Below are 57,671 nucleotides of genomic sequence, written 5' to 3'. Positions count from 1 at the left end.
CTGCCACTGGTGCAACACAGCGACGAGCTGTTCGAACAGACCTTCGCCATCAACACCCGCGGCACCTTCAACACCCTGCGCGAAGCCGCCAGCCGCCTGAACGCCGGCGGACGCATCGTCAACTTCTCCAGCAGCACCGTCGGCCTCAACCTGCCGGGCTACGCGGTGTACATCGCCAGCAAGGCGGCGGTGGAATCCCTGACCCAGGTGTTCGCCAAAGAACTGCGCGGTCGCAACATCACCGTCAACGCTGTCGCCCCCGGCCCGGTGGCCACCGAACTGTTCCTGCACGGCAAGAGCGAAGAGCAGATCCAGAACTTCGCCAAGATGCCGCCCCTGGAGCGCCTCGGTCAGCCGGAAGACATCGCCAACGTCATCGCCTTCCTGGTCAGCCCGGCGGCCGCCTGGGTCAACGGGCAGATCCTGCGCGCCAACGGCGGGCTCGTCTGAGCCGCCTCACCCACGGGCTATCGATGCTTTCCAATGACCTACCCGCGGAGAACCCCATGCGCCCGACCATCGACTCGCCAGCCCCACGCAACACCCTGCTGATCCCGGCCCTCGCGCCGCTATACCATTTCGGCGAACCCCTGGCCTATGCGCTGCTGCGGGTCTGTTATGGCGTGATCATGATCAGCCACGGCCTGCCGAAATTACTGGGCCAGGCTCACGGCTCGATGGCCGACCCGATGGCGGCCTCGATCAACCTGATCCAGAACGTCCTGCATTTGCCGGTGCCGGCGTTGATCGCGCTGTTCGTGGCGCTCCTGGAAGGCGTCGGCGGGTTGCTCCTGGCCCTCGGCCTGGGGACACGCCTGCTCGCCACCATGATGGGCGTGCAGATGCTGACCATCGCCGGCCTGCTCGGCCCCACCTGGCCATGGATCGACCGGGGCATGGAATACCCTGTGCTGCTGGCGTTTTTGTCGTTCTACATCCTGTTTCGCGGAGCAGGACGCCACTCCCTCGACCACACTCTAGGTCGGGAGCTTTGAATCGCCATCGCCCTTTAGGCCAACCCCGAATCCCGCCCGCGAGGACTTCATCATGCACACCGCGATCATCACCTCCTTCGGCCTGGTCCTCCTGGCGCTGATGCTGTTTATCGGCGAAAAAATCGGCCTCGGCCGCCAGATCCTGGCCTACAGTTTCGTCGTGCTGTGGCTGGCGCTGACGGTGATCAACGGTGCGGTGGGCATGGTCCACGCCGGCCAGTCCCTGAGCACGGAGTTGGCGGTCGGCAGTGTGGTATTCGGCGTGCCGGTGGCGGCGCTGGTGCTGTTCACGGTATTGAGCCCGGCCTGAGGGCCACAATCGCGGGCAAGCCTCGCTCCTACAGAAGACAGTCATCATGTATCTGTAGGAGCAGGGGGGGACGCCCAGTCCTTGCCCGCGATGGCGGTGGCGGTGGCACAGACGCCACCGCCCGCGATCAACGCACCAGATGCAGGAACTGCATATGGCGTTCGTACTGGTCGAGGATGTCGTTGATGATCTGCTCCTTGGTGTAACCCATCAGGTCGTAGTCCTGGCTACCCTCGGCCAGGTGCACTTCGGCCCGGTAGTAACGCCGGTTGCGCATCTCCTTGGGCCCCATGCCGCCACGGGCGAAGGACGGGGTGAAGTAGCCGCGCATCTGCACCTGATAAACGAACGGATGCTGGTCGCCATGGCCGATTTCCAGGCTCACGTTGTCGTTGGCCGGGTCCGGCTGGGTGATCACGTTCAGGCCTTTCTCGACGAACACCGCGGTCACTTCTTCGATGGCCGGGCGCACCGTCTGGTCGAGGAAGCGATACACCTCGTCGCGCGACGGGAAATGCACCGCCTGGCTCAGGCGCTGGCGCCAGCCGCCCTTGCCGCGACGCGAGGACGACGACACCGGCGCCAGCGAATGCAGCTGGGCGATCTGCTTCTGCGACTCGAGGTAGAAGGCCTTGTGCAGCCCCCACATCATCAGCAGCAGGATCATCGAGAACGGCAGCGAGGTCAGCACCACCGCCGACTTCAGCGAGTCGATGCTGCCGGCGAACAGCAGCGCGCTGGTGACCAGCGCGGTCATCGCGCCCCAGAACACCCGCAGCCATTTCGGCCCGTCTTCGTCGGCGTTGCCGCCACGGGCCGACAGGGTCGAGAGCACCACGGTGCCGGAGTCGGCCGAGGTGACGAAGAACACGAAGCTGATGAACACCGTCACGGCGATGACGGTCTTGCTCCAGGGGTAGGTCTCCAGCAGCAGGTAGAGGGTCATCGAGGGATTCTCGATGGCCGACATACCTAGCGCGCTCATACCGTGGTTGAGCACCTGGTCGATGGCGCTGTTGCCGAAGATCGACATCCAGGCCAGGGTGAAGCCCAGGGGAATCAGCAGCACGCCGAACACGAACTCACGGATGGTCCGGCCACGGGAAATCCGCGCGATGAACAGGCCCACGAATGGCGACCATGCGATCCACCAGGCCCAGTAGAAGACGGTCCAGCCACCCAGCCAGTCGCTGGGTTCGTCATAGGCGTAGAGGTCGAAGCTCTTGGTCGGCAGGGCGCCAAGGTAATCGCCGAGGTTCTGGATCAGGGTGTTGAGCAGATGCTGGGTGGGGCCGGCGAACAACACGAACAGCAGCAGCGCACAAGCCAGCAGCATGTTGATGTCGGACATCACCCGCACGCCCTTGTCGACACCGGACACCGCGACGATGATCGCCGCGCCCATCATCAGGGTGATCAGGCCCACCTGGACCCACTGGGTGTGGGCGATGCCGAACAGGTAGTCCAGGCCGGAGTTGAGGTGCAGCACGCCAAAGCCCATGTCGGCGCCGAGGCCGAACACCGTGGCAATGATGCCGAAGCCATCCACTGCGTAGCCTATGGGGCCGTTGATGCGCTTGCCGATCAGCGGGTACAGCGCCGAACGCAGGGCCAACGGCAGGTTATGCCGGTAGGCGAAATACGCCAGGGCCATGCCGACGAAGGCGAACACGCCCCAGCCATGCAGGCCCCAGTGCAGGAAGAGAATCTGCATGGCCTGGCGCGCCGCGTCCGCGGTCCCGGCCTCGCCCTGGGGCGGTTGCAGCATATGGGTCAGGGGTTCCGAGACGCAGAAGAAAAACAGCGTGATGCTGATCCCCGCGGCGAACAGCATGCCGGCCCAGGACAGGTAACTGAATTCGGGTTCGTCGTGGTCGGCACCGAGCTTGATCTTGCCGTAGCCGGACAAGGCGGTGACCACCACGAAGACCAGGTACAGGGTCATGGCCAGCATGTAGTACCAGCCGACCGTATTGGCCGCCCAGTTTTGCGCGGCCAGCAACCAGGCGCCGGCTTGTTCCGGCAGGGCAATGACCACCAGGCCGAAGGCCAGGATAAAGCTCGCGGCGAAGTAGAACACCGGCGGATTCATGCGGATCAGGCCGCTGGCGGGAATGGACGATGCACTCATGAAAGGTGCACCTCGAGGGGGTAAAGCGCGGCTGAAAAGATCGGACTCAGCAAAGGTAAGCCTCCTGTTGTGAGCGGGCAGCGAGCTGCCGGTTTAACTTGAACAAGCGTTCAAGTTAAACACGGTTAGGCGCGCAAGGACTAATCGCCGGGCTCGGCGGTCGCCTGATTTTGCAGGTTTTAGGAAAGGTCTGATGTGCAGCGGAGGGAATCGTTCAGAGGGAAAAAGCATCGCGGGCAAGCCTCGCTCCTACAAGTACATGCAACCAGTAGGAGCGAGCGGGCGGCGATCCGACTTGCCCGCGAAAAATCCAACAGCCGCAGAAGACTCTTACTTCTGCGACCCATCGTCATGCTGCAGGTTAGCCTGGGTCAGGTTGCATCCCGCCGGCACGCTGCGGGTCAGCCAGACGTTGCCGCCGATGGTCGACCCCTTGCCGATGGTGATGCGCCCGAGGATGGTCGCGCCAGCGTAGATCACCACGTCGTCTTCGACGATCGGGTGGCGCGGGTGGCCCTTCTGCAACTGGCCATCCTCGTCCGCCGGAAAGCGTTTGGCGCCCAGGGTCACAGCCTGGTAGATGCGCACCCGCTCGCCGATGATCGCGGTTTCGCCGATCACCACACCGGTGCCGTGATCGATGAAGAAACTGCGGCCGATCTGCGCCCCCGGGTGAATGTCGATGCCGGTGGCCGAGTGGGCGATTTCCGCGCTGATCCGCGCCAGCAGCGGCAAACCGGCGCGATACAGATGGTGGGCCAGGCGATGGTGGATCACCGCCAGGATGCCCGGGTAGCACAGCAGCACTTCATCGACGCTGCGCGCCGCCGGGTCGCCGTGGTAGGCGGCCAGCACGTCGGTATCGAGCAGCACCCGCAGGCCCGGCAGGGCCAGGGCGAAGTCCTGGATGATGCGAATGGCCCTGGCGTTGACGTCTTCGTCCGACTCGCCGCTCTGGCGCGCGGCGTAACGCAGCTCCAGGCGAGCCTGGGCGAGCAACGAATTGAGGGCCGCGTCCAGGGTATGGCCGACGTAGAAATCTTCGCTTTCCTCGCGCAGGTCCACCGGGCCCAGGCGCATCGGGAACAGGGCGCCGCACAGCGCCTCGAGAATCTCGGCCATGGCCGCGCGCGACGGCAGTTCCCGACCGCCCTGCTCACCACTGACCCGCCCGTTGCGGGTACGCCACTGGTCGCGGGCATCACGCAGTTGACCGACTATGGTCTGCAATTGCCAATGGCTGGAACGCTCGCTCACGATAGGACTCCTCACTCAGGCGGCCGGACTGTCTGGCCGCGTAAACGACGCCACTTTACGGTATGCGCCCCAGGCCAAATTAAGAACTAATTGTGCTGGCCTAATCACCTTTTGGCATAAGCGATTGACGGTTGCCCCGGCAAATATCGCTGCCTATAGTCCCTGACACCTCTGACAACCCGTGCGGCCTCATGATCAAACAACAGCTCGACCGTTTTAACCGTCTCGACCTGCTGGGCGGTGCCACCGCCCTGGAAAAACTCGAACGCCTGTCCACCTGGCTGGGCCGCGATGTCTACGTCAAGCGCGACGACACCACGCCGCTGGCCATGGGCGGCAACAAGCTGCGCAAACTCGAATACCTGGCCGCCGATGCCCTGGCCCAGGGCGCGGACACGCTGATTACCGCCGGCGCCATCCAATCCAACCACGTGCGCCAGACTGCGGCCCTGGCCGCCAAGCTCGGCCTGGGCTGCGTCGCCCTGCTGGAAAACCCCACCGGCACCGATGACGGCAATTACCTGGGCAACGGCAACCGTCTGCTGCTCGACCTGTTCGACGCCAAGGTCGAGCTGGTGGACAACCTGGACAACGCCGACGAGCAGTTGCAGGCCCTGGCCGAGCGCCTGCGCAGCAGCGGCAAGCAGCCGTACCTGGTGCCGATTGGCGGCTCCAACGCCCTGGGCGCGCTGGGTTACGTGCGCGCCGGCCTGGAGCTGGCAGAGCAGATCAACAACACCGGGCTCGACTTCGCCGCCGTGGTCCTGGCCTCGGGCAGCGCCGGCACCCACAGCGGCCTGGCCCTGGCCTTGAGCGAAGTGTTGCCGCAACTGCCGGTGATCGGCGTCACCGTGTCGCGCACCGACGAAGCGCAGCGGCCAAAGGTCCAGGGCCTGGCCGAACGCACCGCCGAATTGCTCGGGGTGGCGCTGCCGGAGAGCTTCAAGGTGGAGCTGTGGGACGAGTATTTCGCCCCGCGTTATGGCGAACCGAACGCCGGCACCCTGGCCGCGGTGAAGCTGCTGGCGAGCCAGGAAGGCCTGCTGCTGGACCCGGTCTACACCGGCAAGGCCATGGCCGGCCTGCTCGACGGCATCGGCCGCCAGCGCTTCGACGACGGCCCGATCATCTTCCTGCACACCGGTGGCGCGCCGGCGCTGTTCGCTTATGCCGGATCCTTTGCATGACAAATGCCTGTAGCCGCTGGCGCAGCCTGCGCTCGGCGGCGCAGCCGTCGTAAACCTGCATATGCGGCGTATCGGAAGAGACGCGTTCGCCGGATTTGCGCCTGCTACGTCGGAATGCCGCCCAAAACGATCGCAGCCTGCGGCAGCGGCTACAGGGACCGAAAACGTATATTTATAAAAAGAATAACAATGTGAATTTATATTATTTTTACATCTATAAGCGGCCACTTATAGTCGCGCCGCAGGCGAATTTGCCGCGAGACGCATACGCTGCATTTAGTGCAGGATAAGGCGCTCGTTCCCGCTCACCGATTGACCTGCATTTCCCAACCGCATCTTCATAAGAAAACACAGGGGCTTGTCATGATTTTTTCCGCACTACGTCGAAATATCCTCGTTGGCTCGCTGGGTCTGGCACTGAGTGCCGGGTTGCTGGGGCAAGCGGTTGCCGGTGAGCAACTGCAGAAGATCAAGGACGCCGGCACCATCAACGTCGGCCTGGAAGGCACTTACCCACCGTTCAGCTACGTCGACGAAAGCGGCAAGCTGGCCGGCTTCGAAGTGGAGCTCTCCGAAGCCCTGGCGCAGAAGCTGGGCGTGAAGGTCAAACTGCAGCCGACCAAATGGGACGGCATCCTCGCCGCCCTCGAGTCCAAGCGCCTGGACGCGGTGATCAACCAGGTGACCATCTCGGATGAGCGCAAGAAGAAATACGACTTCTCCACCCCCTACACCGTTTCCGGTATCCAGGCCCTGACCCAGAAGAAGGACGAAGGCAAGTTCAAGAACGCCGCCGACCTGGCCGGGCACAAGGTCGGTGTCGGCCTGGGCACCAACTACGAACAATGGCTCAAGGACAACGTGCCGAAAGCCATCATCAAGACCTACGACGATGATCCGACCAAGTACCAGGATCTGCGCGTAGGCCGTATCGACGCGATCCTGGTGGACCGCCTGGCCGCCTTCGAACTGATCAAGAAAACCAACAACACCCTGGCCGTATCCGGCGAGCCCTTCTCCCGCCAGGAAGCCGGCGTGGCCCTGCGCAAAGGTGAACCCGAACTGCTGGCCGCGGTGAACAAGGCGATCGAGGAACTGCGCGCTGATGGCACGCTGAAAAAGCTCTCGGAAAAATACTTCAACGCTGACGTCACTCAATAATGGAAGCAGGTTTTCAGTTCGAACTGTATTTTCCGCAGTTGAGCCAGCAAATCGCCGAAACCACACAGCTGTTGCTGAACTCCGCGCCCTTCCTGCTCAAGGGCGCGTATTTCACGGTGATCCTCAGCCTCGGCGGCATGTTCTTCGGATTGGCGCTGGGGTTCGCCCTGGCGCTGATGCGCCTGTCGCGCTTCAAGCTGCTGAGCTGGATCGCCCGCGTCTATGTGTCGTTCTTTCGCGGCACGCCGTTGCTGGTGCAACTGTTCGTGATCTATTACGGCCTGCCGCAACTGGGTATCGAGCTTGACCCGCTACCGGCGGCGCTGATCGGCTTCTCGTTGAACATGGCAGCCTATGCCTGCGAGATCCTGCGCGCGGCCATCGGCTCCATCGAGCGCGGGCAGTGGGAAGCGGCGGCCAGCATCGGCATGACCCGGGCCCAGACCCTGCGCCGGGCGATCCTGCCGCAAGCCATGCGCACGGCCCTGCCGCCCCTGGGCAACAGCTTTATCTCGCTGGTCAAGGACACCGCCCTGGCCGCCACCATCCAGGTCCCGGAACTGTTCCGCCAGGCGCAGCTGATCACCGCCCGGACCTTCGAAGTCTTCACCATGTATCTTGCCGCCGCGCTGATCTACTGGGTTCTGGCCAGCGTGCTGGCGCACCTGCAGAACCGACTGGAAGAGCGGGTCAATCGGCACGACCAGGAGTCCTGAACCCATGATTGTGGTTGAAAAACTGACGAAGCAGTTCAAGGGTCAGACCGTCCTCAATGGCATCGACCTGACGGTGGCGGAAGGCGAAGTGGTCGCCATCATCGGCCCCAGCGGCTCGGGCAAGACCACCTTTTTGCGCTGCCTGAATTTTCTCGAAGAACCTACCAGCGGCCGGATCAAGGTCGGCAACATCGAAATCGATGGCAGCCGGCCGCTGACCCAGCAGCAGGGCCTGGTGCGGCAACTGCGCCAGCAGGTGGGTTTCGTGTTCCAGAGCTTCAACCTGTTCCCCCATCGCACCGCGCTGGAAAACGTCATCGAAGGCCCGCTAGTGGTGAAGAAGACACCCCGCGAGCAGGCGCTGGCCCTGGGCCGCGGGTTGCTGGCCAAGGTCGGCCTGGCGGGCAAGGAAGACGCCTACCCGCGGCGCCTCTCCGGCGGCCAGCAACAGCGCGTGGCGATTGCCCGGGCGCTGGCGATGGAACCTGAGGTGATCCTGTTCGACGAACCGACCTCGGCCCTCGACCCGGAGTTGGTGGGCGAAGTGCTGGCGACCATCCGCGGCCTGGCCGAGGAGAAGCGCACCATGGTCATCGTCACCCACGAAATGGGCTTCGCCCGCGACGTGGCCAACCGGGTGATCTTCTTCGACAAGGGCGTGATCGTCGAACAGGGCGAAGCCAAGGCGCTGTTCGCCAACCCCAGGGAAGAACGCACCCGGCAATTCCTCAGCAAATTCCTCACCGCGGGCCATCCCCAGGCCTGACCTGTGCCTCGCTGCCGAACCCAGGATGGGCTGTGCAGCGAACGCCAACCCGCCACCTGACACATCCCGGTTTACGACGGCTGCGCCGCCGAGCGCAGGCTACGCCAGCGGCTACAAAAAACCACGCCTTCTGTAGCCGCTGCCGAGCCCCGCGAGGCTGCGACAAGGCCCGCAGGGCCTTCCGCCGGAACCACAAGCCACGCCTTCTTCGAAGCCGCTCGCAGCCCGCGGCAGCGGCGCAAAAATCCCCCCGATCCATGCCGCGCTGGCCCTGGTCCACCCTGCCTGCCGTATACGTAAACCCCTTCTATACATATTCCTAAAAGTTAGTTTATTTAATTTTTATACACGCATAGGGTATATGCACCGGACCACCGGACATTCTTGAACCCGATTTCGCCGCTCATGACGCGGCACTTCCAAAGATGTGAGGTAGGTATGGTCCGGAACACAATCACCCCAGTGCAAATCGCCAGGGCATTGCGTGCAGCCAAGGAGTGGCACTGATGTCCAATCTGGCCGATGCAAATGTCCAGAGCGATCTGGATATCGCCCCCCTGTTGTTGCCCGCACGGGTTCTGCTGAACGACGCAGAAGCCCTTCAAGCCGCCCATGAACTGGCCACCGTCGCCCGCCAGCAGGCGGCCCGGCGCGACCAGCAGCGCAAGCTGCCATGGGCGGAAATCGAACACTTCACCCGCAGTGGCCTGGGCAGTATTGCCATCCCCCGTGAATACGGCGGCCCGCAGGTTTCCTTCGTGACCCTGGCGGAAGTCTTCGCGATCATTTCCGCGGCCGACCCGGCCCTGGGACAGATCCCGCAGAACCAGTTCGGCATTCTCAACCTGATCCTCGGCAGCGCCACCGAACGGCAGAAAAAGCAGCTGTTCCAGAGCGTGCTGGAAGGCTGGCGCATCGGTAACGCCGGCCCGGAACGCGGGACCAAAAACACCCTGGAACTCAAGGCACGGATCACCGCCGACGGCGACGGTTACCTGCTCAATGGCCAGAAGTTCTATTCCACCGGCGCCCTGTTCGCCCACTGGGTGGCGGTCAAGGCGCTGAACGACGACGGCAAGCAGGTACTGGCCTTCGTCCGGCGCGGCACCCCGGGGTTGCGCATCGTCGACGACTGGTCGGGCTTCGGCCAGCGCACCACCGCCAGCGGCACCATTTTGCTCAACAACGTGCGGGTCGATGCCGACCTGGTGGTGGACAACTGGCGCATCAACGAGTCGCCGAACATCCAGGGCGCGGTCTCGCAGCTGATCCAGGCGGCGATCGACGCCGGCATCGCTCGCGCGGCCATCGACGACGCCATCAGCTTCGTGCGGGAACGCTCGCGGCCGTGGGTCGACGCCAACGTCGAACGGGCCAGCGACGACCTCTATGTGATCGCCGATATCGGCAAGCTGAAAATCGAACTGCACGCCGCCGAGGCCCTGCTGCGCAAGGCCGGCCAAGTGCTGGACCAGGTCAGCGCCGCGCCGATCAGCGCCGAATCCGCCGCCCGCGCCTCGATCGCCGTGGCCGAAGCCAAGGTGCTGACCACCGAGATCTCGCTGCTGGCCAGCGAAAAACTCTTCGAGCTGGCCGGCAGCCGCGCCACCCTCGCCGAGTTCAACCTCGACCGGCACTGGCGCAACGCCCGGGTCCACACCCTGCACGATCCGGTGCGCTGGAAATACCACGCCGTCGGCACCTACCACCTGAACGGCACGTTGCCGGCTCGCCATTCCTGGATTTAACGACCAGACCTCTGGAGAAACACATGACTCTTTCTCAACACGTCGCGGTCATAACCAGCGATGAGCAAGCCCTGATCGTCGCCAGCGACCTGGCCGAAGATTTCAAGCGCGACAGCGCCCTGCGCGACCGCGAACGCCGCCTGCCCCACCCCGAACTCGAAGCCTTTTCCCGCTCCGGCCTGTGGGGTATCAGCGTACCTAGGGAATACGGCGGCGCCGGCGTGTCCAACGTCACCCTGGCCAAGGTCATCGCCCTGATCGCCCAGGCCGACGCCTCCCTGGGCCAGATCCCGCAAAACCATTTCTACGCCCTCGAAGTGCTGCGGGTGAATGGCAGCGAGGCGCAGAAAAAACGCCTGTACGCCGAGGTCCTGGCCGGCCAGCGCTTCGGCAATGCCCTGGCCGAGCTGGGCACCAAGACCGCCCACGACCGCACCACTCGCCTGACCCGAGACGTGCAGCAAGGACGCGACGGCTATCGCATCAACGGCCGCAAGTTCTACTCCACCGGCGCCATCTACGCCCAGCGCATCCCCACTTCGGTGGTGGATGAACACGGCGTGCAGCAACTGGCCTTCGTCCCGGCGGACAGCCAGGGCCTGAACGTGATCGACGACTGGAGCGGCTTCGGCCAGCGCACCACCGGCAGCGGCTCGGTGGTGTTCGAGGATGTGTTCGTCGCCGCCGAGGACGTGATTCCCTTTCAAAGCGCCTTCGAGCGCCCGACCACCGTCGGCCCGCTGGCGCAGATTCTCCACGCCGCCATCGACACCGGTATCGCCCGCGCCGCCTATGAAGACGCCCTGCATTTCGTGCGCACCAAGACCCGACCGTGGATCGACTCCGGCAACGACAAGGCCACCGAAGATCCGCTGACCCTCAAGAGCTTCGGCCACCTGAGCATTCGCCTGCACGCCACCGAGGCGCTGCTGGAGCGTTCCGGGGAGTTCCTCGACGCGGCCCAGGCCGAGCCCAACACCGAGACCGTGGCTGCCGCCTCCATTGCAGTCGCCGAGGCCCGCGCCATCAGCACCGAAATCTCCCTGGCCGCCGGCAGCACCTTGTTCGAGCTGGCCGGTAGCCAGGCGACCCTGGCCGAACACGGCCTCGACCGTCACTGGCGCAACGCCCGGGTGCACACCCTGCACGACCCGGTGCGCTGGAAGTACCACGCGGTGGGCAACTACTACCTCAACGAGACGAACCCGCCACTGCGGGGGACCATTTGATGAGTGCGCTTGAGAAAGGCAAAAAAAAGATCCTGCTCAATGCCTTCAACATGAACTGCATCGGGCATATCAACCACGGCCTGTGGACCCATCCGCGGGACAACTCGACCCAGTACAAGACCCTCGAATACTGGACCGAACTGGCGCAGCTGCTGGAGCGTGGGCTGTTCGACGGGTTGTTCATCGCCGACATCGTCGGGGTCTACGACGTCTACCAGAACTCGGTGGACGTGACGCTCAAGGAGTCGATCCAGCTGCCGGTCAACGACCCGCTGCTGCTGGTCTCGGCCATGGCCGCGGTGACCCGCAACCTCGGTTTCGGCCTCACCGCCAACCTCACCTACGAACCGCCATATCTGTTCGCCCGGCGCATGTCCACCCTGGACCACCTGAGCCGTGGCCGGGTCGGCTGGAACATCGTCACCGGCTACCTCGACAGCGCCGCCAAGGCCATGGGCCTGAGCGAACAGGCCGAGCATGACCGGCGCTACGACCAGGCCGACGAATACCTGGAAGTGCTCTACAAGCTCTGGGAGGGCAGCTGGGAAAACGACGCGGTGATCAACGACCGCGAACAGCGGATCTACGCCCGGCCGGAGAAGGTGCACAAGGTCGAGCACAAGGGCGAGTTCTATCAGGTCGAGGGCTATCACCTGTGCGAGCCCTCGCCACAACGCACGCCGGTGCTGTTCCAGGCCGGCAGCTCGGATCGCGGCCTGCTGTTCGCCGGGCGTCACGCCGAATGCGTGTTCATCAGCGGGCAGAACAAGCCCTCGACCAAGGCCCAGGTGGGCAAGGTCCGCGCCAGCGCCGTCGCGGCCGGGCGCAACCCCGAGGACATCAAGGTGTTCATGGGGCTCAACGTGATAGTCGCCGAGACCGAGGAACTGGCCTGGAAGAAGCACGCGGAGTACCGCAGCCATGCCAGCGCGGAGGCGGGGGTGGCGCATTTCTCGGCGTCCACCGCCATCGACTTTTCCCAGTACGAGATCGACGAACCTATCCAGTACGTGAAGAGCAACGCCATCCAGTCGGCCACCCGGAACCTGCAGAACAACGACTGGACCCGGCGCAAGCTGCTCGACCAGCACGCCCTCGGCGGGCGCTACATCACGGTGGTCGGCTCGCCGCAGCAGGTGGCCGACGACCTCGAATCCTGGATCGCCGAAACCGGCCTCGACGGCTTCAACCTGACCCGCATCGTCACCCCGGAGAGTTATGTCGACTTCATCGACCTGGTGATCCCCGAGCTGCAACGTCGCGGCTCGTACAAGACCGCCTATGACAACGGCACCCTGCGCGAAAAGCTGTTCCAGCGCGAGGCGCAATTGCCGGAGCAACACACTGGCGCGGCTTACCGCCGCTAACAGCATCGCGGGCAAGCCTCGCTCCTACAGAAGAGGAATGCGTATGCCTCTGTAGGAGCGAGGCTTGCCCGCGATGAGGCCGGTACAAACACCCCAAATCTTTATGCACTGACTGGAACCAACACCATGAAAAGCAAACGCCTCAGCCACCCAGTCAAAGCACTGGCCCTCGCCCTCGGACTGTTCGGCAGCGCGGTATTCGCCGCCGACGCGCCGCTGAAAGTCGGCACCACCGCCGCCTTCGCCATTCCCCTGGAGGCCGCCGTCGAAGAGGCCGGCAAACAGGGCCTGAAAGTCGAACTGGTGGAGTTCAGCGACTGGATCGCGCCGAACGTCAGCCTGGCCGCCGGCGATATCGACGTGAACTACTTCCAGCACATCCCGTTCCTGGAAAACGCCAAGGCCGCCGCCGGTTTCGACCTGGTGCCGTTCGCCCCGGGGATCATCAACAACGTCGGCCTGTACTCGAAAAAATACAAAAGCTTCGACGAGCTGCCCGAAGGCGCTACCGTCGCCATCGCCAACGATCCGATCAACAGCGGCCGCGGCTTGCAGCTGCTGGCCAAGGCCGGCCTGATCAGCCTCAAGCCGGGTGTCGGCTACAAGGCCACCGAGGACGACATAGTCGCCAACCCGAAGAAACTGAAGATCCTCCAGGTCGAGGCCGTGCAACTGGTACGCGCCTATGACGACGCCGACCTGGTGCAGGGCTATCCGGCCTATATCCGCCTGGCCAAGACCTTCGATGCCGGTTCGGCGCTGCTGTTCGACGGCCTCGACCACAAGGAATACGTGATCCAGTTCGTGATCCAGCCCAAGAGCAAGACCGATCCGCGGCTGATCAAGTTCGTCGACATCTACCAACATTCGCCGGCTGTGCGCGCCGCCCTGGATAAAGCCCATGGCAAGCTCTACCAAGCCGGCTGGGAAGGTTGAGATGAGCGTCGCCTATCTCCCGCACAAGGCCTCCAGGCAGCCGCCCGAACAGCTGCAAAACGCGCAGCAGACCGAACTGCATCCAGATCTGAATCACGCCCATGTGCGCTTCATCGGCCTGACCAAGACCTACCAGGGCCAGCAAGGCCCGGTGCAGGCCCTGCACGGTATCGACCTGGCGATCCAGCGCGGCGAAGTGTTCGGCATCATCGGCCGCAGCGGCGCCGGCAAGTCGTCGCTGATCCGCACCATCAACCGCCTGGAACAGCCTTCGGGCGGCCGGGTGCTGATCGATCAGGTGGACATCGGCGACTTCGACGAGGACCGCCTGGTGGAGCTGCGCCGGCGCATCGGCATGATCTTCCAGCACTTCAACCTGATGTCGGCCAAGACCGTGTGGCAGAACGTCGAGCTGCCGCTGAAAGTGGCCGGCGTGCCCAAGGAACAGCGCGAGCGCAAGGTCCGCGAACTGCTGGAACTGGTGGGCCTGAAGGACAAGCACAAGGCCTACCCGGCGCAGCTCTCGGGCGGGCAGAAACAGCGGGTGGGCATCGCCCGGGCGCTGGTGCATGACCCGGCGATCCTGCTGTGCGACGAGGCCACCTCGGCGCTGGACCCGGAGACCACCCAGTCGATCCTCGGCCTGCTCAAACAGATCAACCAGCGCCTGGGCCTGACCATCATCCTGATCACCCACGAGATGGCGGTGATCCGCGATATCTGCGACCGGGTGGTGGTGCTGGAACACGGGCATATCGTCGAGCAGGGGCCGGTCTGGGAAGTGTTCGGCAACCCGCAGCACGAGGTCAGCAAAACCCTGCTGGCGCCCTTGCAGCACGGCTTGCCGGATGAGTTGCAAAACCGCCTGCAAGCGCAGCCGAAGTCATCGGACGCGGCGGTGGTATTGCGCGTGCAGTTCACCGGCAGGACCAGCGACGAGCCGGACCTGGCCGCGCTGTTCAGCACCCTGGGCGGGCGCGTGCGGCTGCTGCACGGCGGCGTGGAACGGATCCAGGGGCATGCCCTGGGGCAACTGCTGCTGGCGGTCAGCGGCTCGTCCCTGGGCGCCGAGGAACAACGCCTGCGCGCGCAGCACTTTTTGCAGAAGCAATGGACACAACAGGTAGAGGTGCTGGGTTATGTGGTTTGATCGCTTGCTCCAGGGCGTTATCGATACCTTCCTGATGGTCGGCGTGTCGTCGCTGATCGCCCTGCTGGCGGGGATTCCGCTGGCGGTGATCCTGGTCACCAGCGGCAAGGGCGGGATCTATGAAGCACCCAGGCTGAACAGCGTGCTGGGGGCCTTCGTCAACCTGTTCCGCTCGATCCCGTTCCTGATCCTGATGGTGGCGCTGATCCCCTTCACCCGGCTGATCGTCGGCACCACCTACGGCGTCTGGGCAGCAGTGGTGCCACTGACCATCGCCGCCACGCCGTTCTTCGCAAGGATCGCCGAGGTCAGCCTGCGCGAGGTCGACCACGGCCTGATCGAAGCCGCCCAGGCCATGGGATGCCGGCGCTGGCACATCGTCTGGCATGTGCTGTTGCCGGAGGCGCTGCCGGGCATCGTCGGCGGTTTCACCATCACCCTGGTGACCATGATCAACTCCTCGGCCATGGCCGGGGCCATCGGCGCCGGTGGCCTGGGGGACATTGCCTATCGCTATGGCTACCAGCGTTTCGACAGCCAGATCATGCTCACGGTGATCGTGCTGCTGGTGATCCTCGTCGCGGCGATCCAGCTCGGCGGCGACCGTTTGGCTCGGGTGCTCAACAAACGTTGAGAAACGCCACCTTGTCGTGACGAACGCCCTGTAGCCGCTGCCGCAGGCTGCGATCGGTCTGGGCGGCATTCCGTGCGCAGCGGACGTGCTCTTGAGATCGCCGGAAGGCCCTTCGGGCCTTATCGCAGCCTTCGGCAGCGGCTACAGAGGGCCGGGGTGACCGGCATGGAGTATATTCGGCACACCACCCCAGCCAACGCAGCCCGCCATGAAACTCGCTCCCGCCGACCTCGACCAGATCACCTCCACCACCCTGGGTCACTACAACCAGGTGGCCGAAGACTTCCGCGAAGGCACCCGCGACCACGATGTCAGCCAGAACATCGACGCCCTGTTGCGGCATATCCAGGGCACGGCGCCCTTCACCCTGCTGGACTTCGGCTGCGGCCCCGGGCGCGACCTGCAGACCTTCACCCGCCTCGGTCATATCGCCATCGGCCTCGACGGCTCCGAGCGTTTTGCGCAGATGGCTCGCGACGACAGCGGTTGCGAGGTCTGGCAGCAGGACTTCCTCAAGCTCGACCTGCCCGCCGAACGCTTCGACGGCATCTTCGCCAACGCCGTGCTGTTCCATATCCCCTCGCAGGAGCTGCCGCGGGTGCTGCGCCAGCTGCACGCCACGCTGAAACCCGGCGGCGTGCTGTTCAGCTCCAACCCGCGCGGCGACAACCGCGAAGGCTGGAACGGCCCGCGTTATGGCGCCTACCACGACCTCGCGGCGTGGCAGCACTTGCTGACGGCGGCGGGTTTTGTCGAGCTGGAGCATTACTACCGGCCCGCCGGGCTGCCGCGGGAGCAGCAGCCGTGGCTGGCGAGTGTGTGGCGCAAGGCCTGAGGCCACAGCCTGCCGTCAGGCGGTTCAGGGCTCGCGCGCGACCTGATACTCACGCACCTCGCCATCCGCCAGTACGGCCCTGATGCTCTGCGCCGCCAGCATCGCGCCTTCCACCTCGCGGGGCCGGGCATCGAAATTCGCCAGCAGCCGCGAGCCGTCGGCAAAGGTGGTCTGCTGTACCTGGCGGTCCGCCGTCAACCAGCGAAAATCCGTGAGGGCCTGGGTGCCGAGGCGCTGGTGCAGAGGCCGGAAAAATGCATCCTGGCGGGCTATCAGCGGCAGGCGCCCGCGCAAGGTGGCGGCACTCAGGTGATACAGCGGCGGCACGTTGTAAAGCAGTTGAGCCAGTTCATTTTCGACCCGCACATTGCTCAATTTGAGGCTGTCGAACAGCCAGTGGTGGCTGGTCACCAGCGAGCCGTGGAACACCGCCTGGTACAGCGGCAAGCGTGTCGCCGGCGCGAAATACACCGTGCGGTAAGGCTCCTTGAGCGGCGCGCTCTTGAAGAACATCGCCGGCTGCTCCGGCGGGTACCAGTTGCCCAGGTAATAGGGCGACTTCGGCTCCTTGCGCATCTGCGCATCGCCCCAGCCCATGACCGGGGTCTGCATACCATGGGCGAACAACACGCCGCCGGCCGTCACCCCATTGCCGTCTTCGGAACCGCTGACCAGTTGCTGCTGCTCGGCAATCCAGCGCGAGGCGGCGACATTGCCCTCGGCGTTCTGCGTCTGGGTCATCGGCCTTTCGGCACGGTAGCTGTCGAACAGCATGCCGGTGGCGTAGGCATCGAGGAACCAACTGTTGAACCCGACCCGGGCCTGCACGGCCTTCACCCGGGCCTCCAGCAATGGCCGGACGCAACGAGGATCGGTGTAGTGCCCGGACTGCTGGAAACCGCTTTTAAACTGGCCGCTCTCCAACACGATCGCGCACTCGCGGTTGGCCCGCGAACCCAGGTGGGCGGTGCTCCAATCGGGGTTCCCGTCGCTGCGCAGCGCAGTCTGGTAGGAGTCGTAGGGCGCCACCAGATAACCGGCGGCGACGGCGGCCCGCACTGCCTCGGGGTGCCACAGCCCGCCTTCCCAACCCTCGCCGAGGCCCAGCCACAGACGTTCCAGACCGGCTGCCCGCAAGCGCTCCATGGTCGCCAGCGACAGGCTGCTGCCCCAACTCGCCGGATCGGCGCTCAGGGCCGGGGCAAAGACCTTGGCCAGTTGCGCCCGCAGCTCGCCGTAGCCCTGGGCCAGGGCCTGCATGTCCGGCTCTTGCGCGCCCTGCCAGCCCAGGCGCGCCTGCTGATTCAGCGCGCTGTTGAGGCTGCGCAGCAGGGTGGTGCGCTGATAGGCATCCAGCTTGGCCGCGGGCACCTCGAGGATCTTCGCGCTTTCCTTGTCTAGGCCGGCCCGCAGCTTCACCGCCAGCGGCTCGTTGCCCCGCAGGCCCCGCAGCAGCTGCGGCCAGCTGCGCACATCGTCCGCCCCCAGCAGGCCGTTGCCCCACAGGTAGACATGGCTGGCGCCGAGCAACTTGCTGCCTTGCGGCGTGCGCGCCAGCTTGGCCTCCAGGGTCTCGTAGCGCCCGTTGTCCAGCAGCCACTGACGATAGCGCTTGGCCCCCGCGAGCAAGTCGGCGTCCCCCAGGTACAAGGTCATGGTCAGCGGCGCGTCGGGTTCCAGGCGGGTGAACTGATGCTGCGCCGTCAGCGCCATGGCCGGCCCTGCGGCGCTCAGGCTCAGGCGATTGTTGTAGGGGCGGGTCAGCAGCCAGCTCAGGGTGAAGGCGCCGTGGTCCAGGGTCCACAGCGGCAGGCTCAGGTCCTGGGTTGTGTTGACCTCGCCCTGGTCCAGCAGGAACCGCTGCCAGCGCAGGTCCCCCGTCGGTACGTAATGTCCCTCGGCCAAAGGCCAGACCAGCCCCTTGCCCATGGCGCCGGCAGGCTGGCGCAGAAACGTCAACGCCCCCGGCTCCCGGGCCTGGATGGAGAGCACCAGGTCGCGCTGTCGCAGGGTGGCGCTGAGGCTCCAGGCGCCCTCGTCCCATTGCCAGCTAAGCCGTTGCGGCGTCTGTTGCAGGGCGCTGACCCGATGGCTGTCCACGCCCGCCGAGGCTTGCACGGCCGGCTGGCCAGCGGGAGTCACGCGAATCGCCAGGGTTGCCGGGTCGATCTCGACCTGCCATAGCGGGTTTTCCAGCGACGGCTGGGCCAGGGCCCAGGGCGACAGCAGGCAGATGACGGCAAGCAGCAAGCCACGTAGAGACCGGGCAATGCAGGACATGAGCAATCCCTTCTCGAATGAAGGGCGAGAGTGTACAGCAAAGCACCACCGGCCTGCGCCAAGCCCCCCGCGCCAGGCGCAAGGGGCCGGGCCTCAACCGGCTTCCTTGCGCGGCTCCTTGATCTTGTACCAGGCCACATACAGCGCCGGCAGGAACAGCAGCGTCAGCAGGGTGGCGACGATGATGCCGCCGATCATGGCGTAGGCCATCGGCCCCCAGAACACTTCCCGGGCGATGGGGATCATGCCCAGGCTGGCCGCCGCGGCGGTCAGCAGGATCGGCCGGCGACGGTGCTCGGTGGCTTGCACCACCGCATCCCAGGATGAATGACCGGCACGCTCGAACTCGTCGATCTGGGTCACCAGGATCACCGAGTTGCGAATGATGATGCCGATCAGCGCGAGAATCCCGAGGATCGCCACAAAGCCCATGGGCGTGCCCGTCGGCACCAGCGCCAGGACCACGCCGATCAGCCCCAGGGGCGCGACGCTGGCCACCAGGAACAGCTTCTGCACGCTGTGCAGCTGGATCATCAGGAAGGTCGCCATGAGGAACAGCATCAACGGCACCACCTTGGCGATCGGCCCCTGGGCCTTGCCGCTCTCCTCCACCGTACCGCCGGTGGCCACTGAATAACCGGCCGGCAGGCCGGCGGCGAACTTGTCGATATCCGGCTTGAGCAGCCTGACCAGGTCGGTCGGCTGGATTTCGTCACGCACCGAGGCCTTGATGGTGATGGTCGGCTTGCGGTCGCGCCGCCAGACCAGCGGCTGCTCCAGTTCGTAACGCACGGTGGCGAAGGCCAGCAGCGGAATCGAGGTGCCGTTGGGGTTGACGATCTGCAGGTTCTGCAGGGTTTCCGGGGAGCCGCGCTCGCTGTCGTCGGCCCGGCCGACCACGTTGATCAGGTAGATGTCGTCATGCACCTGGGTCACGGTGGAGCCGCTGACGATGCTGTTCATCAACTGCGCCACGTCCTCCGAGGACAGCCCCAACTGCCGGGCCTTGTCCTGGGCGATGTCAATGCGCAGGACTTTGCCCGGCTCGTTCCAGTCATAGATGATCTCGCCGATGTGCGAGTTCTTGTCCAGTTCGGTGGCCAGCTCGATGGCGTGCTTGCGCACCTGGTCGATGTCCTTGCCGCTGACCCGGTACTGGATCGGCCGCCCCACCGGCGGGCCCATTTCCAGGGCCTGGACGTAGCTGCCGATGCCGACGAAGTCGTCGCGCAGGCGTTTTTTCAGGCGCTCGGTCAACGCCGTGCGCGACTCCAGGCCCTTGCTGACAATCACCAGCTGCGCGTAGTAGGGGTTCTGCAGTTGCTGGTCCAGCGGCAGGTAGAAACGGATCGCGCCTTCGCCGATATAGGTGCTCCAGCGCAGGATGTCCGGGTCGTCCTTGAGGGTCGCCTCCAGGCGATCCACCGCCATGCGGGTCTCGGCGATCGAGGCGTTCTGCGGCAGGTTGAGGTCGACGAGAATCTCCGGCCGGTCCGAGGACGGGAAGAACTGGTTCTGCACGAAGCGCATGCCGACCACCGACAGCACGAACACCAGGACGGTGATGCCGATGGCCCACCAGCGGTTGCGCATGGCCCACAGCAGGCCACCGTTGAAGGCCCGACCGATGCGACCCGGCTCCTCGGAGTGGGGTTTGACGTTGGTGCTGAGGATATGCACGCCGATCACCGGCGCGAACAGCACGGCGACTATCCACGACACCAGCATGGCCACGGCGATCACCGCGAACAGGGTGAAGGTGTACTCGCCGGCGGAGCTGGCGTTGAGGCCGATGGGCACGAAGCCGGCGACCGTCACCAGGGTCCCGGTGAGCATGGGGAAGGCCGTTGAGGTGTAGGCGAAGGTCGCCGCTTGCTCCTTGGTCTCGCCCATCTCCAGGCGCGTGACCATCATTTCCACGGTGATCATCGCGTCGTCCACCAACAGGCCCAGGGCAATGATCAGCGCCCCGAGGGAAATCCGCTGCATGGTGATGCCGCTGTACTCCATGAAGACGAAGACCATCGCCAGCACCAGCGGGATCGAGCACGCCACCACCAGCCCGGCGCGCACGCCCAGGCTGACGAAACTCACCACCAGCACGATCACCACCGCCTCGAACAGCGCGCTGGTAAAACCGCCGACGGCTTTTTCCACCACCTCGGCCTGGTCCGACACCGTGTGTACACCTACGCCCACCGGCAGGTTGGCGGTGAGCTGGTCCATCTTGGCGTGCAAGGCCTTGCCGAAGTCCTGGATGTTACCGCCCTTCTTCATGGCGATCGCCAGGCCGATGGCCGGCTGGCCGTTGTAGCGAAACTGCGGCGTCGAAGGGTCGACGTAGCCACGGCTGATCTCGGCGATATCCGCCAGGCGATAGAAGCGTTCGTTGAGCCGCAGGTTGACCGTGGCCAGGTCTTTCTCCGAGGCAAACTGCCCCGAGGTGCGCACGGAAATCCGCTCCGGCCCGGCCTCGATCACCCCCGCCGGGGTCACCGCATTCTGCGCTTGCAGGCTTTGCAGGACCTGGCGCTGGTCGATGCCCAGCGCCGCCAGCTTGCGTGTGGAGAAGTTCAGGTAGATGACTTCGTCCTGCTCGCCGACCATTTCCACTTTGCCCAGGTTCGGCACTTCACGGATCTCGGCGCGCACCTGCTCCACATAGTCGCGCAGCTGGCGCATGTTCAGGCCGTCGGCGGTAAAGGCGTAGACCGAACCGAACACATCACCGAACTCATCGTTGAACCCCGGCCCTTGCAGGCCCTGGGGGAAGTCGCCGCGAATATCGTTGATCTTCTTGCGCACCTGGTACCAGATCTCGGGGATGTCCTTGGCGCTGGTGGTGTCGCGCAGGTTGACGAAGACCGTCGATTCGCCGGGACGGGTGTAGCTTTTCACGTAGTCGAGGGAGTCCAGCTCTTCGAGCTTTTTCTCGATGCGGTCGGTGACCTGCTTGAGGGTTTCCTCCTGGGTCGCGCCCGGCCAGCGGGTCTGGATGACCATGGTCTTGATGGTGAAGGACGGGTCTTCCTCGCGCCCCAGGTTCATGTAGGAGAACACGCCCATCAGCAGGGCGACGAACATCAGGTACCAGACGAACGACTGATGCTTGATGGCCCACTCGGATAAATTGAAGCTCCCTTTCGTGGCCGGCGTCATCGTGGGCTGTCCTCGTCGATTTTGACTTTCTGCCCCGGTTTGAGGCTGTTCACACCGGCGCTCACCACCCGCTCGCCGATCTTGATCCCGCTGCTGATCAGCGCCGAGTCATGGTCCCGGCTGAGCACCGTGACCTCTCGCGGCGCCACGGTCCGCGCCTGCGGGTCGACGATCCAGACCCGCGCCTGGCCATCCACCTCCTGCAGGGCCGACAGCGGCACTTCGGTGCGCGGGACGATGGCAGAGCTGAGGGTCACGCTGATGGCCGTGCCGAGACGGAAGGTGGGCGGGGTTTGCGTCAGGGTCAGGCGCGAACGCCGGGTCCGGGTGGCGCTCTGCGCCTGGGGCTCGATCTCGCGCACCACGGCGGTGGTGTTGACGCTCGGGTCCAGCTGCAAGGCGACCTTGAACACCACGTCGGCCGGCAACTGGTCCACCAGGGATGCCGGCAGGTCGATCACCGCTTCCTTGATATCCGGGCGGGCCAGGGTCACCACCTGCTGGCCGGCGCTGACCACCTGGCCGGCCTCGGCCATCCAGGCGGTGACCACGCCGCCGTGATCGGTGCGCAGCTCGCTGTAGGCCAGCTGGTCGCGGGCCTGGTTGACCGCGGCCCTGGCCTGCTCCAGGGAGGCGCGGGTGGTCTTCAGGTCGGTCTGGGCGATGTCCAGCTGCGCCTGGGCGCCAACGCCGCGATCGAACAATTGCTGCTGGCGCCGGGCGTTGGCCTGGGCATTGATCCATTGCGCCTCGACCCGGGCCAGGTCGCCCTGGGCGGAGCGCAACTGGTTCTGCTGATCGGTGGGGTCGAGGGTGGCGAGCAAGGCGCCCTTGCCCACCTCGGCACCGACATCGACGTTGCGATTGGCGATGCGCCCCGGCACCCGGAAGCCGAGGTTGGTTTCATAGCGGGCCTGGATGCTGCCGGCGAACCGCCCGAGGCTTTCCTCGGACTCGGCGCGCACCTCGAACGACAGCACCGGGCGCACCGGCTCGGGGGCCGGCTCTTCCTTGGAACAGGCGCCCAGCGTCAGGCCGGCGCATAACAGCAGGGACAGGCGCTTCATGGCTTGGCTCCTTGTGCGCCGGTCTCGGAAACGATCTCGACGAGCATCCCCGGGTGCAGCAACTGGCCGCCGGCGATCACCACTTTTTCGCCGCCCTCGAGGCCGTCGCTGATGATCACCTTGCCGGTCTGGTAGCGCCCCACGGTGACCTTGTGCAGGGTGGTCTTGCCGTCGTCGCCCACCAGCCACACGGCCGGCTCGTTGAGGTTCTTGGTCAGCGCCGCCCAGGGCAACTCGACACTGGCCTTGCCGGGCACATGGGCACTGGCGCCGACCACCGAGCCCAGGTCCATGCCCGCCGGCAAGCCGTCGAGGGCCACCTTGACCTGCACCGTGCCGCTTTGCGCCGACACCACCGGGGTGACTTCCCGCACCCTGCCAGTGGTCTTGATATTCGGGTTGTCCAGCAGGCTGACGTTGATCACGCCATCCTCCGGTGGGGCCACCAGCAACGCCTCGTAGACGTTGAACACGGCGTCGCGCTCGCCGTCGCGGGCCAGGCTGTAAATCGGCACCGTGGCCTGCACCACCTGGCCCACCTCGGCCTGGCGCGCGGTAATCACCCCCGGCGCGTCGGCGATCAGCGCGGTGTAGCTCAGTTGCTCACGGGCGTTGGCCAACTGCGCCTGGGCCGCGCTCAGGGCGCTCTGGCTGCTGCGCAGCGCTGCCTGGGCGGCATCGTATTCGCTCTGGCTGGTGTAGCCCTTGGGCAGGAGTTTCTGCTGGCGGACGAAGGCCGCGCTGGTCTGCTTGACCCGTGCCTGCTCGGCGAACACCGAGGCGGCGGCGGAATCGACATTGGTCTGCAGGTCTTTCGGGTCGAGCCGGGCCAGTACCTGTTTGGCCGTGACCCGGTCGCCGACATCCACCAGGCGCTGGATGATCTTGCCGCCGACGCGGAACGACAACTCGGTCTGCACCCGCGCCTGCACATCGCCGGTCAGGGTCACTTGCGCGGCGAAATCCCGGGTCTGCACTGGCTGCACGCGCACCCGCGGCCGGTCCTTTTCGGTCGGCTTTTCCGCGCCACAACCGCTCAGTAGCGCAGCCAGCATCAAACCCACTATCCACTTCGATTCGAGACCAGCCATGCAGGCTCCTTGGCGCCGATGCCATCGTACAGGTGACGATACGACTGTGAGCTTAGAACAGGGTTCCACCGCTGCACGCCACGGTGCTCACAAACCCTGTAGCCGCTGCCGCAGGCTGCGATCGGCCGCAACGCGAGCGCTGTTCCAGCGAACGCAGGAAGCCCTGGGGAGCTGTCGCGGCGGCTACAAAATCGGCACCGTTCAGGCACACTGCACCTTCATGCACAAGGAGCCCCAGGATGCTCAAGACCCTGGCAGTGGCCAATTACCGCTCGATCAACAAACTGGTGATTCCGCTGGAGCGGCTGAACCTGATCACCGGTCCCAACGGCAGCGGCAAGTCCAACCTGTACAAGGCCCTGCGCCTGCTGGCGGAAACCGCCCAGGGCGGGGTGGTCAATGCGCTGGCCAGCGAAGGCGGCCTGGAGTCGACTTTCTGGGCCGGGCCGGAACAGATCAGCCGGCGCATGAGCCGTGGCGAGGTGGCGATCCAGGGCGGGCCACGGAAAACCGTCAAGCGCCTGCAACTGGGCTTTGCCGGCGAGGACTTCGGTTACTCGATCGGCCTGGGGCTGCCGGACTCGAGCGGCCATTTCATGCTGCCCGGGCACAGCACGCCGATTCCGTCGCGCTTCACCCTCGACCCGCGGATCAAGCGCGAGAGCATCTGGAGCGGGCCGGTGTATCGCCCGGCCAGTGTGCTGGTGGATCGCCAGGGGCCGATGGTGCGGGCCCGCGAGGGGCGGCAATGGGAGGTGCTGGCGCAGCACACCTCCAGCGGCGACAGCCTGTTCGACCAGGTCGGCAACCTGCGTTCGTCACCCGAGGTCCTGCATTTGCGCGAGCAGATCCGTGGCTGGCGTTTTTACGATCACTTCCGTACCGACAGCCAGGCCCCCGCGCGCCGGCCACAGCTGGGCACCCGCACGCCAGTGCTGCACCACGACGGCCGGGACCTGGCGGCGGCGTTGCAGACCATCATCGAGGTCGGCGATCAGCAGGCGCTGCGCGAGACCATCAGCGACGCCTTTCCGGGGTCACGACTGGAGATCGATGCGGTGCCGGGCGGGCTGTTCGGCGTGCAGTTCCATCAGGACGGTTTGCTGCGGCCACTGTCGGCGGCGGAGCTGTCGGACGGCACCCTGCGTTACCTGCTGCTGGTCGCCGCCCTGCTGACGCCACGGCCACCGACCCTGATGGTGCTCAACGAACCGGAAACCAGCCTGCACCCGGACCTGCTGCCAGCCTTGGCGCGCCTGATCATCCGGGCTTCGCAGCAGTGCCAGGTGTGGGTGGTGTCCCATGCCAGCCGGCTGATCGCGGCGTTGCAGCAGGACCCGCAATGCAACGCCATCGTGCTGGAGAAGAATTTCGGCCAGACCGAAATCGTTGGCCAGGGCATGCTCGACGAGCCGGCGTGGTATTGGCCGGATTGAGCGGCCTCAAAAGCATCGCGGGCAAGCCTCGCTCCTACAGACGCATGCGTATGCTGTAGGAGCGAGGCTTGCCCGCGATGACGTACTCAAGAGCACCTCAATCGTTCAGGCTAAATCACCCCTGCCACTTGCCCCCTTCGACAATCACGCTTTCCGGCTTGGTGTCGTCGCTCAGTTCCTTGCGCACGTACTGGTCGTAGAGCTTGAGCAGGTACTTGTCTTCGCCCAGCTTGGCCAACTCGGCGTTGACCCAGTCACGCAACTCGATATTGCCCTTCTTCACCGCCGGCGCGATCGGCGCTTGCTCCCCCAGGGTCTGCGGCAGTACGCGGTAGCCCGGGTTCTGCTTGGACCAGCTGAACAGGATCAGGTTGTCCTGGGCATAGGCATCGCCGCGGCCGTTGGCCAGGGCTTGCAGGGACTCGGTGTTCTTCTCGAACTTCAGCAGCTTCCAGTCCGGGTGGTTCTTGGTCAGCCAGATATCGGCGGTGGTGCCGGTGGTGACGATGGTGGTGCGGGTCGCCAGGTCATCCAGGTTCTTCACTTCGCTGCCGTTAGGCACCAAAGCCTGCACCGCGACCTTGAGGTTGGGGTTGGTGAACTCCACCGCTTCCTTGCGCTCCGGGGTGACGGTCATGTTGGCCAGGATCAGGTCGACCTTGTCGCTCTGCAGGAACGGAATGCGGCTGGCAGGCTCCACCGCGACGAACTCCACCTTGTTCTCGTCGCCCAGCAGGTCCTTGGCGAATTGCCGCCCGATATCGGTATCGAAGCCCACGTAACGTCCGGTCTCGTCGACGAAACCGAACGGCGGTTTGTCGGTGAACACGCCGACGATCAGCTTGTCGCGGGCCTTGATCTTGTCCAGATAACCGGCCGCCGGCGCGGCGCTGGCGCTGGCCGCGGGCTTGGGCGCCTCGGCGGTTTTATCGCAGCCGGCCAGCAGCGCGAGGCCGAACAGCGGGAGTAGCAGTAGCGAAGACTTGGCAGTTTTCATAAGAGCTCCAGTTCCTTTGTAGGTGCTTTTTTGGGCAATGCTTCAACGAAGGAGAATTTCTCCAGGAACTGCTGCGCTCGTGCGGTCCGCGGGTTCGTAAAGAAGGTCTCGGGAGGGTGTTGTTCGAGGATGCGCCCGGCATCCATGAACACGATGCGGTCGGCCACCGCGCGGGCGAAGGCCATTTCGTGGGTGACGATCAGCAGGGTCATGCCGTCCCGGGCCAGGCCCTGGATCACTTGCAGCACTTCCTTGACCATCTCCGGGTCCAGCGCCGCGGTGACCTCGTCGAACAGCATCACCTGCGGGTTCATGCACAGCGAACGGACGATGGCGATGCGTTGCTGCTGGCCGCCGGAGAGCTGGCGCGGGAAGGCATCGCGCTTGTCCAGAAGGCCCACCCGCTCCAGCAGCGCCTCGGCCTGGGCGCGGGCTTCGCGACGGTCGCGCTTCTGCACCTTGAGCGGGCCGAGCAGGATGTTGTCGAGCACGCTCATGTGCGGGAACAGGTGGTAACTCTGGAACACCATGCCGATGTCCTGGCGCACCTGGCGCCAGTCGGTGGCCTGGTCCAGCAGCTCGCGGCCGGCGAATCTCAGGTGGCCGCTGTGGGCCTTTTCCAGGCCGTTGAGGCAGCGCAGCAAGGTGGACTTGCCGCAGCCGCTGGGACCAAGAATCACCACCACTTCGCCCTGGGCGACCTTGAGGTCGACGTCCTTGAGCACCTGCTGCTCGCCGAAAAACTTATTGAAACCCTGGAACTCGATCAGTGCGCTCATGCTTGCGTCCAGCGCCGCTCCAGCACGCGCGAGGCGGCCGACAGCGGGTAGCAGATAAAGAAGAAAAACAGGAACAGGGCGCCGTAGATCAGCACCGACTCGTAGGTGCGCTCGATGATCTGCTGGCCGACCTTGATCACGTCCACCACGCCGATCAGCACCGCCAGCGAACTGGTCTTGATGATCCGCGTGTAGACGTTGATGGTCGGCGGCGTCATGCGTTTCAGCGCCTGGGGCAGCAGCACGTAGCCGTACAGTTGCGGGTCGGACAGGCCGATCGACAGCCCCGCCTCGCGCTGGCCACGGGGCAGCGAATGCAGGGCGCCACGCACCACCTCGCCGACTTCGCTGGCGCCCCACAGTGACAGCACCAACACCGCACAGGTGAAGCTGGGAATGCTGATGCCGAAGAAGATCGGGAAACCAAAAAACAGCAGGTACAGCCAGACCAGCACCGGGATTGCCCGGAACAGCTCCAGGTAGATGCGCAGCACCGCGTTCAGCCATTTGCTGTCCAGGGTCCGCAGCACGCCGTAGAGCACGCCGCCGACGGTGCTGAAGGCGATGCTCAGCAGGGAGATCGACAACGTCTGCGCGGCGCCCTTGCCCAGTTGCGGCAAGGACACCCACAGCAGTTCAAGACCCGAACTGGCCATGCTGCAACCTCCTTTCCAGACGGCTGAGCAACAGCGACAGCGGCAAGAACAGCAGCACGCAGATCAGCGTGAGCACGGCGAGCATCTCGTAGGTCTTGTAGTAGAGGGCGATGTAACTCTTGGTGGTGTAGAGAATCTCCGGCACCGCCACCGCCGAGACCACAGTGGTTTCCTTGAGCAGGAAGATGAAATTGGCGAACAGCGACGGCAGGCTGAGGATCCCGGCTTGCGGCAGGATCACGTAGCGCAGCAGCTGCCAGTGCGACAGGCCGATGGAGCGGCCCGACTCCAGCTGGGCCGTCGGCACCGCCTCGACGCCGGCCCGCAGCACTTCGGTGAGATAGGCGCCGCCAAGAAAGGTCATGGTGATGATCGCCGCGGCGAACCCGGAAACCTTCAGCCCCAGCGCCGGCAGGGCGAAGTAGACGAAGAACAGCTGGATCAGCAGCGGGGTGTTGCGCGCCAGCTCCACGTACAGCCCGATCAGGCGCTGCAGGTAGGGGGTACGGAACACCAGGATGGTGGCGTTGATCAGGGCCACCAGCAGGGAGGTGGCGATGGCGATCAGGCCGACCTGCAAGGTCACGCCCACGGCCTTGAGAAAGGCCGGCAGCGTACTGAGGATAAAGGCGTAGTCGAGGGTCATGGCAATCCTGGACGCCGCTGGGGTACAGCGGCGGTGATGCAGTCCATTGGGCAGTGGGTAAACCACCCGGCAGGCGTCGACTTTAAAGCTATAAAAACAATAATTTAAATACCGTTAAAGCATATTGATATCACCCAAAAAACTAACCTGCGGGGTTTGCCATGCGCGCCTGGGCCGGCTACTTTTCTGACGCCGTCAGGGATCTTTCTGATCCTCCTCCATGGAACGGACAACCGGCACCCGACCTCAACGGGCCAGACACCTACAAGGACGATAAGAACAATGACCGACCTCGATACCCCGCAACCCCTCGATCCGCAGGACATCGTCAAATGGCTGAAGGCGCTGTGCCGGGCCATGAAGCCTTCCTGAATATACGGCCCTGCCGAGACAGCGCGGCGCCTGGATCGCGAGCAAGCTTCGCTCCTACAGAAGCACGGTGAAGTCGCTCTTGCGGGCAATAAAAAACGCCGACGCTGTAGAAGCCATCGGCGTTTAAACCTTGAAGGGGTTTGTACGACTTAAGCGTAGTTCATCAGAACGCCGGCAGTACGGCGCCGCTGTATTTCTTCTCGATGAATTCTTTCACTTGCGGGCTGGTCAGGGCCTTGGCCAGTTTCTGGATGGCGGCGCTGTCCTTGTTGTCCGGACGGGACACCAGGAAGTTCACGTAAGGCGAATCGGCGCCCTCGATCACCAGCGCATCCTTGGCCGGGTTCAGGCCGGCTTCCAGGGCGTAGTTGGTGTTGATCATGTCCAGGTCGACCTGGTCCAGCACACGCGGCAGCAAGGCCGACTCCAGTTCCTTGAACTTGAAGTTGTGCGGGTTCTTGGCGATGTCTTTCGGGGTCGCCAGGGCGTTTTTCGGGTCCTTGAGCTCGATCAGGCCGGCCTTCTGCAGCAGGATCAGGGCCCGGCCGCTGTTGCTGCCTTCGTTCGGAATGGCGATGGTCGCGCCGTCTTTCAGCTCGGCCAGGGTTTTGACTTTCTTCGAGTAGCCACCGAAAGGTTCGACGTGCACGCCGATCACAGTCACCAGGTTGGTGCCTTTGCCTTCGTTGAAGCTCTTCAGGTACGGCAGGGTCTGGAAGTAGTTGGCGTCCAGACGCTTCTGATCGACCTGCACGTTCGGCTGCACGTAATCGGTGAAGACTTTGATTTCCAGGTCCACGCCTTCCTTGGCCAGGGTTGGCTTGATCAGCTCGAGGATCTCGGCGTGCGGCACGGGGGTGGCCGCCACTACCAGTTTCTCGCCAGCCTGGGCCAGACCGGCAGTCAGGGCAGCCGCCAGTGCGGTGAACAACAGAACCTTTTTCATGCAGTGTCCTTATGAGTCGTCAGTGACGACGGCTTTTGTAATGAGGGTGCCAGCGAAGTGCTATCTCTGGCGTGGAGCGGACAATACCGGGATTTTTTATGCCTTAACAATATCTTTTATTCACGTTGATATTCCATTTTATTCATACAGAATCGAACCGCTCTAGCCCGCGCCCGAGGCGCTCCACAAGCCCTGTAGCCGCTGCCGCAGGCTGCGATCGAGCGCGCAGCGCTCGCCAGGTTTTCAGGCTGCCTTCAAAGGGATTACGAAGTCGCATGGGCGGCCGCTGCGCGGCCTGCGGCAGCGGCTACAGAAAGCAGCCCGCTGCACGAATCAGGAATGGGAGGGGACTTCAGATCACGCCGTGCTGCTTGAGCAGGTGTTTCAGCGCCTGCAATTCGGCGGCGGAACCGTCCGCGATCAGGCCCTTCAATTGCTGGTCCACCAGTTCCAGCCGCGACAGCTGCGGCGGCAGGTTCAGGTGCTCCGGCAGGATCTCCTCGCCACTGCTTACCAGCAGGGCAAAATGAATGACGTTCTCCAGCTCGCGGGTGTTGCCCGGCCAGCTGTGCTGCTCCAGCACCTGCTGGGCGGCTTCGCTGATCAGCGGCACCGGCAGGTCCAGGCGCTGGCTGTAGATGCCGAGGAAATATTCGGCCAACGACAGGATGTCGCCGACCCGCTCGCGCAGCGCCGGCAGTTCCAGATGGCCCTCGCCCAGGTAGTGATACAGCCGCTCATGGAACTTGCCCGCCGCCACCGCCTGGGCCAGGTCGATGCTGGTGGCCGCCACCAGGCGCACATCCACCGGGCTCGGCTGATGGGCGCCGACCCGGGTCACCTCATGATTTTCCAGGGCCGAGAGCAGCTTGATCTGGATCGGCAGCGGCAAGTCGCCGATCTCGTCCAGGTACAGGGTGCCGCCGTTGGCCGAGCCGAACCAGCCGGCGCGGCTGCTAGCGGAACCGCTGAAGGTGCCGGCGGCGTAGCCGAACAGTTCGGCGTCGGCGTAGGTCGGGCTGATGGCCCCGCAGTTGACCGACACGAACAGGCCGGCGCGGTCGCTGGCGCGGTGGATATGCCGGGCCAGCAGTTCCTTGCCACTGCCGGTTTCACCGCGGATCAACACCGAGATCGCACGCGGCGCCAGCTGTTCCAGCTCCTGGCGCAGCTGCCGCGAACGGGGATCGACGAACACCAGCGCCTTGGCGCGGATGCTCAGCGGGCTTTTTTCAGCATCGGGAAAGGTCAGCAACGGCTGACCGAAAGACTCATGCAGACTCATGGCAGACTCCCGCCCAAATCCGCTTGCAGGCGGGGGCGTTTAACAAAAAGAAAAAATCAGGCGCGTCGCAGGGAATGCTGTTCCATGCGGTTTTGCAGGCGATAGAGATAAGCGAAACCCTGCTCCCAGCGCTGGTGCCCGGACTTGACGTTGATATGCCCGGCACCGGACAGGATCCCCGCCTCGGCGCCCCAGTGGCGGGCCAGTTCCAGGGCACGCGGCGCACTGATGGCGCTGTCGTTGTCGGAGCTGACCACCTGGCTCGGGAACGGCAACAGGTCGCTAGGGATCGGCGCGAAATTGCGCAGCGCCGGCGCGCAGGCCGGACGCTCGACATCCGCCGGCGCCACCAGCAAGGCGCCGCGCACCTGGCGCAAGGCGCTGACCGGCGCATGGGCGGCCCAGTGCGCGACAGTGATGCAGCCCAGGCTGTGGGCAATCAGGATCACCGGGGTACTGTCGGCGGCAATCGCCTCGGCCAGCGCCGCGACCCAGTCTTCGCGCCGGGGTGTCAGCCAGTCGGCCTGCTCCACCCGCGCACTGTTCGGCAGGCTGTTCTGCCAGTGGCTTTGCCAATGATCTTCTGGCGATCCTTGCCAGCCCGGCACAATCAGGTAGCGAATTGATTCGTTGCGCATGGGGAGCTCTCCTGCGTGTCTGTTCCCGATCGAGTATAGGGACGAGAGTTATATTCGTTAAGGAATAAGAAGCTATTTATTAAGACCTATAAAGAATATCAAGCATCACCTGTACCCAGGCTGTACGAACCCTAGGCGCCTGGCAGACGGACCGCGGCGTCTGCATCGCGGGCAAGTCGGATCGCCGCCCGCTTGCTCCTACGGAAGCGGGGATGGCGTGGTGGTGAGGATGGCAGAGGACCTGTAGGAGCGAGCTTGCTCGCGATGGCGTCCATCCAGGCAACCACGCACACCCGCTGGAATCGCAGGCAAAAAAAAGGCCGCACCCTGCCAAGGAGACGGCCTGAAAAGTCGTGGCTTACAACACTGGGTCAGCGGGCGGTGATCACCGAAAGCTTGGTGATACCGGCACGCTCGATGGAGGCCATGGCACGGGCCACTTCGCCGTAGTTGACGCCGTCGTCCGCCTGCAGCTGCACGCGCACTTCCGGGTCCTTGGCCTTGGCCGCCTGAAGATTGGTTTCCAAAAGGTCCGGCTGGATCTCGTCCTTGTTGATAAAGAGTTTGCCGGCGCCGTCGATGCTCACCACCAGCGGGTCCTTCTGCTCCACCGGGGCCACGGCCTCGGTCTTGGGCAGGTTGATCGGAATCGCGTTGGTCAGCAGCGGCGCGGTGACGATGAACACCACCAGCAGCACCAGCATCACGTCCACCAGCGGCGTGACGTTGATCTCGCTCAGTACCTCATCGCTGTCCTGGGTCGAGAAGGCCATGTCAGGACGCCTCCTTCACTTTCTGTGCGCTGCCCTGGGCCGCGGCCTTGTGCGCGGTCGGGTGGATCAGCACACGGAACGAACTCTTCTGCGCCAGGCTGTAGAAGTCATGGGCGAAGTCATCCAGGTCGGCGGCGGTCAGCTTCAGGCGCCGCAGGAAGTAGTTGTAAACCAGCACCGCCGGTACCGCGACGGCGATCCCCACGCCGGTGGCGACCAGCGCCGCACCGATCGGCCCGGCCACGGTTTCCAGGCTCGCCGAGCCCGCCGCGCTGATGCCTTTCAGGGCTTCCATGATCCCCCACACGGTGCCGAACAGGCCGATGAAGGGCGAGGTGCTGCCGATACTGGCGACCACCGCCAGGCCGGTTTCCAGCGAACGCCGCTCACGGACGATCTGCTGGCGCAGGGCGCGCTCCAGGCGGTCCTGATGATTGATGGCCTGGCTCAGGTCCGCCGCATGGGGCGCCTCGCCGACCTGGATCGCCGCATAACCGGCTTGGGCCACGCGCGCCGCGGCGCCGGGCTGGGTTTCGCTGAATTCGGCCGCCGAGTCGAGGCTGGAGGCGGCCCAGAACTGTTTGTGGAACTTGCGATCCTGGGCCTTGAGACGGGCGAACTGCGCGCCCTTGAGCAGGGCCAGGCCCCAGGTGGCCACGGAAAAGACCACTAGCAGCCAGATCACCGCGCTTTCGATGGATTCGAGTGGAGATGCCAATAAACTCATGATGTGTCCCTCTGTATAACCCTTGTAAGAGCGAGCGTGCTCGCGATAGCGCCTGGCGCAGGCTCAATGAATCTTGAAATCGATGGGTACGCTGACCCAGCCGTCCTGGGCGACATCACCCTGCTTGGCCGGCACGAAGCTCCAACGCTTGACTGCCGATAACGCTGCGTCGTCGAGTTGCTGGCGACCACTGCTTTTCTGAATCTGGATCTCGCCGGGCTTGCCGCTGGCCAGTACATGCACCCGCAGCAGCACCGTGCCTTCCCAACCGCGACGCTGGGCCAGCGACGGATATTCCGGCGCCGGGTTCTTCAAGTACGCGGCGTTCGCCGAAGCCGGGGTCACGGGCGCCGGGGCCGGTGGCGCGGGCGGTGCCGGAGCGGCGACAGGCGCGGCCGGTTGTGGCGGCGCGGGCTGTTGCTGGACCGGTTTCGGCGCCGGCTTGGGCTCAGGCTTGGGGACCGGTTTCGGCTTGGGCTTGGGAATCGGCTTGGGCGGTGGCGGCTTGACCGCCAGTTCGTCCTCCACCGGCGGCGGTGGCTCCACCACCGGTTGTACCGGCTGCGGTGGCGGCGGTTCGACCACCGGCGGCGCCGGCCGGGAAAACTCGATGGTCATCGGTGGAATTTCCGGCGGCACGATCGGCAATACCGGGGTCGGCTTCTGGCTGATCCAGTAGATCACCGCACCGTGCAACAGCAGGGCAATCACCCCGAGGGCAATCGCCTCGCGCCGCCGCAGCCCGGCCTTGGGTGCCTTCTGCAGACGCAACTGGCCCAACGGCAAGCGATGCGGCCGGCCGAGATCGACCAAATCGCCGCTCGGTGCCTGACGCCACAGCACCTCATGTGCAGCACTGGCGGCGGTCTGGACATTGCCCATTGATTAACTCCCTACAGTCTTTTGCGAATAACCCGACCCACACCTGCGAACTCCCCCGGAGCAGCGTCGAGGGCTGAATGATTGGCGCCAGACACTTATCTCCGAAAGTAATCTTTAAAGTTATGGATAGATCGAAATCGCATATTTAAAGCCGTCATCTCGCGCCAGACCACACGGATCAAGGGCTGCAGGGAAGGAGTCAAAAAGCGATGCTTTTCGAGCATTGAAAATATTCGCCAAAGGCATTGCATCGCCACGGTAAAACCGAGGCGAAGTGACACCCGTAACGGAATAAAAAGAGACCGACCGAACGTCGATCAAGGAATCAGGCGCCCCCGGTAAAGCGAATCAAAAGGCCGCCTGCTCAAGCGAACCCTCAGACCTTCATCACCTGGCTCTCGCACAACTCCAACAACTGGTTTTCCAAGGCCTTGCCAGCCCGGCTCAACCCGCTGCGTCCGTACAGCGCCAGGCGCACGCCCTGGATGTCCGGCAAGCCGCTGGCGGCATCGAGCACGCGGTGCCCGGCGGCCACCACCCGCACCGGCAGCAGGCTGATGCCCAGCCCCGCCGCCACCGCCGAGCAGACACTGGCCAGGCTGGCGCTGGAGTAGCCGATGCGCCAGCGCCAACCGCCGACTTCAAGGTGGTGGAGCATTTCATGGCGATACAACCCGCCCACCGGGAAGGCCACCAGCGGCAACGGATCGCGGCCAAAGGCCGGGGTGGCGCGGCTGTCGACCCAGCACAGGGGTTCCGGCCAGGACCCCAGGCAGTCGTCGCTGGCGCCCATCTGCTTGACCAGCAACAGATCGAATTCGCCGCGCCGATAGAGGCGGGTCAATTCCGGGCCCAGCCCGCTGGTGACCTCCAGGCGCACGCCGGGATGGTCCTGGCCGAAGCGCGACAACAGCGGCATCAGCCGCTCGGCGGCAAAATCTTCCGGCACCCCGAGGCGCAGTACGCCTTCGCTCTGCTGATGCAGCAAGACATCGCTGGCCTCTTCGTTGAGGGCCAAGATGCGCCGCGCATACCCCAGCAGACGCTCGCCCTCGGCGGTGGCCACCACCCGGCGCTGGTCGCGGTCGAGCAACTGGCAGTCCAGGCTCTCCTCCAGCCGGCGCACCTGCTGGCTGACCGTGGACTGGGTGAGGTGCAGGCGCTCGGCGGCGCGGGTGAAGTTGGCGCAATCGACGACGGCGACAAAACTGCGCAGCAGCACAGGATCGAACATGGCAGCACCATTCTGAATGCCACTGATTGGCATGGTTATATTTAATTTCAGAATACATCAGCGCCTGACCATACTCGGCGTTCATTTACCGCACAGGGAGCCTGGTGCCATGCGTTACCTGTCTTGCAAACACGCTGTCCTGGCGATCTGTCTGTTCGTGGTGGGGGTGGTGATGGCAAAGGATAACGAGCTGCTCGAAGCAGTCCGCGACGGGCAGTTGCCCAAGGTGCAGACGCTGCTGCGGCAAGGCGCGGACGTCAATGTGCGCGGCCTGGACGGCAGCAGCCCGTTGCTGCTGGCCACCGCCGCCAACCAGGTCGAGATCGCCCGGGCGCTGATCGAGGCCGGCGCCGACGTCAACCAGAAAAACCTGATCCACGACAGCCCCTACCTGCTGGCCGGCGCCAGCGGACGTAATGCGATCCTGCAACTGACCCTGGCCCATGGCGCCGACCTGAAAAGCACCAATCGCTATGGCGGCACCGCGCTGATCCCGGCCTGCGAGCGTGGGCATGTCGACACCGTGCGCCTGCTGATCGAGGCCGGTGTCGACCTCGACCACGTCAATCGCCTGGGTTGGACCTGCCTGATGGAAGCCATAGTGCTGGCCGATGGCGGCCCGGCACACCAGCAGATAGTCGCTCAGTTGATCGCCGCCGGCGCCGACCTGAACCTGCCGGACAACGCTGGCCTGAGCCCTCTGCAACAGGCGGAGAAACGCGGCCAGACCGCTATCGCCAAACTGCTGCGGGACGCCGGCGCGTCCTGATTTGTGCCTTAAGGAGCCCCCCATGAAAGACGATCAGGATTACCTGCAACGCGCCGTCGAACTGGCCCGGCAAAACGTCGCGGCCGGTGGCCGGCCATTCGGCGCGGTGCTGGTGCGCGACGGCCAGGTGCTGGCCGAGACGGTCAATCAGATCCACCTGAGCCAGGACCCCACCGCCCACGCCGAACTGCTGGCCATCCGGGTCGCCAGCCAGCGGCTCGGCCCACGCCTGGACGGCTGCGTGATCTATGCCAGCGGCCAACCCTGCCCCATGTGCCTGAGCGCCATGTACCTGTGCGGTGTGGCGCGCGCGGTGTTCGCCGCGGACAACGCCAGCGCCGCGCCCTTCGGCCTGTCCACGGCGGCGGTCTACGAACAACTGGCCCAGCCCCTGGCGGCCCAGCGCTTGCCGGTGCAGCACCTGCCACAAGCGGCGATGAACGAGATCTACCGCGACTGGCAGGTCCGCCATGCCGCTCGCTGAGTCGCGCCTGCGCCGCCTCGGCGGCTGGGCCCTGCTGATCGCCCTGGGGCTCAATCTGCGGCCGATCATCAGCTCCATCAGCCCGCTGCTGATGGAGATTCGTGGCGCCACCGGCATGAGCTTCCAGAGCAGTGCCTGGCTCACCAGCCTGCCGGTGGTCTGCATGGGCCTGGTGGCATTGCTCGGGGTGCGCCTGGAAGCCCGCCTGGGAGAACGGCGCGGCGTCGCCCTTGGCCTGTTGATGATCCTCTGTGCCTGCCTGGCTCGGTTGCTCCGCGACCAGGCCAGCGCCCTGCTCGCCACCGCCCTGCTCGGCGGCGCCGGCGTGGCCTTGATCCAGGCGCTGGTGCCGGCGCTGATCAAGCGCCAGTTCCAGCAGCGGGTGGCCTTGGCCATGGGCATTTATTCGGCTTCGCTGATGGGCGGCGGCGGCCTCGCGGCATTGCTCAGCCCGCATGTCGCCACGCACTTCGCCCATTGGCAGGCGGGGCTCGGCGTATGGTTGCTACCGGCGCTGGCGGCCCTGCTGTTGTGGTGGCTGCTGCCTTTCGCCGGGTCGGGGCAGCGCCTCAACGCCCCTTCCATCAGCCTGTGGCGCAACCGTCGGGCCTGGTTGCTGGCGCTGTACTTCGGCCTGGTCAACTGCGGCTACATGAGCATGGTCGCCTGGCTGCCGGCCTATTACCTGCAGCTGGGCTGGAGCGCGACCCAGAGCGGCTCGCTACTGGCGTTCATGACCATCTTCCAGGTCATCGCCGCGCTGTTGATGCCCGCCCTGGCGCAGCGCCAGAGCGACCGTCGGCCATTGCTCGCCATCAGCCTGAGCGCCCAGGCCCTGGGCTTCAGCGGCCTGGTGCTGTGGCCGCTGCAGGCCCCGCAGCTGTGGATGGCGCTGATCGGCTTCGGCCTCGGCGCCTGTTTCGCCCTGAGCCTGATCCTCACCCTCGACCACCGTCGCGATCCCCGGGAAGCCGGGCAACTGGCGGCCTTCGTGCAAGGGGTGGGGTTCCTGATCAACGCCGTGTCGCCGTGGATGACCGGCTGGCTGCGGGAACTCACCGGCAGCTTCATCAGCGCCTGGTGGGTACTGATCCTGACCGTGCTGGCCATGCTGGTGTTGACCCGGGTATTCAGCCCCTCCAGCTACCGGGAGTCGCAGTCGACAACCGTGGCACCACAACCGATACCCACGGGAAGCACCTCGACCTCCGCCTGACAAGGCCCATGGCCATCATGCGCAACTTCTTGCGCACCTGGCTGTGGATAACTCTGTGAGCAGATGCTCAAGGGCTTTATAAACCGTGCCATGCAGCCGAGTGCGCAACTTCTTGCACAGCACTGCGCAAGAAGTTGCGCACTTTCAGCGGCTTTCGCCCGGGAAATACTGTCACCGATCTCCAAAATCACCTGAAGCCCTTGATCCATAAGGCGCTTCCAGCTCCTGGCACGCTCCTTGATATCTACCAGGGCACCCAACCGGGCGATTCGTCCCACCGGGCACCTTTATTTTTTAGCAAGGAGAGCATCCATGGCTACACCAGCGTATATGTCCATCACCGGTACCAAACAAGGTCTGATCACCGCCGGTGCCTTCACCGCTGACTCCGTTGGCAACACCTACCAGGAAGGCCACGAAGACCAGGTCATGGTTCAGGGTTTCCAGCACGAAGTGATCATCCCGCGTGACCCGCAGTCCGGCCAGCCAACCGGCCAGCGCGTTCACAAACCAGTGGTCATCACCAAAGTATTCGACAAGGCTTCGCCACTGCTGCTGGCTGCCCTGACCTCCGGTGAGCGTCTGACCAAGATCGAAATCCAGTGGTACCGCACCTCCGCCGCCGGCACCCAAGAGCACTACTACACCACCACCCTGGAAGACGCGATCATCGTCGACATCAAAGACTACATGCACAACTGCCAGGACCCATCGAACTCGCACTTCACCCACCTGGAAGACGTGCACTTCACCTACCGCAAAATCACCTGGACCCACGAAGTCTCCGGTACTTCCGGTTCCGACGACTGGCGTTCCCCGGTCGCGGGCTAAGTCCGGCCGACCGTTACACCAACATCGGCCAGCTCTGCTGGTCGATGTTGTTTACGCCATAAGGGATTTCTTGCGTTCGTCGGCGCCCGGCCCCGGGCTCGACCCACGCGGCAGTACTGCACGAGGAACAAGGGATGTTCGCGCCGGCCAATCAGACCCACTTCAGCCTGACCGTCGAAGGTCTTTCCAACGACCTCCAGGTACTGTCCTTCACCGGACGGGAAGCCATCAGCCAGCCCTTTGCCTTCGAGGTCGAGCTGGTCAGCGCCCAGGCCGCCCTGGACCTGGAAAGCCTGCTGCACAAACCGGCCTTCCTGCAGTTGGCGCAGAACGGCACCGGCATCCATGGGCAGATCTACCGCGTCGCCCAGGGCGATTCCGGCAAGCGCCTGACCCGCTACTCGGTGACCGTGCGCCCCCACCTGGCCTACCTCGCGCACCGCATCAACCAACGCATCTTCCAGAACCTCACGGTGCCGAAAATCATCGGCCAGGTCCTCGAAGAACACGGCATCCAAAGCAATGCCTACCAGTTCCAGCTGGGTTCGATCTATCCCGAGCGCATCTACTGCGTGCAGTACGACGAATCGGACCTGCATTTCATCCAGCGCCTGTGCGAGGAAGAAGGTATCCACTACCACTTCCAGCACAGCGCCGACAGCCACAAGATCGTCTTCGGCGATGACCAGACGGTGTTCCCGAAACTGGCGCCAGTGGCCTATCAGCAAGACTCCGGCATGGTCGCCAACGACCCGGTGATCAAGCGCTTCGACCTGCGCCTGGAGGCCCGCACCAGCCGCACCACCCGCCGCGACTACGACTTCGAGAAACCGCGCCTGACCCTGGAGAGCGACGCCAAGAGCGAGTTCAAGCCGGACCTCGAGGATTACGACTACCCCGGCCGTTTCGTCGATCGCGAGCGTGGTAAGCACCTGGCCAAGCGCGCCCTGGAACGCCACCGCAGCGACTACCGGCTGGCCGAGGGCAAAAGCGACCAGCCGCTGCTGGTCAGCGGCCATTTCCTGGCCCTGAGCGAACACCCGAAAGCGCAATGGAACGACCTCTGGCTGCTCACCGAGATCGTCCACGAAGGCAAGCAGCCGCAGGTGCTGGAAGAGTCGGTGACCAGCGACACCACGGCCCTGAAGGACGATTTCCACCAGGGCTATCGCAACCGCTTCCAGGCCACGCCCTGGGACGTGCCCAACCGGCCGCCGCTGCTGCATCCGAAACCACGCATCCTCGGCAGCCAGAGCGCGGTGGTCACCGGGCCCAAGGGCGAAGAGATCCACTGCGACCAGTACGGCCGGGTCAAGGTGCAGTTCCACTGGGACCGCGAAGGCCAGTCGGACGACAAGACCAGCTGCTGGCTGCGCGTGTCCTCGGCCTGGGCCGGCGCCCAGTACGGCGGCATCGCCATCCCGCGGATCGGCATGGAAGTGCTGGTGACCTTCCTCGAGGGCGACCCCGACCAGCCGCTGATCAGCGGCTGCCTGTACCACAAGGAAAACGTCGTCCCCTATGAGCTGCCGGCGCACAAGACCCGCAGCACCTTCAAGACCCTCAGCTCCCCTGGCGGCGGCGGTTACAACGAGCTGCGCATCGAGGACAAGAAGGGCCAGGAACAGATCTTCCTGCACGCCCAGCGCGACTGGGACGAGAACGTCGAGCACGACCAGAAGATCCGCGTCGGCAACGAGCGCCACGACACGGTCGAGGCCAACAGCTACAGCGAATTCAAGGCCGAGGAACACCACACCGTGCACGCCGACCGCAAGGTCGAAGCCCGCGCCAGCGACCACCTTACCGTCGGCGCCAACCAGCACATCAAGATCGGCACCGGGCAGTTCATCGAAGCCGGCCAGGAGATCCACCTCAATGCCGGGGTGAAGGTCGTGATGGAAGCCGGCAGCGAGCTGACCCTCAAGGGCGGCGGCAGCTTTATCAAGCTCGACGCTGGCGGCGTGACCATCAGCGGCCCGCAGGTCAAGGTCAACTCCGGCGGCGGCCCGGGCAGCGGCTCCGGCGCCGCCCCCCTGATGCCCGGCGTGCTGAAGCAGGCCGACGCCGACAAGGCCGGCGCCCTGCTGACCCCGGCGCAAATCAACACCCTCAAACGCAATGCGCCTTTCTGCGAAGAGTGCGAAAAGTGCAAGGACGGTGCCTGTGCCATCTGATCGCCTGACACCCCAAGCCTGGCTCGCCCAGCAGCCGCTGCAAGCCGACGAACGCCTGTACCTGGTCATCAGCAACGCCAGCGACGCCGACCCGCTCAAGGACTTCTACCAGACCCAGGGCGCCAGTGGCCTGACCGCCCTCTGGAGCGGCACGCCCTACGCCGACTGGAAGCCGGTGATGCCTTACCTCGTCGAACTCAAACCGAACGCCCCCTTCCTCGACTGGATCGCCACCACCGACGCCGACGACTGGGGCTGGCTCGCCGTCTCCAACTGCGAACCGCCGGTGGTGTTCGAACACCTGCGCAGCCTGACCCAGGTGAAGATGCCGGACGGCGCCGAGGTGTTTTTCAGGTTTTGGGATGGGCGGCATATTTATCCGATTCTGGAAGGCCTCGGTGCCGCCGCCGGTGAAGTGCTGCCGGTCTTCACCCGCTACTGGATCAACGGCCAAACCCTGGAAACTGGCACACGCCCGGTGCCGAGGGTCAAAGAGTGGCCGTGGTGGGAAGTACCCAAGGCCTTGCTCGATCAACTGGCCAAGAAAGACCCGACCACCCTGATCGACAACCTGATGCAATGGCTGAGCGAGGAACGCCCAGACCTGTACGACGCTTTCCCGGAGGCCGTGCTGCGCCACAAGGTCGCCCACTTCGTGCGCCGCCCCGATGCCCCGAAAGCCCTTAACGAAGCACTGCTTAACCACCTGATTCTGGAGCAAGGCTGATGGATCGCGTTGCCTTTATTGACGAAGAACTGAAGAACTTCGATAACAGCTTAAAAACCTATCGAAAATTGGTCGAAACCAAGGCAGCCCAGACTCTGGATCAGCTCCCTCAATTTTTTGACTGGCCAGCGATATTTGGAATGAACCGAGTTGTCAAACTCGGTAGTACCAGTACCAAAGTCAGCATGAACGATACTGGTTTTTCGTCCGCCGTTGCTGAATGTCCACGCAATGGGAAATTATTGATCGAAAGCAAATTCGTATCGGTTTACGACATTCCTGTTGGAAACATCACAGTCGAAATTGTGCCTGTAAAAGGTGGGACGGCCGTCCCTCTCACACTGGATGACCAAGGCAAAGGGGTGTATGCAGGAAAGCCCGGGGAAAAATATTATGTCCGCGTCCAAAGCAAGGTCACCCAGGAACAGGTAACCGAACTGTTCACCTCGTACGACACTCTAACTTTCGACCTGAAAGCATGGTTGGAAGATGAATGGAAAAAATATAGGCCGCTCTGGCCGAACCAAACGGTTCCAACTATCTATATGGCCCAGCTTGAAGGCTTCTTTAATGGTAGCTGGAATGCAATTAAAGGTGCTTTTGACGGCATCAAGCGCATCTTTGAAATACTGAAAGCCCCTGGAGAATTCGCTGATGAAATTGGTCAGGATGCTGCTGATCTGATCAAGCTCGCCAAAGAAACACCAGCTGCCATGGAGAAGCTAATGCTTCTAGCCAGCGACCAGGCAGCACTCTTTTTATTGATTAAAACCGCCGCAATCTGGCTGATTGAGCTACCACCGACGCTGATTACAGGACAAGTCGCTGAACAACTATCTAGTGTGGTCGTCACGATTCTGATCGATCTCATATTGGTGATTATCCTGACGTTCGCAGCGGAAGGGGCAGGCATTCCTTACCTGATGGCCCGACTGGCGAAATATGGAACAAAAATCGTCGAGACAGCCGTCAGTTTTGTGAAGGCTATCGTCAAGCTTCTGAAAATCTTCATGGAGAAGATTGAGGTCTACAAAAAACTCGCCACTCGATCTGCAGTAGGTACGTTTGAAAGGGGTAAAGTAAGAATTAACTGGGACCGTCAGAATCATGCCAAGGTAAAAGAGACGCCACACTTAGACGATCAACCCAGACAGTCAACCAGTCACGACGATAAAAAAGTCGCGAGTTCCAGTGAAACCCGTGTTCGCGGCTGTCCGGTTTCAATGGTCACTGGCGAAGAACTGCTGACACTGACAGATGGTCAACTCGATGGCCTCATGCCATTTGCCTGGACCCGTCTATATCGCACCAGCGCTGCAGAAGTCGACTGTGGGCTCGGTTACGGCTGGAGTCACGCTCTAGCGCAACGCTTGGAGATCAGCGGTGACGACATCATTTGGACCGATCACGAAAATCGCATCACCAGCTTCCCAATGCCTAACCAGCAGCGCCCAGCTATTACTAATAGCCTGTCCAAAGCTGCAATCTTCCTCGGCCGAGATCCATCAGAACTGATCCTTACACAGGCCGGTGAGCATCCGCGCCTTTACCACTTCCGCTATAACAGCAAAGGCGCCACGCTATTCGCCATTAGTGACAACTATGAAAATCGCCTAAATATCAGCCGCGATATTCAGGGGCGGATCAAACGTATCGACAATGGCGCCGGACGCGCCCTACTGCTGCGTTACGACCGAACACTTATCGTCGCAATCGATTATCAGCATTTCACTCCAGCGGACACCCTGGAAGATGCTTGGAGCACCGTTCAAACCCTGATCAGTTACAGCTACGATGCACAGCATCGCCTGATAGCGGCAAAAAACGCTGCGGGTGAAACAGAGCGTTATGCCTATGACGAACAAAACGTCATTCTTGAGCGCCAGTTAGCGGGAGGTGCAAGCTTTTTTTGGGAGTGGGAGCGCGAGGGCAAATCGGCACGTTGTACCCGCCACTGGGCCAACTTCTCACAGATGGATCAGCGCTACCTCTGGGACGATAAAGGCAGCGTCACCGTCGTGGATACCGATGGCAGTGAAGAGATTTATACCCATGACAGTCAGGCGCGCTTGATCAGCAAAGTCGACCCGAATGGTGCTGAGCATCTCAACATCTACGATGAAAAGGGTCGGCTAATTGCAGAAAAAGATCCACTCGGAGCAGTCACCGAATATCAATACAACGAGGCCGGGAAACTAGAGGTCGTCATTCCCCCAGAAGACGAGCCCACCTTGTATGACTACACCAATGGTTATGTCACAGAAATCCAACGTGGCAATGCCCTATGGAGATATCAGCGCAATAGCCAAGGTGATATCACCCAACAGATAGACCCACACGGTAACACCACCCACTACAGCTACGACCGACAGGGCCGCCTGCTGGATATTCGTCACCCCGACGGCAGCCGCCATCAACTAGGCTGGAACGGCCTCGGCCAATTGCTGGAAGAACGCCTGCCCGACGGTGGCCAGCGCAAATACCGCTACGACGCCCTCGGCCGGCAAATCACCCGCCAGGACGAAAGCGGCGCCATCACCCACTACCAGTGGGACGCCGCCAACCGCCTGGTACAGATCACCCTGCCCGGTGGCGCCACCCGCGCCTTCAGCTACAACGCCTACGGCAAAGTCACCGCCGAACGCGACGAGCTGGGCCGCATCACCCGCTACGAATACGCCGACAACCTGCACCTGGTCAGCCGCCGCATCAACCCGGACGGCAGCCAGCTGCGTTATCGCTACGACAACGCGCGCCTGCTGCTCACCGATATCGAAAACGAGCGCGGCGAACAGTACCACCTGGATTACTACCCCAACGGCCTGATCCAGCAGGAAACCGGCTTCGACGGGCGCAGCACCGCCTATGCCTATGACCTCAATGGCAAGCTGCTGAAGAAAACCGAGTTCGGCGACGACGGCAGCGAGCTGGTCACCGAATACCAGCGCGATGCCGCTGGCCGGCTGCTGGTGAAAACCCTAGCCGATGGCGAAGAGATTCACTACAGCTACGACGCCCTAGGGCGCCTGGTGGGTGTCGACGACGGGCATTGGCCGCTGGCCTACGAATACGACCTGCAAGACCGCCTGATCACCGAACACCAGGGCTGGGGCACCCTGCGCTACGAGTACGACAAGCTCGGCCAGCTCAGCCATTGCCGTCTGCCTGACGGCAGCAAGCTCGACTACCGTCATGCACCCGGCGGCCAGCTCAGCAGCATCGACCTCAACGGCTCGCGCCTGACCAGCCACCAGTTCAGCGCCGGCCGCGAACAGCAGCGCCAACAGGGCCTGCTGCTCAGCCAGTACCAGTACGACGAACAAGGCCGCCTGCAAGCCCACAGCGTCAGCCAGCAACAGCACGGCCAGCACCACAACCTCTACCGCCGCGCCTATGCCTACGACGCCAACGGCAACCTCGCCGGCATCGACGACAGCCGCAAGGGCAACCTGCGTTATCACTACGACCCGCTGGATCGCCTGATCAACGTGCGCGGTGCAACACCAGAGAGCTTTGCCCACGACCCGGCCGGTAACCTTCTAGGCCAGGGCGACCAACCCACGGCCAACCTGGCCAACGTCAAAGGCAACCGCCTGCTGATGCAAGGCGACCGCCACTACGACTACGACGCCTTCGGCAACCTCAGCCGCGAACGTCGTGGTGCGGGTCAAAAGCTGGTCACGGAATATCAGTACGACTGCCAGCATCGACTGATCGGCGTGAGCCTGCCCGGTGGCAGCACCGCGACCTACAAGTACGACGCCTTCGGCCGCCGCATCGCCAAAACCGTTGATGGCCGCACTACCGAGTTCCTATGGCAGGGAGAACGGCTGATCGCCGAGAGTGGTGAAAACCGCTATCGCACTTACCTCTACGAACCCGGCACCTTCCGCCCGCTGGCCATGCTCGATGGCGAAGGCCCGACGCAGGCTACACCGTTCTACTACCAACTCGACCACCTCGGCACGCCGCAGGAACTGACCGCCTATAGCGGCGAGATCATGTGGTCGGCGAAGTATCGGGCGTATGGCAACCTGGCAGCGCTGGACGTTTCCGAAATCGACAACCCACTACGTTTCCAAGGGCAGTATTTCGATACGGAAACCGGGCTGCACTACAACCGCCATCGCTACTACAATCCGAGTTCTGGACGGTTCTTGACCCCGGACCCGATCAAGCTGGCGGGGGGGTTGAACAACTACCAGTACGTGCCTAACCCCACGGGGTGGGTGGATCCGTTGGGGTTGAACGGAGAATGTCCTGGTGGAGATGATTGCAAACCAAATGCCGGTGAAGCCCCAACAGCGAAGTCAAAGGTGGATGAGGGTGATGCAAAGCCCATTAATCCTTATGATGAAAATATATTTGGTCATGCGTTTACCAAGCATGGACAAAACAACACAGAATTTTTGAAGCGCCGCTCTGCTGCCATGGGACGTGCAAATGGCCAATGGATAGATGATGCCGCCGCTGCCGAGTTTATCAATAGCGTTCCGGGAACTGGGACTATAGTTGTCGATCTACCGTCCCACGTCCCTGCTCGGTTAGTAAATCCCGATGGTACTTTCACCCTTATTTCAAAAGCAACTATCGTGAGAAAGGGAAATGGCAAGTTGATTACAGCATTCCCTGGGGAGAACTGATATGGAATATTATGGGGCTTCAGCTAGTGAGCGAGAAGTTGTATCAACTCTTCTGGGGCTACCGTTAGACGCAATGGGGCAAGATTGGGAGTTCATTCTCTCAGACTCAAAGCTAGTGGCTCCTGCTATCAAAATTCTATTGGCAATGGATGATAGCTGGGGGGTTCGTGCTGCAATAGCATGTATATTGATTTCCAGCCTATATGAGTATTATCGCGATGAAGAGCAAGACCATCCATTACGCGAAGATGCTATATCGGCCTTAAAAAAAGATTCGACCATACTAGAGGCGATGCGCATATTTTGGCTGAGCGATGGCAACCACTACATATGTAGAATCCTATCCTCCTAGCTTAAATACAAAATTATATTAAAAGGCTACCTTTTAGGCAGTCTATTCCAAAGACTGTTAGCACCCAAGATTTCTTGCTTATTGAATTTTTTAAAATAGAATTTTCCTACAGAACGAATCAACTTTGGCCAGCTTGTATGGATTTAGTCTGGCAGATAGGATCTTCAAGTCGCTGCAAATCAGTGACAAGGGTGTGGAAGCCCTTTGAGATCCAAGTGAAAGAACCTCCATTAAGCATGTCTTTTACATGCTGTTAAATTATGGCGGTTGTATGCGGGGCACTTTCGAGTGCGCCGGGTTCCTGGATCCTCGGTCTTCCACACCCGTGTACAACTGCCACCCCTCATGTGGAAGTGATGCAGGCAGTTTCTGAAACTGACCCAGGAGATCATCTATGTCTCGCTACATGCCCATCACAGGAATCGACAACAACTTTCCTTCGCTGCTGGTCGACACACAAGCCCCCATCGATGTGCTGCATGACACCGCCGCATACCGTATTCGATGCGTCACCCAACTACTTGAAACAATTTCTCTAACCGAAAACTTCAACAGCGACCCGCTACTGCTACAAGATTTGTCGCGAGTGATCGTCATCCCACTCCGCGACGGCTGTGACCTGATGGATGTCATCGGCCGCAGATTGCAGGATCAAGCTCTGAACGCTTAACCCCGTTCTTTAAAAAATCAGCAATGCCTTATCAGCGCAGCGTGACGACCTGCGCTGATCTTTCAACGGCAACCAACGCAAATATTGCTACGACACCTTCGGCAATCTCAGCCGCAAACGCCGCGGCGTGGGCCAGAAACTGGTCAGCGACATCGCCTGATCGGCGTCAGCCTACCGGGTGGTAGTACTCTGATGATCGCTGGGGCGAACAAGAAGTTCTTCTGAAAAATCTTCGCCAGAACGATATTGAGGTATTTAAACCATGAAACTACTAGAATTATTAAAAAATAGCTTTAGCTTATCAGAAACTCTAAACAGCTCCGCCGAAAGCATCAGCAACGAGATCAACGAAGACTTCTCTTACAAGAACGATTACATAATAAAGAAAACAAGCAAGGCTTATAGCGACGAAATATGCATACAAAAAAATATAGCCAACAATTCAAACATGCAAATCCCAGGCGTCAAAGACCCTATAAACGAATTAAGAAAAATATCGCCTGGCACAATTATTTCCATGCGATTTATTGACAGCAATAATTGGGCCGGGAGAATTTTCTCTAATGAAGAAAAGCTAGTCGGCCTGATATTAGGCAAAAAGAAAAATACAAACTGGGCAACTCCCCCAAACTGGGATGGGTCTGAGGAAATGTTAAAAAAACACAATACAGAAAACAAATAATCTACGTCTCACGGAGGAATCTAGCATTCAAAATACAGCAATTGAAATTGCTATCCCTCAAAATCAAACAGAACCGGCTGAAGAGTTCAAGATATACACATCCCAATAACTGACGCTATACATAAAAACCTTACCTTCGACAACGATGTATGCGAGCTGGGACTATAGTTATCGATCTCCCCCAAACGTACCTGCCCGGTTAGCACATTACATGAAGTGCTTCTTGATCTTTTCATTTTCAAGAACTTATATCCAAAATCAAGATCAAGCGTATACCAGATAAAACGCCGCGATTTTTCATAGACGTTCCTACAGAACGCATCGACTTCTGCCAAAATACGGAACGGGTGGCTCGCAACAACTCATCCCGAAACCGGGTAACCCCACTGTCATTAAAGTGGGTGAAGTCACTATTTTACCGGAGAAATAAAAGTGCTTACCGACCAACAGGCCCGCTTATCTCTCAAAGAACTGAGCGAAAAATACCTCAAGGGAAGAGACCCCGATTATGAACGTCTGATCGAAATCGTTGAGGATCCGTCGCGGCAAGTACCCATCAGAGGAGTGTTGGAAGACATTCGACGGTTCAATAACGTGCAGTTCACGCAACAAGAACTGGAACTGATCGATGAACTTTTATATATGTATGGATAAGTAGCCTCCACGCTAATGCCTAACGCCGCGCTAGTCTATTTGGTGCCAGCCTCCCCGGAATGCTCCGGGGACCTCCTATCAACAGATGCATAAAGGGTTGGACGAAGAATTCAACAGAACCGATGTTCCAAGCCTATCTCACGTGCAAGAATTGGAGCTTCCCAATGAACTACTTAGCCAATGAAATCGATGCAGTACTCAAAGAACAAGAAATCGCCTATGAGAAATTATCCTCAGAAAACTTAACAAAACCAATCTCAGACATAAAAACAACCTTTTTCATTCAAGCAAAAGAGCTTGATCCGGCAAACATGATAAACCCTCAAAAAGAGCACGACCCTGACTTCTGGAGAACAGTTGACCAACTGCAATACTTAGAGAGCCCAGTACTAATAGTTCGTGACAACCAAACTCATGCATGGGAACTGAAGACTTCAAAGGACTTAAAAACTCTATTTTCCGAGACCACCGGCTTCCCTTTTTGGATAACCGATGCAACACTTAACTTCCTAATATACGTAGACAACCACGACTGCGTGCACTTATCTCAATCATACAAAAAGAGCATCAACACAGTTAAAAATCAATAATACCCACTTCCAAAGACAAACCTTAACTAAAAACCATGTACCTAAACAAAGTTCCCGAAACCGAATCCGCTTCATACATCGGAGGAAAACCAGCCCTTCCCCACGGAGTGAGCATCCCCAAGAGCCCAAACGGCAGCTTGATGAGCTTTTACTTCACTCTGCAATTTCCAGAGGCTCACTCACTACATGACCACACACTAAGTATTTTTGCCGCGACTGACGACTTCAACGAAGACCATACGATTCCTGAAATGCTCAAGCCCCCACTATTCGGGGCAACAATTCCTGACAGCTTCTTAAGGGACTACCAAAAATATTTTGCAGCCCTTCTTTTCAGGAATGAAGAAAAGACCTATGCGAGTGACTATCCGACACGGATCGCAATGACTCCTTTAGCGTTTAGTCATAGTAAAGGCAGTGATGTGTTCGGTTGGGCTGGTGATAAGCCCAAGTGGCTCATGGGTGATGAGACACCAGCCCAGTACAAGGGAATGGCCTTGGACTTTTTATTTCAAGTACGCGGAGAACAGTCATTTCCGATTATTGACACCGCCCCTGCACAGCAAGAAATGGATATCTTTGGCAAAAGCAAGCCCCGAATAAAAAGAAACTATACGTTATTCAACCAGAACGAAATTTATTTCTTTGGAAGTAGAACAGAAGATGTTGATGATCGAGTCTACATCATCACTCAATGCGACTGATATAAAACTCAACCAGTAGTACAGGCCAATGAATACACTGACGCTCAGTCAAAGAAGCATTATCCACAACTGTTTGCTCGACCTTAAAGACTCTTCCTCCCTAAACAATTCAAGCTTTCTACCGATAGCCTTGGACAAACTCATAGCCTCAGAAGGTTTCGGTATAGAAATGTCTGGAGTCTTTATCAGCACTGATGAAGACCTTGAAAACATCCCCGAATACCTAAAAGAAGGAATAGCATTCGAGTTCATGGGCGAGCATGTAGTGCTTTCATTTTCTGACGGAGTCTCCGCCATCAGCAACTGGTGCGACAATAACGCCATGTCAGACCGTGAAAGCATTTTGCTAAAATGCAAAATATTGAAAGCAAAATTTTCAACGGAAGATTAATCAGTAGCCAACATCAAACTCGCAGCGATGACAGGGATGCTGAGACTGACGGGAACACTACCCTAGCTGCCTCTGCACACTGCTCATGCTTCACCCGCTGCCCATGCTCGACGGGAATCCCGCTCACAAGTCAGCCGTCTTTCACTACGAAAAAACTGTCGAACCTACTGCTCTGCCCGCCCCGCATTTGTTTATCCCAGCCTTCATCCGTCTAATCCCTATCCCATCCACCGCTGCACAACGAAGATCCCATGACTCGATACATGCTTTACCCGCTGTTCCTGCTTTCCATTCTGCTGACTGGCTGCGCCACCAAGCTCGACGTGGCGCTCAATGGCACGCCGGATCCGGACTATCAATTTGATCGGCAGGCGCTGGTGCTGGTGACGGTTACCCAGGGCAATGACGAGCATGCGCTCAATGCCCGTTATTACCTGCGCGACATGGTCAATGCCATGAAGGATCAGGGGTTTCGGGAGGTGTTTACCGAGGCGACGCTGCCGAAGAAGCATGCGCCGATCAAGATGACGGTGACGCTGGATATCGGCAGCAAGAAGGTGACTTATCGCTATACCGCTACCGAGTATGGGCAGGTGCAGAACAGCACCTCCACGGTGTGCAAGGATGGCAAGAAAAAGGACAAGCTGGTCTGCACCAGTACGCCCAACACCAGCTATGGCCCGGTGGGCACTTCGGAGCGGACCGGTTACGCCAGGCTGACCACCTTTACCGTGACGGCCAGGGATGAGGCCAGCAGGCGTGCGGTGTATCTGCTGCGGGTGTCGTCGCAGAACGACGATTGCCAGGACGGTAAGGTCGAGGCCTTTGTGGTTCAACAAGGCCTGCAGAACCTGGATTTCCGCGACCGGGTGCAGCGCAATTACACGGTGACCATGCCTGATGGTTACAGCTGCAAGTAAGCCTCTTCTGTAGGAGCGGCCGGTAGACGCTCGATGGCTCGCGATAGCATCAACCCTGGCACACCGAGGCGCCTGCATCGCGGGCAAGCCTCGCTCCTACAGAAGCACAGGTCATCCGGTCAGAAGTCGTAGCGGCCGGTCACGCCAAGGGTTCGTGGCGTGCCCAGCAGCCCCTCATACCCGCCATTCCCCCCCGACCACAGCGTGGTGTAGTAGGTCTTGTCGAAGGCGTTTTTCAGCCATAGCGATACGTCCCACTGCCCTTGCTCATAGTTGCCACGTAGCCCGGTGGAGAGGTTGACCACCGCGTAGCTGGGGATCTGGCTGTAGTCGGAATCCTCGACGGTGCCGACGGCCTTGGAGCGGAAGGCGTAGCTGCCGGTGACGTAAGGTTCGAGGCCGTTGTCCAGGTTCCATTTGTATTCGCCGTTGGCGTTGCCGATCCATTTCGAGGCGCCGACCACCTGGTGGCCGCTGAGGTCGCAGGAGGCCGGGGCACCCGGGCGTAGGCTGACTTCGGGAGGGCATGGCGCGTCCTTGTAGGACAGGTAGCGCACATCGTTGTAGGAGCCGTTGAGGTTGAGGGTCAGGCCACGGAGGGGGATCAGGGTGCTTTCGAATTCCACGCCCCGTGAGCGCACCGAGCCGGCGTTGGTCAGGTATTGCACACGGTTGTTGGCGTCGTAGGCGTTGGTCTGGTAGCCATTGACCTGGGTCCAGAACAGGTTGGCGTTGAGTTGCAGGCGCTTGTCCCACAGGGTGCTCTTGAAACCCAGCTCGGCGTTGTTGGCGCGCTCGGTGCCGATCAGCAGCGAGTCGGCGCCGGCGGTGGGCGCCGAGCCGACCGCGAGGTTGACCCCGCCGGACTTCTCGCCGTGGGACAGGGTGGCGTAGCCCAGCAAATCATCGGTGAAGCGGTAGCTGAGGTTGAGCAGGCCCGAGGGGCTGGTGCTGTACTGGTTGAGGTCGCCGGAGTCGTAGGCCCCGGCTCGCCCACGCCGCGCGGTGGCCGCGGCACCGGTCACTGCGGCGCCACCCACTGGCGCGTTACGGGTCACCCAGGCGCTTTTTTCTTCATAGGTACCGCGCAGGCCGGCGGTGAAATCCAGGCGCTCGGTGAGGTGCCAGGTGCCCTGGGCGAACAGCGCGAAGCTGTCGGTGCGGATATGCCCGTTGCCGATGCTGGTGACGTTGTTCAGGGCGCCGGTGGGCGTGCCGTTCCAGATGTCCGCCTTGGGTCCGTAATAGCTGAAGGATTTGTTATCGAGGTCGGAGCCGAAGTAGTAGGCGCCGAGCACATAATCGAAGAAACCGCCCGTGGGCGATGCCAGGCGGAATTCCTGGGACCACTGCTTATCTTCCACCGAGACCCCGGCGTTATAGCTGGCCGGCACGTTGAGGCCGTCGTCGTTGCGCGGGGTGAAGTCCCACCAGCGGTAGGAGCTGACCGAGGTCAGGGTGAAGTCGCTGGGCAGGGTCCAGTTGGCCTCCAGCGAGGTGCCGCCCTGGAACACCGTGACGTGCTGATCGTTGTCCAGGTTGACCTTGCGGTGCGTGCCGTCGACCAGGGTGGCGCCGGCCGCGGTGGCCCGCGACTGGTACTGGTTGACCCCATTGATGGTCGGCCCGGTGCTGTACAGCACCCGGGTGCCGGCGCTGGAATCCTCTTCGTTGTAGTCGCCGATCCAGCGCAGGTTGAAGTTCTCGTTGGGCTTGAACAACAGCTGGCCACGGAAGCCCTGGCGCGAGCCACCGTTGAGGTCATGGCCGTCGTGTTCGTTCTTGATATCGCCGTCGCTGCGGGTGCGATAGGCCGAAAAACGCCCGGCCAGCTCGTCGTTCAGTGGCCCGGAAATGGTGCCCTTGGTCTGGAAGTAGCCGTCCTCGCCCACCGAGGTCTCGATGCTGCGCTCGGGGGTGAAACTCGGCGCACGAGTGCTGATGTTGATCACCCCGGCGGTGGTGTTCTTGCCGAACAGCGTGCCCTGGGGACCGCGCAGCACTTCCAGCTGCTCGATATCCATCAGGTCGAACACCGCCATGCCCGGCCGCCCCAGGTAGACGTTGTCGATGTACAGCCCGACGCTGCCTTCCAGGCCGTCGCTGGCCGGGTTGTTGCCCAGGCCGCGGATCGACACGCTGGACTGGCGCGCGTGCATGTAGGCGACGTTGACGCTCGGCACCAGCTGCTGCAGATCCTGGATGCGATAGATCCGCTGGCTCTCCAGGGCCTGGCCACCGATCACACTCATCGGCGTCGGTACGTCCTGGGCGCTCTCCTCGCGACGCCGCGCGGTCACGGTCACGGTTTCCAGCTGGCCGCTGGCGGCGGGCCGGGCGGCATTGGCCTTGGCCGGGGCCTCGGCGGGCGTTTCGGCGTCAGCGGCATAGCCGTGGGACCAGCCGGCGCTACCGGCCAGCAGCAGGGCCAGCGGCAGGCGCTTGAGCCGTCGGGGCGAAATGGGGGACGCAAGGTTCAACGGGCTCATGGGCGGCTCCAGGGCAAAAAAACAGACTGATCCGTATATTCTTTTAAGTTATTTATTTATGTTTTTAATAAGATTTACGGAATAAGAGATTGCCTTTATAAAGAGTCGACCTAATGCATAGCCAATGCATTTCCCCGATATTTTCAATGTGAAAAATGCATATCGATCTGCGCCAGCTCCGTCACTTCATCGCCCTCGCCGAACAGCGCAGCTTTGTCGCGGCCGCCTTGGCGGTGAACCTGTCGCAATCGGCCTTCAGCCGCAGCATCCAGGCCCTGGAGCACAGCGTCGGCTGCCAACTGGTGGATCGCGGGCGCAAGGACCTAGCGCCGACCAAACAGGGGCTGGTGCTGCTCGAACATGCGCGGCGGCTGGTCAGCGGCGCGCAGCAACTGGCCAACGAGATCAGCCAGTTCAATGGCCTGGAGGCGGGCGAGCTGCGCTTCGGTTGCGGGCCGGCGCCGGCAGCGGGCTTGATCCCGCGGGCCATCGGCAGCTTTATCGGGCGTTACCCCAAGGCGCGGGTGCAATTCCAGGTGGATGACTGGCAAACCCTGAGCAAGCGCCTGCTCAGCGAAGAGTTCGAATTTTTCGTCGCCGACACCCGGCAGTTCGAAGCCAACCCGGATTACCTGACCCAGCGCCTGCGCCCACGCAAATGGCATTTCTGCTGCCGTGCCGGGCACCCGCTGGCCCGGCAGGAAAGCGTCAGCGCCGCCGAGCTGATGAGTTACCCACTGGCCGCGACCATCCGCCCGCCGAACCTGCGCAAGGTCGTGGTCGATCTCAGCGGCCGGCCGGACTTCATCCCGAATGTGGAATGCGAGAACAGCTACAGCCTGCTCGGCGTGGTGATGCGCTCGGATGCGATCGGCATCATCGGCGCCTACAGCGATGCGCTGCACAACGCCCGGGGCGAGTTGGTGTGCCTGAAGATTGAGGGCCTGGCCGACGACCTGGAGGAGCTGTACACCCGCTACGGCATCGTCAGCCGCGCCGGGTACCGGCTGTCGCCGCTGGCCGAGGAGATGATCGAGGAGATCAAGCGCACCGACGCGCTGGATGAGGATGTGTGTTCCCTGGAGAACTTCGCAGTCTGATCCGGCCCAATCGCGGGCAAGCCTCGCTCCTACAGAAGAAGATTGCGCGTGCTTTTGTAGGAGCGAGGCTTGCCCGCGATGAGGCCCTCAAGCCCCATGCACAACCCGCATAAAAACCATGCGCCAAATGCGCTTGTCGTTACGCCCGGCGAAAGCGAAAACCCTCACCTGTCTTTCGATCGGTGAACCCCATGTCCAACCCCGCCCAACCCGTGCGCAACGTGCTGTACATCATGTGCGACCAGCTGCGTCGCGATTACCTGTCGTGCTACGGCCACCCCCATCTGCATACGCCGAATATTGACCGCCTGGCCGCCGCCGGCGTGCGCTTCAGCCGCGCCTACACCCAGGGCACCATCTGCGGGCCGTCGCGGATGTCGGCCTACACCGGGCGTTATGTCAGCAGCCACCAGGTGGCGTGGAACGCCGTGCCGCTGCCCCTGGAAGAGCTGACCATCGGTGACTACCTGAACCCCCACGGCATCCGCACCGCGCTGGTAGGCAAGACCCACGCCACGCCCAACCTCGATGCCCTGCAACGCCTGGCGATCGACCCCGAGAGCCAGCAGGCCGAAGCCCTCAACGAGGTCGGTTTCGAACCCTACCTGCGTCACGACGGGATCTTCCCCGACAGCCCACTGTTCGACGACAAACGCGAGTCGGCGCCCTACACCCATTACCTGCGCGAACAGGGCTACCAGGGGCGCAACCCCTGGCACGACTGGGCCAACGCCGCCGAAGGTGAACAGGGTGAAATCCTCAGCGGCTGGAAAATGCGCAACGCCCACCTGCCGGCCCGCGTCCCCGAGCAGCATTCGGAGACCGTCTACACCACCGACCGCGCCCTCGACTTCATCAAGGAGCAGGGTGAACAGCCCTGGTGCCTGCACCTGTCCTATATCAAGCCGCACTGGCCCTATATCGCGCCGGCGCCCTACCACGCGCTGTACAGCGCCGAGCAGGTTATCGCCCCGGTGCGCGCCGCCGCCGACGAGGCCAGCGACCACCCGGTATATGCTGCCTTTCGCCAGCACCAGGAGAGCCAGAATTTCTCCCGCGATGAGGTACGCCTGAACGTGGTGCCGACCTACATGGGCTTGATCAAGCAGGTGGACGATCAGCTCGGGCGCCTGTTCGATTTCCTGCAGAGCAGCGGGCGTTGGGACGACACCTTGATTGTGTTCACCAGCGACCACGGCGACTTTCTCGGCGATCACTGGCTGGGGGAAAAGGAGTTCCTGCTGGAGCCGGCAGTGGGCGTGCCGCTGATCGTGCGCGACCCACGGGCGGCGGCGGATATCAGCCGCGGCACGGTGGACGAGCGCCTGGTGGAAACCATCGACACCCTGCCGACCTTCCTCGACGCCCTGGGGCTGCCCGGCGCCGAACACCGGTTGGAAGGCCGTTCGCTGATCCCGCTGCTGCACGGCACGGCGGGCGACTGGCGCCGCTACGCCATCAGCGAATACGACTACGCGTTCCAGGCCCCGGCCCGCGAGCGCCTGGCACAACCCATCGACCGCTGCCGCATGACCATGGTGCGCAGCGAGCGCTGGAAATACCTGGCTTACGACGGCTTCCGCCCACAGCTGTTCGACCTGCACAACGACCCCCAGGAACTCCACGACCTCGGCGCCGACCCGGCCTATGCGGCGGTGCGCGAGGAGCATCTGGGCTATCTGTTCGACTGGCTGCGCGGGCTGAAGCGGCGGACCACCATCAGCCACCAAGAGATCGACCTGCGTGGACAGCGGTTTCGTTATGGCGAACCGGAGGCGGAAAAGGTGGTGCAGATCGGGGTGTGGTGAGGCGGCGGTTTCAAGGGTCCTCTCGCGGGCAAGCCTCGCTCCTACAGAAGCTCACGGTCTTCTTCTGTAGGAGCGAGCGGGCGGCGATCCGACTTGCCCGCGAAAATTTCAAACCCACCGCCGGCCTTTAGCCGTGCGCCCCCTCCGTCACACCCCCTTGATAGTCTGGCTACGCTGCCCGTGCACACCCACCGGCACGTCGCCCTTGAGGGTCACGCGGCGCACGATGCGGTCCTGGGTACCGTAGTCGTCGACCGCGTAATGCTGGGTCGAGCGGTTGTCCCAGATCGCCACGTCACCCGCGGTCCAGCGCCAGCGCACGGTGTTTTCCAGGCGGGTGACATGGCTTTGCAGCAGGTTGAACAGGTGCGCCGAATCGGCCTGGGTGTAGCCCTTGATGCGTTTGACGAAATGCCCGAGCACCAGGCTCTTCTCACCGCTCACCGGGTGCACGCGCACCAGCGGGTGCTCGGTCTCGTAGACGGTGGAGGTGAACACCTTGCGATAACGCTCCAGCTTTTCCGCCGACACGTCCGGCTTGGCCCCGGCGTAATCGTATTCGTTGCTGTGCACCGCCCAGAGCTTGTCCGCCAGCTCGCGCAGCTCCGCCGGTAGTTCGTTGTAGGCGGTGGCGGTGTTGGCCCAGACCGTGTCGCCACCGGAGGCCGGGGCCACCACCGAACGCAGGATCGAGGCCTTCGGATAGGCATCGACGAAGGTCACGTCGGTGTGCCAGGAGTTGGCGCGCTGGCCCTCGGCGCCGTCCAGTTCGAGCAGGTAACGAGTGCCGTCGCGCACCGGCACGGTGGGGTGCGCCACCGGCTCGCCGAGCAGGTGGGAGAAGGCCTCCTGGCTCTGGTCGTCGAGGTGGGCCTGGCCACGGAAGAAGATCACCTTGTAGTCCACCAGCGCCTGCTGGATGGCTTCCACCGTGGCGGCGTCCAGCTCGCCGGAGAGTTGCACGCCACGGATCTCGGCGCCGATGCGGCCGGCCACCGGATGGATCTCAAGCGCATGAACAGCGGGTTTAACGGCTAGTGCGGCATTGCTCATCGGGTAGACCCTCGTCTGACT

General features: G+C 62.3%; 50 protein-coding genes (1 of these 50 running past the window's edge). 31 read left to right on the top strand and 19 right to left on the bottom strand.

From position 1 onward, the window contains the following. The 3 genes in view from J4D52_RS20365 to J4D52_RS20355 are tightly spaced (at most 56 nt apart) and all read left to right on the top strand, a layout consistent with a single transcriptional unit that may run on beyond the window. A protein-coding gene (locus tag J4D52_RS20365) for an SDR family oxidoreductase (protein WP_102676421.1) crosses the window boundary here: on the top strand, positions 1–450 show its 3' portion. It extends 291 nt beyond the left edge of the window; 450 of the gene's 741 nt are visible here — the last part of the coding sequence; the start codon falls outside the window, past its left edge; its stop codon occupies positions 448–450. Between the two features lie 56 nt (positions 451–506). Next, the gene (locus J4D52_RS20360; RefSeq protein WP_102676422.1) at positions 507–995 is read left to right on the top strand and encodes a DoxX family protein; all 489 of its coding nucleotides are present in this window, start codon (positions 507–509) and stop codon (positions 993–995) included. Positions 996–1,047: 52 nt separating this feature from the next. Next, the gene (locus J4D52_RS20355; protein WP_025808445.1) at positions 1,048–1,305 is read left to right on the top strand and encodes a hypothetical protein; all 258 of its coding nucleotides are present in this window, start codon (positions 1,048–1,050) and stop codon (positions 1,303–1,305) included. 127 nt (positions 1,306–1,432) lie between these two features. On the opposite strand, the gene betT is transcribed toward J4D52_RS20355, so the two are convergent. Beyond that, positions 1,433–3,397, bottom strand: a complete 1,965-nt coding sequence (gene betT, locus J4D52_RS20350) for a choline transporter BetT (RefSeq protein ID WP_164485791.1) — start codon at positions 3,395–3,397, stop codon at positions 1,433–1,435. 369 nt (positions 3,398–3,766) lie between these two features. Beyond that, the gene (gene epsC, locus J4D52_RS20345; protein WP_025808447.1) at positions 3,767–4,693 is read right to left on the bottom strand and encodes a serine O-acetyltransferase EpsC; all 927 of its coding nucleotides are present in this window, start codon (positions 4,691–4,693) and stop codon (positions 3,767–3,769) included. A 191-nt stretch (positions 4,694–4,884) separates the two neighbouring features. On the opposite strand from epsC, the gene J4D52_RS20340 reads away from it, so the two are divergent. From J4D52_RS20340 to J4D52_RS20290, 11 genes are all read left to right on the top strand, one after another. Continuing rightward, a complete protein-coding gene (locus tag J4D52_RS20340) occupies positions 4,885–5,880 on the top strand; it encodes a D-cysteine desulfhydrase (protein WP_102676423.1) in 996 nt (331 codons plus the stop codon). Positions 5,881–6,243: 363 nt separating this feature from the next. Further along, positions 6,244–7,041 carry a cystine ABC transporter substrate-binding protein gene (gene tcyJ / locus J4D52_RS20335; RefSeq protein WP_102676424.1) on the top strand — a complete coding sequence of 266 codons (798 nt, stop codon included), beginning with the start codon at positions 6,244–6,246 and terminating at the stop codon, positions 7,039–7,041. Positions 7,042–7,091: 50 nt separating this feature from the next. Next, positions 7,092–7,757 carry a cystine ABC transporter permease gene (gene tcyL / locus J4D52_RS20330; protein ID WP_037005081.1) on the top strand — a complete coding sequence of 222 codons (666 nt, stop codon included), beginning with the start codon at positions 7,092–7,094 and terminating at the stop codon, positions 7,755–7,757. A gap of 4 nt (positions 7,758–7,761) precedes the next feature. Then, positions 7,762–8,523, top strand: a complete 762-nt coding sequence (gene tcyN, locus J4D52_RS20325) for an L-cystine ABC transporter ATP-binding protein TcyN (protein WP_016702551.1) — start codon at positions 7,762–7,764, stop codon at positions 8,521–8,523. A gap of 506 nt (positions 8,524–9,029) precedes the next feature. Continuing rightward, the gene (locus tag J4D52_RS20320) at positions 9,030–10,271 is read left to right on the top strand and encodes an SfnB family sulfur acquisition oxidoreductase (RefSeq protein ID WP_102676425.1); all 1,242 of its coding nucleotides are present in this window, start codon (positions 9,030–9,032) and stop codon (positions 10,269–10,271) included. Between the two features lie 23 nt (positions 10,272–10,294). Next, positions 10,295–11,500, top strand: coding sequence for an SfnB family sulfur acquisition oxidoreductase (locus J4D52_RS20315; RefSeq protein WP_063427775.1), 1,206 nt, complete (start codon positions 10,295–10,297; stop codon positions 11,498–11,500). Beyond that, positions 11,500–12,867, top strand: coding sequence for an LLM class flavin-dependent oxidoreductase (locus tag J4D52_RS20310; RefSeq protein ID WP_063427774.1), 1,368 nt, complete (start codon positions 11,500–11,502; stop codon positions 12,865–12,867). Before J4D52_RS20315 ends, J4D52_RS20310 begins: the two co-directional genes overlap by 1 nt. A 126-nt stretch (positions 12,868–12,993) precedes the next feature. Continuing rightward, complete coding sequence (locus J4D52_RS20305; protein ID WP_025808460.1) at positions 12,994–13,803, top strand: MetQ/NlpA family ABC transporter substrate-binding protein; 810 nt, start codon at positions 12,994–12,996, stop codon at positions 13,801–13,803. Between the two features lies 1 nt (position 13,804). After that, entirely contained in the window at positions 13,805–14,953 is a 1,149-nt protein-coding gene (locus J4D52_RS20300) for a methionine ABC transporter ATP-binding protein (RefSeq protein WP_063427773.1), read from the top strand. Then, positions 14,943–15,587 (top strand): methionine ABC transporter permease, encoded by a 645-nt coding sequence (locus J4D52_RS20295; RefSeq protein WP_007925318.1) that lies wholly within the window; start codon positions 14,943–14,945, stop codon positions 15,585–15,587. The genes J4D52_RS20300 and J4D52_RS20295 overlap by 11 nt, the downstream gene beginning before the upstream one ends. 208 nt (positions 15,588–15,795) lie before the next feature. Further along, on the top strand, positions 15,796–16,422 hold the full coding sequence (locus J4D52_RS20290; protein ID WP_063427772.1) for a bifunctional 2-polyprenyl-6-hydroxyphenol methylase/3-demethylubiquinol 3-O-methyltransferase UbiG: 627 nt from the start codon (positions 15,796–15,798) through the stop codon (positions 16,420–16,422). A 24-nt stretch (positions 16,423–16,446) separates the two neighbouring features. Here the strand turns inward: J4D52_RS20290 and J4D52_RS20285 are convergent, their stop codons facing one another. From J4D52_RS20285 to J4D52_RS20270, 4 genes are all read right to left on the bottom strand, one after another. After that, complete coding sequence (locus J4D52_RS20285; protein WP_063427771.1) at positions 16,447–18,702, bottom strand: glycoside hydrolase; 2,256 nt, start codon at positions 18,700–18,702, stop codon at positions 16,447–16,449. Positions 18,703–18,795: 93 nt separating this feature from the next. Then, on the bottom strand, positions 18,796–21,861 hold the full coding sequence (locus tag J4D52_RS20280) for an efflux RND transporter permease subunit (RefSeq protein ID WP_063427770.1): 3,066 nt from the start codon (positions 21,859–21,861) through the stop codon (positions 18,796–18,798). Next, on the bottom strand, positions 21,858–22,928 hold the full coding sequence (locus J4D52_RS20275) for an efflux RND transporter periplasmic adaptor subunit (RefSeq protein ID WP_063427769.1): 1,071 nt from the start codon (positions 22,926–22,928) through the stop codon (positions 21,858–21,860). Before J4D52_RS20275 ends, J4D52_RS20280 begins: the two co-directional genes overlap by 4 nt. After that, positions 22,925–24,019 (bottom strand): efflux RND transporter periplasmic adaptor subunit, encoded by a 1,095-nt coding sequence (locus tag J4D52_RS20270; RefSeq protein WP_063427768.1) that lies wholly within the window; start codon positions 24,017–24,019, stop codon positions 22,925–22,927. The genes J4D52_RS20275 and J4D52_RS20270 overlap by 4 nt, the downstream gene beginning before the upstream one ends. Positions 24,020–24,258: 239 nt before the next feature. Between J4D52_RS20270 and J4D52_RS20265 the strand changes: the two genes are divergently transcribed. Continuing rightward, on the top strand, positions 24,259–25,455 hold the full coding sequence (locus tag J4D52_RS20265) for an AAA family ATPase (RefSeq protein ID WP_053276970.1): 1,197 nt from the start codon (positions 24,259–24,261) through the stop codon (positions 25,453–25,455). A gap of 115 nt (positions 25,456–25,570) precedes the next feature. On the opposite strand, the gene J4D52_RS20260 is transcribed toward J4D52_RS20265, so the two are convergent. The 11 genes from J4D52_RS20260 to J4D52_RS20210 form a co-directional block, all read right to left on the bottom strand. Then, complete coding sequence (locus J4D52_RS20260) at positions 25,571–26,452, bottom strand: transporter substrate-binding domain-containing protein (RefSeq protein WP_102676426.1); 882 nt, start codon at positions 26,450–26,452, stop codon at positions 25,571–25,573. After that, on the bottom strand, positions 26,449–27,231 hold the full coding sequence (locus tag J4D52_RS20255) for an amino acid ABC transporter ATP-binding protein (protein WP_025808474.1): 783 nt from the start codon (positions 27,229–27,231) through the stop codon (positions 26,449–26,451). The genes J4D52_RS20260 and J4D52_RS20255 overlap by 4 nt, the downstream gene beginning before the upstream one ends. Continuing rightward, a complete protein-coding gene (locus J4D52_RS20250; RefSeq protein ID WP_009041662.1) occupies positions 27,228–27,887 on the bottom strand; it encodes an amino acid ABC transporter permease in 660 nt (219 codons plus the stop codon). The genes J4D52_RS20255 and J4D52_RS20250 overlap by 4 nt, the downstream gene beginning before the upstream one ends. Further along, the gene (locus J4D52_RS20245) at positions 27,868–28,533 is read right to left on the bottom strand and encodes an amino acid ABC transporter permease (protein WP_063427766.1); all 666 of its coding nucleotides are present in this window, start codon (positions 28,531–28,533) and stop codon (positions 27,868–27,870) included. The genes J4D52_RS20250 and J4D52_RS20245 overlap by 20 nt, the downstream gene beginning before the upstream one ends. 535 nt (positions 28,534–29,068) lie before the next feature. Then, complete coding sequence (locus tag J4D52_RS20240) at positions 29,069–29,851, bottom strand: MetQ/NlpA family ABC transporter substrate-binding protein (protein WP_038583045.1); 783 nt, start codon at positions 29,849–29,851, stop codon at positions 29,069–29,071. Between the two features lie 352 nt (positions 29,852–30,203). Further along, the gene (locus tag J4D52_RS20235; protein ID WP_102676427.1) at positions 30,204–31,136 is read right to left on the bottom strand and encodes a sigma 54-interacting transcriptional regulator; all 933 of its coding nucleotides are present in this window, start codon (positions 31,134–31,136) and stop codon (positions 30,204–30,206) included. A 56-nt stretch (positions 31,137–31,192) separates the two neighbouring features. Beyond that, positions 31,193–31,774 carry an alpha/beta hydrolase gene (locus tag J4D52_RS20230; protein WP_025808481.1) on the bottom strand — a complete coding sequence of 194 codons (582 nt, stop codon included), beginning with the start codon at positions 31,772–31,774 and terminating at the stop codon, positions 31,193–31,195. A 371-nt stretch (positions 31,775–32,145) separates the two neighbouring features. Next, positions 32,146–32,547, bottom strand: coding sequence for a biopolymer transporter ExbD (locus J4D52_RS20225; protein WP_009041659.1), 402 nt, complete (start codon positions 32,545–32,547; stop codon positions 32,146–32,148). 1 nt (position 32,548) lies between these two features. Further along, a complete protein-coding gene (locus J4D52_RS20220) occupies positions 32,549–33,274 on the bottom strand; it encodes a MotA/TolQ/ExbB proton channel family protein (RefSeq protein ID WP_025808483.1) in 726 nt (241 codons plus the stop codon). A 63-nt stretch (positions 33,275–33,337) separates the two neighbouring features. After that, the gene (locus J4D52_RS20215; RefSeq protein WP_102676428.1) at positions 33,338–34,156 is read right to left on the bottom strand and encodes an energy transducer TonB; all 819 of its coding nucleotides are present in this window, start codon (positions 34,154–34,156) and stop codon (positions 33,338–33,340) included. A gap of 376 nt (positions 34,157–34,532) precedes the next feature. Next, the gene (locus J4D52_RS20210; RefSeq protein ID WP_025808487.1) at positions 34,533–35,390 is read right to left on the bottom strand and encodes a LysR family transcriptional regulator; all 858 of its coding nucleotides are present in this window, start codon (positions 35,388–35,390) and stop codon (positions 34,533–34,535) included. A 109-nt stretch (positions 35,391–35,499) separates the two neighbouring features. Here J4D52_RS20210 and J4D52_RS20205 point away from each other — a divergent pair, with 109 nt between their 5' ends. From J4D52_RS20205 to J4D52_RS20140, 14 genes are all read left to right on the top strand, one after another. Further along, the gene (locus tag J4D52_RS20205; protein ID WP_063427764.1) at positions 35,500–36,159 is read left to right on the top strand and encodes an ankyrin repeat domain-containing protein; all 660 of its coding nucleotides are present in this window, start codon (positions 35,500–35,502) and stop codon (positions 36,157–36,159) included. A 22-nt stretch (positions 36,160–36,181) separates the two neighbouring features. Continuing rightward, on the top strand, positions 36,182–36,643 hold the full coding sequence (locus J4D52_RS20200; RefSeq protein WP_102676429.1) for a nucleoside deaminase: 462 nt from the start codon (positions 36,182–36,184) through the stop codon (positions 36,641–36,643). Continuing rightward, positions 36,630–37,859 (top strand): CynX/NimT family MFS transporter, encoded by a 1,230-nt coding sequence (locus tag J4D52_RS20195; RefSeq protein WP_102676430.1) that lies wholly within the window; start codon positions 36,630–36,632, stop codon positions 37,857–37,859. Before J4D52_RS20200 ends, J4D52_RS20195 begins: the two co-directional genes overlap by 14 nt. Before the next feature lie 312 nt (positions 37,860–38,171). Then, positions 38,172–38,690, top strand: coding sequence for an Hcp family type VI secretion system effector (locus tag J4D52_RS20190; RefSeq protein WP_007925756.1), 519 nt, complete (start codon positions 38,172–38,174; stop codon positions 38,688–38,690). Positions 38,691–38,824: 134 nt separating this feature from the next. Further along, positions 38,825–40,867 carry a type VI secretion system tip protein TssI/VgrG gene (gene tssI / locus J4D52_RS20185; RefSeq protein ID WP_025808491.1) on the top strand — a complete coding sequence of 681 codons (2,043 nt, stop codon included), beginning with the start codon at positions 38,825–38,827 and terminating at the stop codon, positions 40,865–40,867. Next, entirely contained in the window at positions 40,857–41,594 is a 738-nt protein-coding gene (locus J4D52_RS20180) for a DUF4123 domain-containing protein (RefSeq protein ID WP_102676431.1), read from the top strand. The genes tssI and J4D52_RS20180 overlap by 11 nt, the downstream gene beginning before the upstream one ends. Next, a complete protein-coding gene (locus J4D52_RS20175) occupies positions 41,594–46,237 on the top strand; it encodes an RHS repeat-associated core domain-containing protein (protein WP_241189837.1) in 4,644 nt (1,547 codons plus the stop codon). The genes J4D52_RS20180 and J4D52_RS20175 overlap by 1 nt, the downstream gene beginning before the upstream one ends. A 746-nt stretch (positions 46,238–46,983) precedes the next feature. Beyond that, a complete protein-coding gene (locus J4D52_RS20170; protein ID WP_102676432.1) occupies positions 46,984–47,259 on the top strand; it encodes a hypothetical protein in 276 nt (91 codons plus the stop codon). Between the two features lie 262 nt (positions 47,260–47,521). Next, on the top strand, positions 47,522–47,941 hold the full coding sequence (locus tag J4D52_RS20165) for a hypothetical protein (protein ID WP_124302442.1): 420 nt from the start codon (positions 47,522–47,524) through the stop codon (positions 47,939–47,941). A gap of 432 nt (positions 47,942–48,373) precedes the next feature. Continuing rightward, positions 48,374–48,595 (top strand): hypothetical protein, encoded by a 222-nt coding sequence (locus J4D52_RS20160; RefSeq protein WP_028683873.1) that lies wholly within the window; start codon positions 48,374–48,376, stop codon positions 48,593–48,595. Positions 48,596–48,759: 164 nt separating this feature from the next. Then, a complete protein-coding gene (locus J4D52_RS20155; RefSeq protein WP_102676433.1) occupies positions 48,760–49,185 on the top strand; it encodes a hypothetical protein in 426 nt (141 codons plus the stop codon). A 35-nt stretch (positions 49,186–49,220) separates the two neighbouring features. Further along, positions 49,221–49,889: a hypothetical protein gene (locus tag J4D52_RS20150; protein WP_124302441.1), complete on the top strand. Its 669-nt coding sequence runs from the start codon at positions 49,221–49,223 to the stop codon at positions 49,887–49,889. 28 nt (positions 49,890–49,917) lie between these two features. Beyond that, a complete protein-coding gene (locus tag J4D52_RS20145) occupies positions 49,918–50,280 on the top strand; it encodes a hypothetical protein (RefSeq protein ID WP_039967585.1) in 363 nt (120 codons plus the stop codon). Between the two features lie 251 nt (positions 50,281–50,531). Further along, positions 50,532–51,200 (top strand): hypothetical protein, encoded by a 669-nt coding sequence (locus tag J4D52_RS20140; RefSeq protein ID WP_102676435.1) that lies wholly within the window; start codon positions 50,532–50,534, stop codon positions 51,198–51,200. Between the two features lie 119 nt (positions 51,201–51,319). On the opposite strand, the gene J4D52_RS20135 is transcribed toward J4D52_RS20140, so the two are convergent. Continuing rightward, the gene (locus tag J4D52_RS20135) at positions 51,320–53,689 is read right to left on the bottom strand and encodes a TonB-dependent receptor (protein ID WP_102676436.1); all 2,370 of its coding nucleotides are present in this window, start codon (positions 53,687–53,689) and stop codon (positions 51,320–51,322) included. Positions 53,690–53,844: 155 nt separating this feature from the next. On the opposite strand from J4D52_RS20135, the gene J4D52_RS20130 reads away from it, so the two are divergent. Both J4D52_RS20130 and J4D52_RS20125 read left to right on the top strand, forming a co-directional pair. Next, positions 53,845–54,789, top strand: coding sequence for a LysR family transcriptional regulator (locus J4D52_RS20130; RefSeq protein WP_102676437.1), 945 nt, complete (start codon positions 53,845–53,847; stop codon positions 54,787–54,789). Between the two features lie 191 nt (positions 54,790–54,980). After that, a complete protein-coding gene (locus tag J4D52_RS20125; protein WP_102676438.1) occupies positions 54,981–56,597 on the top strand; it encodes an alkaline phosphatase family protein in 1,617 nt (538 codons plus the stop codon). Positions 56,598–56,744: 147 nt separating this feature from the next. Here the strand turns inward: J4D52_RS20125 and J4D52_RS20120 are convergent, their stop codons facing one another. Beyond that, positions 56,745–57,650: a TauD/TfdA family dioxygenase gene (locus J4D52_RS20120; protein WP_053276945.1), complete on the bottom strand. Its 906-nt coding sequence runs from the start codon at positions 57,648–57,650 to the stop codon at positions 56,745–56,747. Positions 57,651–57,671 lie beyond the last annotated feature (21 nt).

It is taken from the genome of Pseudomonas sp. GW460-12-10-14-TSB1 (assembly GCF_017349775.1).
In the GTDB taxonomy this organism is placed as follows: Bacteria; Pseudomonadota; Gammaproteobacteria; order Pseudomonadales; family Pseudomonadaceae; genus Aquipseudomonas; species Aquipseudomonas piscium.
This window is presented reverse-complemented; position numbering and strand designations above follow the sequence as displayed.

Excerpts from the sequence above, each read along its gene's own strand:
- J4D52_RS20195 (WP_102676430.1), top strand. The coding sequence starts at position 36,630 with ATGCCGCTCGCTGAGTCGCGCCTGCGCCGCCTCGGCGGCTGGGCCCTG.
- J4D52_RS20360 (WP_102676422.1), top strand. The coding sequence starts at position 507 with ATGCGCCCGACCATCGACTCGCCAGCCCCACGCAACACCCTGCTGATC.
- J4D52_RS20200 (WP_102676429.1), top strand. The coding sequence starts at position 36,182 with ATGAAAGACGATCAGGATTACCTGCAACGCGCCGTCGAACTGGCCCGG.
- J4D52_RS20340 (WP_102676423.1), top strand. The coding sequence starts at position 4,885 with ATGATCAAACAACAGCTCGACCGTTTTAACCGTCTCGACCTGCTGGGC.
- J4D52_RS20260 (WP_102676426.1), bottom strand. The coding sequence starts at position 26,452 with ATGAAAACTGCCAAGTCTTCGCTACTGCTACTCCCGCTGTTCGGCCTC.
- tcyJ (WP_102676424.1), top strand. The coding sequence starts at position 6,244 with ATGATTTTTTCCGCACTACGTCGAAATATCCTCGTTGGCTCGCTGGGT.
- J4D52_RS20225 (WP_009041659.1), bottom strand. The coding sequence starts at position 32,547 with ATGGCCTTCTCGACCCAGGACAGCGATGAGGTACTGAGCGAGATCAAC.
- J4D52_RS20300 (WP_063427773.1), top strand. The coding sequence starts at position 13,805 with ATGAGCGTCGCCTATCTCCCGCACAAGGCCTCCAGGCAGCCGCCCGAA.
- J4D52_RS20130 (WP_102676437.1), top strand. The coding sequence starts at position 53,845 with ATGCATATCGATCTGCGCCAGCTCCGTCACTTCATCGCCCTCGCCGAA.
- J4D52_RS20315 (WP_063427775.1), top strand. The coding sequence starts at position 10,295 with ATGACTCTTTCTCAACACGTCGCGGTCATAACCAGCGATGAGCAAGCC.
- J4D52_RS20175 (WP_241189837.1), top strand. The coding sequence starts at position 41,594 with ATGGATCGCGTTGCCTTTATTGACGAAGAACTGAAGAACTTCGATAAC.
- J4D52_RS20290 (WP_063427772.1), top strand. The coding sequence starts at position 15,796 with ATGAAACTCGCTCCCGCCGACCTCGACCAGATCACCTCCACCACCCTG.
- J4D52_RS20140 (WP_102676435.1), top strand. The coding sequence starts at position 50,532 with ATGACTCGATACATGCTTTACCCGCTGTTCCTGCTTTCCATTCTGCTG.
- J4D52_RS20305 (WP_025808460.1), top strand. The coding sequence starts at position 12,994 with ATGAAAAGCAAACGCCTCAGCCACCCAGTCAAAGCACTGGCCCTCGCC.
- J4D52_RS20170 (WP_102676432.1), top strand. The coding sequence starts at position 46,984 with ATGTCTCGCTACATGCCCATCACAGGAATCGACAACAACTTTCCTTCG.
- tcyN (WP_016702551.1), top strand. The coding sequence starts at position 7,762 with ATGATTGTGGTTGAAAAACTGACGAAGCAGTTCAAGGGTCAGACCGTC.
- J4D52_RS20270 (WP_063427768.1), bottom strand. The coding sequence starts at position 24,019 with ATGGCTGGTCTCGAATCGAAGTGGATAGTGGGTTTGATGCTGGCTGCG.
- J4D52_RS20215 (WP_102676428.1), bottom strand. The coding sequence starts at position 34,156 with ATGGGCAATGTCCAGACCGCCGCCAGTGCTGCACATGAGGTGCTGTGG.
- J4D52_RS20150 (WP_124302441.1), top strand. The coding sequence starts at position 49,221 with ATGTACCTAAACAAAGTTCCCGAAACCGAATCCGCTTCATACATCGGA.
- J4D52_RS20255 (WP_025808474.1), bottom strand. The coding sequence starts at position 27,231 with ATGAGCGCACTGATCGAGTTCCAGGGTTTCAATAAGTTTTTCGGCGAG.
- betT (WP_164485791.1), bottom strand. The coding sequence starts at position 3,397 with ATGAATCCGCCGGTGTTCTACTTCGCCGCGAGCTTTATCCTGGCCTTC.
- J4D52_RS20355 (WP_025808445.1), top strand. The coding sequence starts at position 1,048 with ATGCACACCGCGATCATCACCTCCTTCGGCCTGGTCCTCCTGGCGCTG.
- J4D52_RS20245 (WP_063427766.1), bottom strand. The coding sequence starts at position 28,533 with ATGACCCTCGACTACGCCTTTATCCTCAGTACGCTGCCGGCCTTTCTC.
- J4D52_RS20250 (WP_009041662.1), bottom strand. The coding sequence starts at position 27,887 with ATGGCCAGTTCGGGTCTTGAACTGCTGTGGGTGTCCTTGCCGCAACTG.
- J4D52_RS20235 (WP_102676427.1), bottom strand. The coding sequence starts at position 31,136 with ATGAGTCTGCATGAGTCTTTCGGTCAGCCGTTGCTGACCTTTCCCGAT.
- J4D52_RS20205 (WP_063427764.1), top strand. The coding sequence starts at position 35,500 with ATGCGTTACCTGTCTTGCAAACACGCTGTCCTGGCGATCTGTCTGTTC.
- J4D52_RS20210 (WP_025808487.1), bottom strand. The coding sequence starts at position 35,390 with ATGTTCGATCCTGTGCTGCTGCGCAGTTTTGTCGCCGTCGTCGATTGC.
- J4D52_RS20295 (WP_007925318.1), top strand. The coding sequence starts at position 14,943 with ATGTGGTTTGATCGCTTGCTCCAGGGCGTTATCGATACCTTCCTGATG.
- J4D52_RS20190 (WP_007925756.1), top strand. The coding sequence starts at position 38,172 with ATGGCTACACCAGCGTATATGTCCATCACCGGTACCAAACAAGGTCTG.
- tssI (WP_025808491.1), top strand. The coding sequence starts at position 38,825 with ATGTTCGCGCCGGCCAATCAGACCCACTTCAGCCTGACCGTCGAAGGT.
- J4D52_RS20230 (WP_025808481.1), bottom strand. The coding sequence starts at position 31,774 with ATGCGCAACGAATCAATTCGCTACCTGATTGTGCCGGGCTGGCAAGGA.
- J4D52_RS20220 (WP_025808483.1), bottom strand. The coding sequence starts at position 33,274 with ATGAGTTTATTGGCATCTCCACTCGAATCCATCGAAAGCGCGGTGATC.
- J4D52_RS20125 (WP_102676438.1), top strand. The coding sequence starts at position 54,981 with ATGTCCAACCCCGCCCAACCCGTGCGCAACGTGCTGTACATCATGTGC.
- J4D52_RS20155 (WP_102676433.1), top strand. The coding sequence starts at position 48,760 with ATGAACTACTTAGCCAATGAAATCGATGCAGTACTCAAAGAACAAGAA.
- J4D52_RS20320 (WP_102676425.1), top strand. The coding sequence starts at position 9,030 with ATGTCCAATCTGGCCGATGCAAATGTCCAGAGCGATCTGGATATCGCC.
- J4D52_RS20310 (WP_063427774.1), top strand. The coding sequence starts at position 11,500 with ATGAGTGCGCTTGAGAAAGGCAAAAAAAAGATCCTGCTCAATGCCTTC.
- J4D52_RS20285 (WP_063427771.1), bottom strand. The coding sequence starts at position 18,702 with ATGTCCTGCATTGCCCGGTCTCTACGTGGCTTGCTGCTTGCCGTCATC.
- J4D52_RS20240 (WP_038583045.1), bottom strand. The coding sequence starts at position 29,851 with ATGAAAAAGGTTCTGTTGTTCACCGCACTGGCGGCTGCCCTGACTGCC.
- J4D52_RS20120 (WP_053276945.1), bottom strand. The coding sequence starts at position 57,650 with ATGAGCAATGCCGCACTAGCCGTTAAACCCGCTGTTCATGCGCTTGAG.
- J4D52_RS20275 (WP_063427769.1), bottom strand. The coding sequence starts at position 22,928 with ATGAAGCGCCTGTCCCTGCTGTTATGCGCCGGCCTGACGCTGGGCGCC.
- J4D52_RS20265 (WP_053276970.1), top strand. The coding sequence starts at position 24,259 with ATGCTCAAGACCCTGGCAGTGGCCAATTACCGCTCGATCAACAAACTG.
- J4D52_RS20145 (WP_039967585.1), top strand. The coding sequence starts at position 49,918 with ATGAATACACTGACGCTCAGTCAAAGAAGCATTATCCACAACTGTTTG.
- J4D52_RS20280 (WP_063427770.1), bottom strand. The coding sequence starts at position 21,861 with ATGACGCCGGCCACGAAAGGGAGCTTCAATTTATCCGAGTGGGCCATC.
- J4D52_RS20165 (WP_124302442.1), top strand. The coding sequence starts at position 47,522 with ATGAAACTACTAGAATTATTAAAAAATAGCTTTAGCTTATCAGAAACT.
- J4D52_RS20135 (WP_102676436.1), bottom strand. The coding sequence starts at position 53,689 with ATGAGCCCGTTGAACCTTGCGTCCCCCATTTCGCCCCGACGGCTCAAG.